52 protein-coding genes and 1 riboswitch (1 of these 53 cut by a window edge) are annotated in these 56,443 nt (G+C 62.8%); of the genes, 12 read left to right on the top strand and 40 right to left on the bottom strand.

Annotation, left to right across the window (positions count from 1 at the left end; genetic code table 11):
- The first annotated feature begins 54 nt into the window (after window positions 1-54).
- The 4 genes from dnaA (at window position 55) to AC4PTT_RS00020 (ending at window position 4,973) form a co-directional block, all read left to right on the top strand.
- Window positions 55-1,560 carry a chromosomal replication initiator protein DnaA gene (dnaA, locus tag AC4PTT_RS00005; protein WP_222474204.1) on the top strand — a complete coding sequence of 502 codons (1,506 nt, stop codon included), beginning with the start codon at window positions 55-57 and terminating at the stop codon, window positions 1,558-1,560.
- A gap of 302 nt (window positions 1,561-1,862) precedes the next feature.
- Complete coding sequence (gene dnaN, locus AC4PTT_RS00010; RefSeq protein ID WP_492161886.1) at window positions 1,863-2,981, top strand: DNA polymerase III subunit beta; 1,119 nt, start codon at window positions 1,863-1,865, stop codon at window positions 2,979-2,981.
- Between the two features lie 17 nt (window positions 2,982-2,998).
- Window positions 2,999-4,165 (top strand): DNA replication/repair protein RecF, encoded by a 1,167-nt coding sequence (gene recF, locus AC4PTT_RS00015; RefSeq protein WP_206553418.1) that lies wholly within the window; start codon window positions 2,999-3,001, stop codon window positions 4,163-4,165.
- A 31-nt stretch (window positions 4,166-4,196) separates the two neighbouring features.
- Window positions 4,197-4,973 carry a molybdopterin-synthase adenylyltransferase MoeB gene (locus tag AC4PTT_RS00020; protein WP_492161887.1) on the top strand — a complete coding sequence of 259 codons (777 nt, stop codon included), beginning with the start codon at window positions 4,197-4,199 and terminating at the stop codon, window positions 4,971-4,973.
- A gap of 259 nt (window positions 4,974-5,232) precedes the next feature.
- On the opposite strand, the gene AC4PTT_RS00025 is transcribed toward AC4PTT_RS00020, so the two are convergent.
- On the bottom strand, window positions 5,233-6,234 hold the full coding sequence (locus AC4PTT_RS00025; RefSeq protein WP_475085081.1) for a 2-hydroxyacid dehydrogenase: 1,002 nt from the start codon (window positions 6,232-6,234) through the stop codon (window positions 5,233-5,235).
- 163 nt (window positions 6,235-6,397) lie between these two features.
- On the opposite strand from AC4PTT_RS00025, the gene AC4PTT_RS00030 reads away from it, so the two are divergent.
- Complete coding sequence (locus AC4PTT_RS00030; protein WP_113153833.1) at window positions 6,398-6,952, top strand: SH3 domain-containing protein; 555 nt, start codon at window positions 6,398-6,400, stop codon at window positions 6,950-6,952.
- A gap of 202 nt (window positions 6,953-7,154) precedes the next feature.
- Here AC4PTT_RS00030 and irrA read toward each other — a convergent pair whose 3' ends face one another.
- The gene (gene irrA / locus AC4PTT_RS00035; RefSeq protein WP_236042250.1) at window positions 7,155-7,583 is read right to left on the bottom strand and encodes an iron response transcriptional regulator IrrA; all 429 of its coding nucleotides are present in this window, start codon (window positions 7,581-7,583) and stop codon (window positions 7,155-7,157) included.
- A gap of 253 nt (window positions 7,584-7,836) precedes the next feature.
- Between irrA and fabA the strand changes: the two genes are divergently transcribed.
- Genes fabA through fabI form a run of 3 tightly spaced genes read left to right on the top strand, consistent with a single transcriptional unit; the run spans window position 7,837 to window position 10,446 of the window.
- Window positions 7,837-8,349 (top strand): 3-hydroxyacyl-[acyl-carrier-protein] dehydratase FabA, encoded by a 513-nt coding sequence (fabA, locus tag AC4PTT_RS00040; RefSeq protein ID WP_113153832.1) that lies wholly within the window; start codon window positions 7,837-7,839, stop codon window positions 8,347-8,349.
- A gap of 47 nt (window positions 8,350-8,396) precedes the next feature.
- Window positions 8,397-9,617 (top strand): beta-ketoacyl-ACP synthase I, encoded by a 1,221-nt coding sequence (fabB, locus tag AC4PTT_RS00045; protein WP_113153831.1) that lies wholly within the window; start codon window positions 8,397-8,399, stop codon window positions 9,615-9,617.
- Between the two features lie 10 nt (window positions 9,618-9,627).
- Entirely contained in the window at window positions 9,628-10,446 is an 819-nt protein-coding gene (gene fabI, locus AC4PTT_RS00050) for an enoyl-ACP reductase FabI (RefSeq protein WP_113153830.1), read from the top strand.
- Window positions 10,447-10,465: 19 nt separating this feature from the next.
- Here fabI and AC4PTT_RS00055 read toward each other — a convergent pair whose 3' ends face one another.
- The 10 genes from AC4PTT_RS00055 to rimP form a co-directional block, all read right to left on the bottom strand.
- On the bottom strand, window positions 10,466-11,482 hold the full coding sequence (locus AC4PTT_RS00055) for a class I SAM-dependent methyltransferase (protein WP_492161888.1): 1,017 nt from the start codon (window positions 11,480-11,482) through the stop codon (window positions 10,466-10,468).
- Window positions 11,483-11,558: 76 nt separating this feature from the next.
- Window positions 11,559-13,709 (bottom strand): polyribonucleotide nucleotidyltransferase, encoded by a 2,151-nt coding sequence (pnp, locus tag AC4PTT_RS00060; RefSeq protein ID WP_113153828.1) that lies wholly within the window; start codon window positions 13,707-13,709, stop codon window positions 11,559-11,561.
- A gap of 310 nt (window positions 13,710-14,019) precedes the next feature.
- Entirely contained in the window at window positions 14,020-14,289 is a 270-nt protein-coding gene (rpsO, locus tag AC4PTT_RS00065) for a 30S ribosomal protein S15 (RefSeq protein ID WP_113153827.1), read from the bottom strand.
- Between the two features lie 171 nt (window positions 14,290-14,460).
- A complete protein-coding gene (locus AC4PTT_RS00070; RefSeq protein WP_113153826.1) occupies window positions 14,461-16,182 on the bottom strand; it encodes a sensor histidine kinase in 1,722 nt (573 codons plus the stop codon).
- Window positions 16,183-16,306: 124 nt separating this feature from the next.
- On the bottom strand, window positions 16,307-17,242 hold the full coding sequence (gene truB, locus AC4PTT_RS00075; RefSeq protein WP_113153825.1) for a tRNA pseudouridine(55) synthase TruB: 936 nt from the start codon (window positions 17,240-17,242) through the stop codon (window positions 16,307-16,309).
- Window positions 17,242-17,646: a 30S ribosome-binding factor RbfA gene (gene rbfA / locus AC4PTT_RS00080; protein ID WP_113153824.1), complete on the bottom strand. Its 405-nt coding sequence runs from the start codon at window positions 17,644-17,646 to the stop codon at window positions 17,242-17,244. The genes truB and rbfA overlap by 1 nt, the downstream gene beginning before the upstream one ends.
- 239 nt (window positions 17,647-17,885) lie before the next feature.
- A complete protein-coding gene (gene infB, locus AC4PTT_RS00085; RefSeq protein WP_113153823.1) occupies window positions 17,886-20,489 on the bottom strand; it encodes a translation initiation factor IF-2 in 2,604 nt (867 codons plus the stop codon).
- Window positions 20,486-21,121: an RNA-binding protein gene (locus AC4PTT_RS00090; protein ID WP_113153822.1), complete on the bottom strand. Its 636-nt coding sequence runs from the start codon at window positions 21,119-21,121 to the stop codon at window positions 20,486-20,488. The genes infB and AC4PTT_RS00090 overlap by 4 nt, the downstream gene beginning before the upstream one ends.
- A 132-nt stretch (window positions 21,122-21,253) precedes the next feature.
- On the bottom strand, window positions 21,254-22,933 hold the full coding sequence (gene nusA / locus AC4PTT_RS00095) for a transcription termination factor NusA (RefSeq protein WP_113153821.1): 1,680 nt from the start codon (window positions 22,931-22,933) through the stop codon (window positions 21,254-21,256).
- A 1-nt stretch (window position 22,934) separates the two neighbouring features.
- A complete protein-coding gene (gene rimP, locus AC4PTT_RS00100) occupies window positions 22,935-23,624 on the bottom strand; it encodes a ribosome maturation factor RimP (protein ID WP_206548780.1) in 690 nt (229 codons plus the stop codon).
- A 265-nt stretch (window positions 23,625-23,889) separates the two neighbouring features.
- Here rimP and AC4PTT_RS00105 point away from each other — a divergent pair, with 265 nt between their 5' ends.
- Window positions 23,890-24,054 (top strand): hypothetical protein, encoded by a 165-nt coding sequence (locus AC4PTT_RS00105; RefSeq protein ID WP_204360859.1) that lies wholly within the window; start codon window positions 23,890-23,892, stop codon window positions 24,052-24,054.
- 191 nt (window positions 24,055-24,245) lie between these two features.
- Here AC4PTT_RS00105 and trmB read toward each other — a convergent pair whose 3' ends face one another.
- The 12 genes from trmB to AC4PTT_RS00165 form a co-directional block, all read right to left on the bottom strand.
- Complete coding sequence (trmB, locus tag AC4PTT_RS00110; protein WP_492161889.1) at window positions 24,246-24,950, bottom strand: tRNA (guanine(46)-N(7))-methyltransferase TrmB; 705 nt, start codon at window positions 24,948-24,950, stop codon at window positions 24,246-24,248.
- A gap of 32 nt (window positions 24,951-24,982) precedes the next feature.
- On the bottom strand, window positions 24,983-26,263 hold the full coding sequence (gene metK / locus AC4PTT_RS00115) for a methionine adenosyltransferase (protein WP_206544362.1): 1,281 nt from the start codon (window positions 26,261-26,263) through the stop codon (window positions 24,983-24,985).
- A gap of 192 nt (window positions 26,264-26,455) precedes the next feature.
- Window positions 26,456-26,869, bottom strand: a complete 414-nt coding sequence (locus AC4PTT_RS00120; protein WP_113156121.1) for a helix-turn-helix domain-containing protein — start codon at window positions 26,867-26,869, stop codon at window positions 26,456-26,458.
- Window positions 26,870-27,001: 132 nt separating this feature from the next.
- Window positions 27,002-28,585 carry an apolipoprotein N-acyltransferase gene (gene lnt / locus AC4PTT_RS00125; RefSeq protein ID WP_492161890.1) on the bottom strand — a complete coding sequence of 528 codons (1,584 nt, stop codon included), beginning with the start codon at window positions 28,583-28,585 and terminating at the stop codon, window positions 27,002-27,004.
- A gap of 123 nt (window positions 28,586-28,708) precedes the next feature.
- Window positions 28,709-29,644: a hemolysin family protein gene (locus tag AC4PTT_RS00130; protein ID WP_206544776.1), complete on the bottom strand. Its 936-nt coding sequence runs from the start codon at window positions 29,642-29,644 to the stop codon at window positions 28,709-28,711.
- 162 nt (window positions 29,645-29,806) lie between these two features.
- On the bottom strand, window positions 29,807-30,310 hold the full coding sequence (gene ybeY, locus AC4PTT_RS00135; protein WP_475085063.1) for an rRNA maturation RNase YbeY: 504 nt from the start codon (window positions 30,308-30,310) through the stop codon (window positions 29,807-29,809).
- A 13-nt stretch (window positions 30,311-30,323) separates the two neighbouring features.
- Window positions 30,324-31,292 (bottom strand): PhoH family protein, encoded by a 969-nt coding sequence (locus tag AC4PTT_RS00140; RefSeq protein WP_113153816.1) that lies wholly within the window; start codon window positions 31,290-31,292, stop codon window positions 30,324-30,326.
- A gap of 59 nt (window positions 31,293-31,351) precedes the next feature.
- Window positions 31,352-32,704, bottom strand: a complete 1,353-nt coding sequence (miaB, locus tag AC4PTT_RS00145; protein WP_222474220.1) for a tRNA (N6-isopentenyl adenosine(37)-C2)-methylthiotransferase MiaB — start codon at window positions 32,702-32,704, stop codon at window positions 31,352-31,354.
- A gap of 123 nt (window positions 32,705-32,827) precedes the next feature.
- On the bottom strand, window positions 32,828-33,622 hold the full coding sequence (olsA, locus tag AC4PTT_RS00150) for a lyso-ornithine lipid O-acyltransferase (RefSeq protein WP_492161891.1): 795 nt from the start codon (window positions 33,620-33,622) through the stop codon (window positions 32,828-32,830).
- Window positions 33,623-33,729: 107 nt separating this feature from the next.
- On the bottom strand, window positions 33,730-34,212 hold the full coding sequence (locus tag AC4PTT_RS00155) for a GNAT family N-acetyltransferase (RefSeq protein ID WP_206544358.1): 483 nt from the start codon (window positions 34,210-34,212) through the stop codon (window positions 33,730-33,732).
- Window positions 34,212-34,892: a tRNA (adenosine(37)-N6)-threonylcarbamoyltransferase complex dimerization subunit type 1 TsaB gene (gene tsaB / locus AC4PTT_RS00160; RefSeq protein WP_113153812.1), complete on the bottom strand. Its 681-nt coding sequence runs from the start codon at window positions 34,890-34,892 to the stop codon at window positions 34,212-34,214. Before tsaB ends, AC4PTT_RS00155 begins: the two co-directional genes overlap by 1 nt.
- A 65-nt stretch (window positions 34,893-34,957) precedes the next feature.
- Entirely contained in the window at window positions 34,958-37,141 is a 2,184-nt protein-coding gene (locus tag AC4PTT_RS00165) for a malate synthase G (RefSeq protein ID WP_492161892.1), read from the bottom strand.
- A 195-nt stretch (window positions 37,142-37,336) separates the two neighbouring features.
- On the opposite strand from AC4PTT_RS00165, the gene AC4PTT_RS00170 reads away from it, so the two are divergent.
- Complete coding sequence (locus AC4PTT_RS00170) at window positions 37,337-38,647, top strand: mechanosensitive ion channel family protein (RefSeq protein WP_432515783.1); 1,311 nt, start codon at window positions 37,337-37,339, stop codon at window positions 38,645-38,647.
- Window positions 38,648-38,717: 70 nt separating this feature from the next.
- Here AC4PTT_RS00170 and cydX read toward each other — a convergent pair whose 3' ends face one another.
- The 13 genes from cydX to AC4PTT_RS00235 all read right to left on the bottom strand — a co-directional run bounded on the left by cydX (window position 38,718) and on the right by AC4PTT_RS00235 (window position 53,229).
- Window positions 38,718-38,834 carry a cytochrome bd-I oxidase subunit CydX gene (cydX, locus tag AC4PTT_RS00175; RefSeq protein WP_113153809.1) on the bottom strand — a complete coding sequence of 39 codons (117 nt, stop codon included), beginning with the start codon at window positions 38,832-38,834 and terminating at the stop codon, window positions 38,718-38,720.
- A 34-nt stretch (window positions 38,835-38,868) separates the two neighbouring features.
- On the bottom strand, window positions 38,869-40,026 hold the full coding sequence (gene cydB, locus AC4PTT_RS00180; protein WP_206553411.1) for a cytochrome d ubiquinol oxidase subunit II: 1,158 nt from the start codon (window positions 40,024-40,026) through the stop codon (window positions 38,869-38,871).
- Between the two features lie 5 nt (window positions 40,027-40,031).
- Window positions 40,032-41,609 (bottom strand): cytochrome ubiquinol oxidase subunit I, encoded by a 1,578-nt coding sequence (locus tag AC4PTT_RS00185; protein WP_492161893.1) that lies wholly within the window; start codon window positions 41,607-41,609, stop codon window positions 40,032-40,034.
- A gap of 45 nt (window positions 41,610-41,654) precedes the next feature.
- The gene (locus tag AC4PTT_RS00190) at window positions 41,655-43,346 is read right to left on the bottom strand and encodes an amino acid ABC transporter ATP-binding/permease protein (RefSeq protein ID WP_492161894.1); all 1,692 of its coding nucleotides are present in this window, start codon (window positions 43,344-43,346) and stop codon (window positions 41,655-41,657) included.
- Entirely contained in the window at window positions 43,343-45,100 is a 1,758-nt protein-coding gene (gene cydD / locus AC4PTT_RS00195) for a thiol reductant ABC exporter subunit CydD (protein ID WP_492161895.1), read from the bottom strand. Before cydD ends, AC4PTT_RS00190 begins: the two co-directional genes overlap by 4 nt.
- Window positions 45,097-45,669 carry a GbsR/MarR family transcriptional regulator gene (locus AC4PTT_RS00200; RefSeq protein ID WP_113156119.1) on the bottom strand — a complete coding sequence of 191 codons (573 nt, stop codon included), beginning with the start codon at window positions 45,667-45,669 and terminating at the stop codon, window positions 45,097-45,099. The genes cydD and AC4PTT_RS00200 overlap by 4 nt, the downstream gene beginning before the upstream one ends.
- A 185-nt stretch (window positions 45,670-45,854) precedes the next feature.
- Window positions 45,855-47,222 (bottom strand): O-antigen ligase family protein, encoded by a 1,368-nt coding sequence (locus tag AC4PTT_RS00205; protein WP_224873674.1) that lies wholly within the window; start codon window positions 47,220-47,222, stop codon window positions 45,855-45,857.
- 136 nt (window positions 47,223-47,358) lie between these two features.
- Entirely contained in the window at window positions 47,359-48,171 is an 813-nt protein-coding gene (locus tag AC4PTT_RS00210; protein WP_204360858.1) for an ABC transporter ATP-binding protein, read from the bottom strand.
- Window positions 48,168-49,337, bottom strand: coding sequence for a FecCD family ABC transporter permease (locus tag AC4PTT_RS00215; protein WP_492161896.1), 1,170 nt, complete (start codon window positions 49,335-49,337; stop codon window positions 48,168-48,170). The genes AC4PTT_RS00210 and AC4PTT_RS00215 overlap by 4 nt, the downstream gene beginning before the upstream one ends.
- Before the next feature lie 24 nt (window positions 49,338-49,361).
- Entirely contained in the window at window positions 49,362-50,351 is a 990-nt protein-coding gene (locus tag AC4PTT_RS00220; protein WP_492161897.1) for an ABC transporter substrate-binding protein, read from the bottom strand.
- The gene (locus tag AC4PTT_RS00225) at window positions 50,351-51,406 is read right to left on the bottom strand and encodes an LLM class flavin-dependent oxidoreductase (RefSeq protein WP_492161898.1); all 1,056 of its coding nucleotides are present in this window, start codon (window positions 51,404-51,406) and stop codon (window positions 50,351-50,353) included. The genes AC4PTT_RS00220 and AC4PTT_RS00225 overlap by 1 nt, the downstream gene beginning before the upstream one ends.
- A 173-nt stretch (window positions 51,407-51,579) precedes the next feature.
- A riboswitch (cobalamin riboswitch) is annotated at window positions 51,580-51,776 on the bottom strand.
- A 233-nt stretch (window positions 51,777-52,009) separates the two neighbouring features.
- Window positions 52,010-52,432: a DUF1330 domain-containing protein gene (locus tag AC4PTT_RS00230; RefSeq protein WP_412032862.1), complete on the bottom strand. Its 423-nt coding sequence runs from the start codon at window positions 52,430-52,432 to the stop codon at window positions 52,010-52,012.
- A 5-nt stretch (window positions 52,433-52,437) separates the two neighbouring features.
- Window positions 52,438-53,229, bottom strand: a complete 792-nt coding sequence (locus AC4PTT_RS00235; protein ID WP_206544347.1) for a crotonase/enoyl-CoA hydratase family protein — start codon at window positions 53,227-53,229, stop codon at window positions 52,438-52,440.
- A gap of 92 nt (window positions 53,230-53,321) precedes the next feature.
- On the opposite strand from AC4PTT_RS00235, the gene AC4PTT_RS00240 reads away from it, so the two are divergent.
- On the top strand, window positions 53,322-53,924 hold the full coding sequence (locus AC4PTT_RS00240) for a TetR/AcrR family transcriptional regulator (protein ID WP_206544346.1): 603 nt from the start codon (window positions 53,322-53,324) through the stop codon (window positions 53,922-53,924).
- A gap of 53 nt (window positions 53,925-53,977) precedes the next feature.
- On the opposite strand, the gene AC4PTT_RS00245 is transcribed toward AC4PTT_RS00240, so the two are convergent.
- The 3 genes from AC4PTT_RS00245 to AC4PTT_RS00255 are packed head-to-tail and all read right to left on the bottom strand — an operon-like array spanning window position 53,978 to window position 56,065.
- Window positions 53,978-54,433 (bottom strand): iron-sulfur cluster assembly scaffold protein, encoded by a 456-nt coding sequence (locus AC4PTT_RS00245; RefSeq protein ID WP_492161899.1) that lies wholly within the window; start codon window positions 54,431-54,433, stop codon window positions 53,978-53,980.
- Window positions 54,430-54,852 (bottom strand): DUF1641 domain-containing protein, encoded by a 423-nt coding sequence (locus AC4PTT_RS00250; RefSeq protein ID WP_492161900.1) that lies wholly within the window; start codon window positions 54,850-54,852, stop codon window positions 54,430-54,432. Before AC4PTT_RS00250 ends, AC4PTT_RS00245 begins: the two co-directional genes overlap by 4 nt.
- A gap of 22 nt (window positions 54,853-54,874) precedes the next feature.
- Window positions 54,875-56,065 (bottom strand): NAD(P)/FAD-dependent oxidoreductase, encoded by a 1,191-nt coding sequence (locus AC4PTT_RS00255; RefSeq protein WP_113153795.1) that lies wholly within the window; start codon window positions 56,063-56,065, stop codon window positions 54,875-54,877.
- Between the two features lie 135 nt (window positions 56,066-56,200).
- On the opposite strand from AC4PTT_RS00255, the gene AC4PTT_RS00260 reads away from it, so the two are divergent.
- Window positions 56,201-56,443: the 5' portion of an ArsR family transcriptional regulator gene (locus AC4PTT_RS00260; protein ID WP_113156117.1), read on the top strand. 165 nt of this gene lie beyond the right edge of the window; the window shows 243 of its 408 coding nt (coding positions 1-243); its start codon is at window positions 56,201-56,203; its stop codon lies beyond the right edge, outside the window.

Here is a 56,443-nt window from a genome sequence, read left to right on the forward strand (position 1 = left end):
ATGCAAAGCGGCGCTGAAAGGGAAGTTTCGGGGGGATTTTCTTTTCAAGAGCAGATGTCTCAGAAGGACACTGAGACCAAAGAAGCAGGCAACAGCGACAGCAAGGCAGGACCTTCCGACGCAGTATTCGAGCGCGTTAAAACGCAGCTCCGTGCACGTCTGGGCAGTGAGGTCTACTCCAGCTGGTTCGGTCGTATGAAGCTCATGGAAGCCTCCAAGGGCTCCGTGCGCATCTCGGTGCCGACCGCCTTCCTGCGCTCTTGGATCAACGGGCATTATCTGGACCTCATTACCGAGCTCTGGAAGAAAGAATCGCCAGACACGCTGAAGGTGGAGATCGTCGTACGCACGGCAACGCGCAATGTACGCACCTCCCAGGACAGCAAGCCGGCGGCAGCGCGCAAGGTTTCGACCCGGCCGCAGACCGCACTGGCCACGGGAACGCTTTCGGCGAACCCGGCCGCACGGTCCGCTCCCGCGCAGATGCCGGACCTTGAGGGACGCTCCAACATTCTGGGGTCTCCTCTCGATAGCCGGTACACGTTTGAATCCCTCATCGAGGGCACATCCAACCGCGTGGCATGCGCGGCGGCGCGCACTGTTGCGGAATCCGATTCCAATGCAGTTCGCTTCAACCCGCTGTTTCTCCACGCATCCGTCGGCCTCGGCAAGACGCACATGCTGCAGGCAATCGCCGCAGAATCGCTGCGCCGCAAGCCGCAGGCCCGTGTCGTCTACCTGACGGCGGAATACTTCATGTGGCGCTTCGCAACCGCGATCCGCGACAACAATGCGCTGACCCTGAAGGAGCAGCTGCGCGACATCGATCTTCTCATCATCGATGACATGCAGTTCCTGCAGGGCAAGTCGATCCAGAACGAGTTCTGCCATCTCCTGAACATGCTGCTCGACAGCGCCCGTCAGGTGGTGGTGGCCGCAGACCGGCCGCCCTCAGAGCTGGAATCGCTTGAGCCGCGCGTGAAGTCGCGCCTCAATGGCGGCGTTTCGCTGGAGATTGGCGCACCGGATTTCGCCATGCGCCTTTCGATCCTGAAGCAGCGCCTTGAGAGCGCGCAGGCCGAGGACGCATCGCTGGATATCCCGGAGGAGATACTGGTCCATGTCGCACGTTCCGTGACCGGCAGCGGCCGCGAACTGGAAGGCGCGTTCAACCAGCTTCTGTTCCGCCACTCCTTCGAGCCGCAGATCACCATTGACCGGATCGACGAGATCCTCGGCCATGTGTGCCGTGCAGGCGAGCCCAAGCGTGTGCGCATCGAGGACATCCAGCGCATCGTCGCACGGCACTACAACGTGTCGAAGACGGAGCTTCTGTCCAACCGCCGCACGCGGACCATCGTGAAACCGCGCCAGGTGGCCATGTACCTCTCCAAGGTCATGACGCCGCGCTCGCTGCCCGAGATCGGCCGCCGCTTCGGCGGGCGTGACCACACGACGGTGCTGCATGCGGTGCGCAAGATCGAGGGTCTGACCGATGGCGACAGGCAGCTTGCACAGGAGATCGAACTCCTGAAGCGCCTGATCAGCGACCAGGCTTAACCGGACAGGCCGGCAGGTTTTCGAGCCTGCCGGCATTTTCCTTTTGGAGCGCCGCCGCCAGCCGGGAAGGCGCTCTTTTGTTCCCGGCAGGGGGCGCATCGCAGCCAGGGCGGCGCGGCGCAACGCCGCCAGGAGCCTTCTTTTCCCCAGAATGCGCGGCGAACGAGCGCGTAAGCCCATGACAGGCTTGCGTTTCCCGTTGATTTCCTGTCATTTTGGGTCAAATCAAGCCTGTTCACGGCTGTCCTGGACATGCGTCATGTTTGCCGGGCTATTCTTCATTCAAGTGAGATTGATTGGTCATGCGTGTTATTCTGGAACGCTCCACCCTTTTGAAGTCCCTGAACCATGTTCATCGCGTGGTGGAGCGCCGCAACACCATCCCGATTCTGTCCAACGTGCTTCTGAGCGCTGACGGCGCGAGCCTGCAATTGAAGGCGACCGACCTCGACCTCGAAGTGACCGAGGCTGCGAGCGCGACAATCGAGCAGGCCGGCGCGACGACCGTGCCCGCGCACCTGCTCTACGACATCGTGCGCAAGCTGCCGGACGGCGCAGAGGTGATGCTGAAGACGGACGAAGACGGCAATGCCATGTCGGTGATGGCCGGACGTTCCAGCTTCCGCCTCCAGTGCCTGCCGCAGTCTGACTTCCCCGAGCTTTCCGCCGGCAATTTCTCGCACATCTTCCGCCTCGACTCGGCGGATCTGAAGGCGCTGATCGAGAAGACGCAGTTCGCCATCTCCACCGAGGAGACGCGCTATTATCTGAACGGTATCTTCCTGCACACGATCGAGTCCGAGGGCAGCCTCAAGCTGCGCTCCGTGGCAACCGACGGACACCGCCTTGCACGCGCCGAGATGGAAGCGCCGGCCGGCTCCGAAGGCATGCCGGGCATCATCATCCCGCGCAAGACCGTGGGTGAGCTGCAGAAGCTGGTGGACGCGCCTGACGTGGCCGTGACGGTTGAGCTTTCGGACACGAAGATCCGCTTCACAATCGGCAGCGTGATCCTGACTTCGAAGCTGATCGACGGCACCTTCCCCGACTATCAGCGCGTGATCCCGACCGGCAATGACAAGCAGCTGGTGATCGACCGCCAGACCTTCGCTTCTGCCGTGGACCGCGTTTCGACCATCTCATCCGAGCGCGGCCGCGCCGTGAAGCTGACCATCGCCGAGGGCCAGGTGACGCTCACCGTCAACAACCCGGATTCGGGCTCGGCAACGGAAGAGCTGGCGGCGGATTACGAATCCGACCCCATCGAGATCGGCTTCAACGCCCGCTATCTTCTGGATGTGGCGGCGCAGCTTTCGGGTGGCAATGCACGCTTCCTCCTGGCCGATGCCGGTTCGCCGACCCTCGTGCAGGATGAAGGCGACGAAAGCACGCTCTACGTTCTGATGCCGATGCGCGTCTAGGCGTCGATGGCTCTCCCTTGGTCGAGCAGACATCCGGCAGGCAGCCCGTAGCCCAGGTTCACGTAACCAGGCTCAGCCTGACCGACTTCCGCAATTATCACGCCCTGGCGCTGGATCTCGCGCCGGGCGCCGTGGTTTTGACCGGCGAGAACGGCGCCGGCAAGACGAACCTGCTCGAAGCCGTTTCCTTCCTCTCCCCCGGCCGTGGCCTGCGCCGCGCCAAGTTCGACGATGTTGCGCGCGTGGGCGCTGAAACGGGCTTTGCCATCCATGCAAGGCTTGAAGGGCCTTTCGGCGAATGCGAGATCGGCACCGGCACTGCCGGAATGCAGCCGGGCGCTGAAACCGGCCGCCGCCTGCGCATCAATGGCGAAACCGCGCGAACCGCCGACGCCATGCTCGAATGGGTGCGCGTTCTGTGGCTGACACCGGCCATGGATGCGCTGTTCACCGGGCCTGCCGGCGACCGCCGCCGCTTTCTCGACCGTCTCGTTCTGGCCATCGACCCGGCCCATGGCCGTCGCGCGCTCGACTATGAGAAGGCAATGCGCGCGCGCAATCGCCTTCTGTCGGAGGATTCGCGCGATGCCGGCTGGTTCGACGCCATCGAGACCCAGATGGCCGAAACCGGCGTGGCGATTGCAGCGGCCCGCGCCGAGATGGTGCGCCTTCTGGCGGCGATGAATGAGCGCCTGCCCGCCGATGGCCCCTTCCCCACCGCCGAGATTGCGCTCGAAGGCACGATTGATGCGGAGATCGGCCGGAACGCCGCCGTGGATGTCGAGGAAATGTTCCGCCGGCTCCTGCGCGACCACCGCCCGCGCGACCGCGCTGCCGGGCGCACGCTGGAAGGCCCGCACCGCAGCGAGCTTCTGGTGCGCCACGTCCCCAAGGACATGCCCGCCGCACGCTGTTCCACCGGCGAGCAGAAGGCGCTTCTCGTGGGGCTGATTCTCGCTCATGCGCGCCTGACCGGCGAGCTTTCGGGCAGCGCGCCCATCCTTCTGCTGGACGAGATCTCCGCGCATTTCGACCCGGACCGGCGGGCAGCGCTCTTCTCGATTCTGGAAGAGCTGAACTGTCAGGCCTTCATGACCGGCACGGAGGCAAGCCTGTTCTCGGCCATCGAAGGCCGCGCGCAGTTTTTCTCCGTATCGGCCGGCGCGATCCACGAACCACGCTGACACCCTCTCTCCTGCCGGATAAGATCGCCGCATGACCGAGACAACCACATCCTCCGCCGCCCTTTCCGACACCGAGCTGGAGCGCTATGCCCGCCATATCGTTCTGCCGGAGATCGGCGGCGCCGGGCAGCAGAAGCTCAAGAAGGCACGGGTTCTGGTGATCGGCGCAGGTGGGCTCGGCGCACCGGTTCTGAGCTATCTGGCGGCTGCCGGCATCGGCACGCTGGGGGTGATCGACGACGACACAGTGTCGCTCTCCAACCTGCAGCGTCAGGTGATCCACGACACGGGCAGTGTCGGCATGGAGAAGGTGGAGAGCGCCCGGGCAAGCATTCTTCGCATCAACCCGCATGTGACGGTCGAAACGCATGTGAAGCGGCTTGATGCGGAGAATGCCGCCGGCATCATCGCCGCCTATGACATCGTGGTGGACGGCTCGGACAATTTCGCCACGCGCTACCTTCTGGCCGACACATGCGCGGCGGTGGAACGCCCGCTCGTGACGGCGGCGGTGGGCCGCTTCGACGGGTCGCTGACCGTGCTCAAGCCCTTCGAGCGGGACGGCGACGGCAACCCGCTGCCGGGCTATCGCGACCTCTTTCCCGAACCGCCGCCGGCGGGACTGGTGCCAGGCTGCGCGGAAGCCGGCATTGTCGGCGCGCTGACCGGCGTGATGGGAACGCTGGAGGCGATGGAGGTGATCAAGCTGATCACCGGAGCGGGTGAACCGCTGATCGGCCGCCTGCTGCTTTACGATGCGCTGGCAGCCCGTTTTGAAACCGTAAAATACCGGCGGCGTGCGGGCTGAGATTACCGCTTACCCGTTGCAATGCTGCATTGATGCCCTGCGTGGTTCGACAAGCTCACCATGAGGGACGGGGGCTGTATAGAGGGGCGGTAGAGTTCCCCGAGCCTCCGAACCAGGTTTCCTGCAAGGCACACCCGTCCCTCATGGTGAGCTTGTCGAACCACGCACCACGCGACGGTCAGGAAACCTTGGGCAAACGAAATCGCTGCGCGGCGAGCACCACGCAGTGATCAAGCCCACAAGGCAATGAGTCGTCTGCTCAGACGTTTTTCGGCAGAACCCGGTCCGGCGGGCGGTGACCATCGAAGAAGGTGCGGATGTTGATGATGACCTTCTCGCCCATGTCGATGCGACCCTCGATGGTCGCCGAGCCCATATGCGGCAGAATCACGATCTTGTTCTTCTTCGCGAGCTTGAGAAGCTTGGGATTGACCGACGGCTCATGCTCGAAGACGTCGAGCCCTGCGCCTGCCAGCTTGCCCTCTTCGACCAGGCGGATCAGCGCATCCTCATCCACCACATCGCCGCGGGCCGTGTTCACCAGATAGGCGCGCGGCTGCATCAGCTCCAGCCGGCGCGCCGACAGGAGATGGAAGGTTGCAGGCGTTGAAGGGCAGTTGACGGAGATGATGTCCATGCGGGCCAGCATCTGGTCGAGGCTGTCCCAATAGGTTGCCTCCAGTTCGTCTTCGATGGCCGGGGAAACCCGCTGACGGTTGTGATAATGGATCGACAGACCGAACGCCTTTGCGCGCCGCGCCACGGCGGTGCCGACGCGACCCATGCCGACAATGCCGAGACGCTTGCCCCAGATGCGGTGCCCCAGCATCCATGTGGGCGACCAGCCATCCCACTTGCCGCCGCTGCGCAGAACCTCTGCGCCCTCGGTCAGGCGGCGCGGCACGGCGAGCATGAGCGCCATGGTCATGTCGGCCGTGTCTTCGTTGAGAACATTGGGCGTGTTGGTGACGGTGATGCCCTTCCTGGCGGCGGCCACCACATCGACATTGTCGACGCCATTGCCGAAATTGGCGATCAGCTTGAGCTGGTCGCCGGCCTGCGCGATGAGGGCGGCGTCGATCCGGTCCGTGATCGTGGGAACAAGAACGTCGGCTTCCTTGACCGCAGCCACCAGTTCGGGCTGCGTCATCCGCCTGTCGTCGAGATTGAGGCGCGCGTCGAACAGTTCGCGCATGCGCGTTTCGACCTGATCCGGCAGCTTGCGGGTGATGACGACGAGAGGCTTCTTCCTGACGGTCATATGGTCTCCAAAATAACGCCCTGTTGATACCTCTTTAACCAAGATACGCGACACTGCAATGCCGAGCCGGGCTGCCTTCTCTCTATCAAGCGGTGGCGGCCAAGACAAAGAAAAAGGGTGGAAGCGCTCGTTCCGCCAGAACAAGGTTACCGGGAGTTCCGCAATGCCGGCCAACGCGCCATTCCGTTCACTGTTTGCAGCCCTTGCCGTCGCCATGCTGGTTGCGACGCCAATGACGACACATGCACAGGCAAACACTGAACCGAATGAGAAGGTCGGCCCGAGCGGGCTGCCCCTGCCCCGTTTCGTCAGCCTGAAATCGAGCCGCGTGAACATGCGCGTCGGCCCCGGGCTGAGCTACGCGGTGAACTGGATGTACATGAAGTCCGGTCTGCCGATGGAGATCATCCAGGAATACGACAACTGGCGGCGCGTGCGCGACGCCGATGGCGCGGAAGGCTGGATCAACCAGGCGCTGCTTTCAGGCCGCCGCACGGCCATCGCGGCCCCGTGGTTCAAGGGCAAGGAAGCCGATATCGAACTGCGCGCCGACCCGCAGGAAGACGCGCGCCTCGTGGCCCATATCGAGCCCGGCGCGATCGGCTCCATCAAGCTCTGCAACGGAGACTGGTGCGAAATGGAATTCGCCGGTTATTCGGGCTGGGTGAACCAGTCGCAGATCTGGGGCGCCTATCCCGGCGAAACGATCAAGGATTGATCGCGGGCGGCGAAAGCCGCAGCCTCAGAATATCGGACTGAAAAGTAAACGCAGGGGGGGCTGGCGCGTCCTTCGTGCATCCGGCTGGATGCACGGCGATCCAGAGCGTTCCCGCTCTTCCTGAAATTGCAAAAACGCTCGAGTGTTTTGTTTTTGCGCAATTCCGGACGGAAAACCGGTTCCCACTTTTCCTGGAATTGCTCTAGTGGCGCTTGCGGCGCAGTCTCACAACGATATCGACATTCGCGATTTCCATACCTTCCGGCGGTTCGGGAAGGTTGCGGACCTCGACGCCACGCGAGGGAATGTCGAACACCGTCTCGTCTTCCTCGAAGAAGAAGTGATGGTGATCGGACACATTGGTGTCGAAATAGGTGCGTGCGCCTTCCACCTGAACGATGCGCAGCATGCCCGCCTCGGTGAACTGGTGCAGCGTGTTGTAGACGGTGGCAAGCGAAACGGAGAAGCCGGCATGCTGGGCTTCCTCATGCAGCGCCTCGGCCGAGACATGGCGGTCACCGGAGGCGAAGAGGAGATCGGCAAGCGCGATGCGCTGGCGTGTCGGGCGCAGGCCCGCATTCCTCAAACGCTCTTCCAGCGTGACGTTCTGTCCTTCGTTCGAGATAGACAATGAAACCGTCCGTCTTTCCTGTTGCATGAGCCCCGGATTGTATTTCCCGGCTCTGGCTGCAGCATTTTCTTCATCCGACATATATTCGCTCCATTCAAAGCGATCAATAGCGGCAGTTTTTCGGGGGCAGTCATGGCCGGTTTTGCAAATTCCCACAACGGCTGTTTCCAGCAAGAAACAAGCTGTGATAGGGAGAGCGCACAATGACAAGAAAGGTTTCGGCACGACCGGACCATGGACGGGATGGCTTTTGATGGCGCAAACGAAGAACAGCTACGACTACGAAGATCTCCTGGCCTGCGGCCGGGGTGAACTTTTTGGACCCGGCAACGCCCAGTTGCCTGCTCCGCCCATGTTGATGTTCGACCGCATCACCGACATTCAGGAAGAGGGCGGTGAGTTCGGAAAGGGCTATGCCCGCGCCGAGTTCGACATCAAGCCGGACCTCTGGTTCTTCCCCTGCCACTTCATCGGCAACCCGGTGATGCCTGGCTGCCTTGGCCTCGACGCCATGTGGCAGCTGACCGGCTTCTACCTCGGCTGGCTTGGCTTACCCGGCAAGGGCATGGCGCTCTCCACCGGTGAAGTGAAGTTCAAGGGCATGGTCACGCCTGACGTGAAGAAGGTCGAATACGGCATCGACTTCAAGCGGGTGATGAAGGGCCGCCTCGTGCTCGGCATCGCTGATGGCTGGCTCAAGGCCGATGGCGAACAGATCTACAAGGCAACCGACCTGCGCGTCGGCCTGGCCAAGCAGGAAGCCTGATTTTCAATCACTGACTGGCGGCCGACGTTCGGCCCAAGGAGAGCATCATGAGACGTGTCGTCGTCACCGGTCTCGGAATCGTATCCTCGATTGGCAACGACGCAGACGAGGTAACCGCCTCGCTGCGCGATGCGAAATCGGGCATTTCGTTCTCGGAAGATTTCGCCGAACACGGCTTCCGTTGCCAGGTATGGGGCGCACCGACGCTCGATCCGGCTGAGGTCGTCGACCGCCGCGCCATGCGCTTCCTCTCGAAGGGCGGCGCATGGAACCACGTGGCCATGGAGCAGGCGATTGCCGACTCCGGCCTCGAGGAAGGCGACATCACCAACGAGCGCACCGGCATCATCATGGGTTCGGGCGGTCCGTCCACCCGCACCATCTTTGAAGCCGCGCAGACGACCATCGAAAAGGGCTCGCCCAAGCGCATCGGGCCGTTCGCCGTGCCGAAGGCCATGTCTTCCACGGCGTCGGCGACGCTCGCCACCTGGTTCAAGATCCACGGCGTGAACTACTCGATCTCGTCGGCCTGCTCGACCTCCGCACACTGCATCGGCAATGCGGCGGAATTGATCCAGTGGGGCAAGCAGGACATCATGTTCGCCGGCGGCCACGAAGATCTCGACTGGACCATGTCGAACCTCTTCGACGCCATGGGCGCCATGTCCTCCAAGCACAACGACACGCCGGCCACGGCCTCGCGTGCCTATGACGCGACGCGTGACGGCTTCGTCATCGCTGGCGGCGCGGGCGTTCTGGTTCTGGAAGAGCTCGAGCACGCCAAGGCGCGCGGTGCGAAGATCTATGCCGAGCTGACCGGCTATGGCGCGACCTCCGACGGTTTCGACATGGTTGCTCCTTCGGGTGAAGGCGCGGTGCGCTGCATGAAGCAGGCGCTCTCCACGGTGACCGGCGATGTCGATTACATCAACACGCATGGCACGGCGACGCCGGTGGGCGATTCCCGCGAGATCGAAGCGATCCGCCAGGTGTTCGGCGACAAGATCCCGCACATCGCATCGACCAAGTCGCTGACCGGTCACTCGCTCGGCGGCGCAGGCGCACAGGAATCGATCTATTCCATCCTGATGATGCAGGCAGGCTTCATCGGCGAGAGCGCGCACATCACCGAGCTCGACCCCGAGTTCGAGGGTGCGCCGATCGTGCGCAAGCGCATCGACAACGCCAAGATCGACACTGTGCTTTCCAACTCCTTCGGCTTTGGCGGCACCAACGCCACGCTGGTTTTCCAGCGCTACGCAGGTTGAGATAAGGTCCATGGACGGTTTGATGAAGGGTAAGCGCGGCCTCATTATGGGGGTCGCCAACGACCATTCGATTGCCTGGGGCATTGCCAAGAAGCTTGCCGAACAGGGCGCGGAGCTTGCCTTCACCTATCAGGGCGATGCTTTTGGCCGCCGTGTGAAGCCGCTGGCCGAGAAAGTGAACTCCAAGCTGCTCTTCCCGTGCGACGTGGAAGACAGCGCTTCCATCAATTCCGTCTTCGACGGTCTGAAGGAAGAGTGGGGTTCTCTCGACTTCATCGTTCACGCGATCGGTTTCTCCGACCGCAACGAGCTGAAGGGCCTCTACGCCAACACCACGCGCGAGAACTTCGTGCGCACCATGGTGATCTCCTGCTATTCCTTCACGGAAGTTGCCCGCAAGGCGGCTGAAATGATGGACAATGGCGGGCAGATGCTGACGCTGACCTATGCGGGTTCCACCCGCGTCATGCCCAATTACAACGTGATGGGCGTGGCCAAGGCCGGTCTTGAGGCAAGCGTGCGGTATCTGGCGAGCGACTACGGCCCGCGCAACATCCGCGTCAACGCGATCTCGGCAGGCCCGGTGCGCACCCTGGCCGGTGCCGGCATCTCCGACGCCCGCTACATGTTCTCCTACCAGCAGCGCAATGCGCCGCTGCGGCGCACTGTGGTGATCGACGAGATCGGCGGATCGGCGCTTTACCTCCTGTCCGACCTGTCGTCCGGCGTGACCGGCGAAATCCACTATGTGGATTCCGGCTACAACACCGTTTCCATGCCCACCATGGAAGAGCTGAAGCGGATCAGCGCCGCCACCGGCGACGACTGAACCGGATCAGACCGGCCCGCTACTTGCGGGCCCACAAAACCTTGAACACCGTATCGCGGCGCAGCTCACCCTGTGCCGCGAAATGCTTTTGGAGGCTCTCTTCATAGGGGAGCTGCCTGTTGGCGACGAGGAACAGCCGCCCGCGCGGCTTGAGCGCCTTTGCCGCCGCCGCGATCATCGCATGGCCCATATCGGGCTCCGCAGCCCGGCTGCGATGGAAAGGCGGGTTCATCAGGATCACGTCATAGCGCTCGTTCACCGGCTCTCCCAGAAGGTCCTGCCAGAAGAAGCGCGCCGGCATCTGCGGCGCCCTTGCGGCCATGTTGCGGCGGGCCGCCTCCAGAGACGCGTGATGCGCCTCATAGAGATCGATACTCTTCACCTCCGGTGCGCGCTCGGCCGCGGCAACGGAAAGATAGCCCCAGCCGGCCGCGAAATCAGCTATCGCGCCTGACAGATTGTCCGGCAGGCATTCAACGAGAAGCGCCGAGCCCGGATCAATGCCGTCATCGGAAAAGCCGCCGGCTGCGGTGGCGAAACCGTCCGCCTCGCTGTCGCCGGCGCTCAGCTCGGCCATCAGCGCAGGCTCCAGCCGCTCAGGCCGGCGCAACCAGAACACGACACCATGATGCTTGGAGGCATGATCCTCAAGCTCCACCAGCGACGCCATGCGCTTGCGCACGCTGCCGCCCCCGTCTTTCTTGGCGCAGGCCGCAATGATGAGCGCGCCGGCGCGCGTCCGGTTCAAAGCCTCGGCAAGGCGCTGTTCGTTCTCACGCCGGTGCCTGCCAAGCAGGACAAGCGCCATGTCATAGCCCTCGCCCACCGGCTCCGGCTCCACGGTCACACCAGCCTGGCTGAGCGCCAGATAGTCGGGCCGATAGCCCTGAATGGCCGTGAGACTTCCCGAGAAGTCGGATGGCAGCAACAGGCCGCCCGGTGCGCCCAGAAAAAGCACACGCTCCCCCTCGCCCGGCGGATCGATCAGCCCGCGCTCGAATGGAAACAGAAGGGTGGCAAGCGGTGTGTCGGTCATGGATGCGGTTCCGGATATGAAAACGGGCGCGACCTCAATGGCCGCGCCCGCATGTTGGTTCAGAAGGGAAGCGGGATCAGCCCTCGGCGTCCTCGGCCTCTTCCTTCTTCTTCTCGCGGACGATTTCCTTGCCCGTCTCCTGGTCGACGACCTTCATGGAGAGGCGAACCTTGCCGCGCTCATCGAAGCCCATCAGCTTCACGAACACCTTGTCGCCTTCCTTGACGACATCGGTGGTCTTGCCAACGCGCTCCTGCGCGAGCTGCGAGATGTGCACCAGACCGTCGCGCGGACCGAAGAAGTTCACGAATGCGCCGAAGTCGGCGGTCTTGACGACCGTGCCTTCGTAGATCTCGCCCACTTCCGGCTCTGCCGTGATGGAGTGGATCCACTTCTTCGCTGCTTCGATTTCCTTGGCGTTGGAAGAAGCGATCTTCACGGTGCCGTCGTCCTCGATGTTGATCTTGGCGCCGGTCTTCTCGACGATCTCGCGGATCACCTTGCCGCCGGAACCGATCACGTCGCGGATCTTGTCGGTCGGGATCTGCATGACCTCGATGCGCGGCGCGAATTCACCCAGCTCACCACGGCTCTCGGAAAGGGCCTTGGCCATCTCGCCGAGAATGTGCAGACGGCCGTCCTTGGCCTGGTCGAGGGCGATCTGCATGATCTCCTCGGTGATGCCATCGATCTTGATGTCCATCTGGAGCGAGGTGATGCCCTCATCCGTGCCGGCGACCTTGAAGTCCATGTCGCCGAGGTGATCTTCGTCACCCAGGATGTCGGAGAGAACGGCGAAGCGCTCGTCTTCCTTGATCAGGCCCATGGCGATGCCGGCAACCGGCTTTGCCAGCGGCACGCCGGCGTCCATGAGGGCCAGCGAGGTGCCGCAGACGGTTGCCATGGAGGACGAACCGTTGGACTCGGTGACCTCGGAAACGACGCGCAGCGTGTAGGGGAACTGGTCCGCTTCCGGCAGCATCGGGTGGATGGCGCGCCATGCGAGCTTGCCATGACCGATCTCACGACGGCCGGGCGAACCCATGCGGCCCGTCTCACCCACGGAGTAGGGCGGGAAGTTGTAGTGCAGGAGGAAAGCCTCCTTGTAGGTGCCGGTGAGCGAGTCGATGAACTGCTCGTCTTCGCCGGTGCCCAGCGTTGCAACCACGAGGGCCTGCGTCTCACCACGGGTGAAGAGCGCGGAACCGTGCGTGCGCGGCAGAAGACCTGCCTGGGCTGCGATCGGGCGAACCGTCTTCAGGTCGCGTCCGTCGATGCGGCCGCCGGTGTCGAGGATGTTCCAGCGAACGATCTTGCCCTGCAGGCTCTTGAAGACCGTGTTGACCTGCTCGGCCGACCACTTGGTCTCTTCCTCGCCTTCCGGCAGGAGCGTCTCTTTCACCTTCGCCTTGGCGGCGTCAACGGCGTCGTAGCGCTTCTGCTTGTCGGTGATCTTGTAGGCTTCGCGCAGATCGCTTTCGACGATCTTGAGCATCTCGCCTTCGAGCTCGGAGAGATCCGGCGGCGTGAAGTCGCGGGGTTCCTTGGCTGCAACTTCGGCGAGCTTGATGACCGCGTCGATGACCGGCTGGAAGTTCTTGTGGCCGAACATGACGGCGCCGAGCATGACGTCCTCGGGGAGCTGCTGAGCTTCCGATTCCACCATCAGAACGGCATCGCCCGTACCGGCGACGACGAGGTCGAGCTTGGTCTCTTCCATCTCGTCGACATGCGGGTTGAGGACGTACTCACCACCGATGTAGCCAACGCGCGCTGCGCCGATCGGGCCCATGAAGGGAACGCCGGAGAGCGTGAGCGCTGCGGAAACGGCAACCATGGCGACGATGTCCGGATCATTCTCCAGATCGTGCTGCAGCACGGTGGCGATGACCTGCGTGTCGTTCTTGTAGCCATCGACGAAGAGCGGGCGGATCGGGCGGTCGATCAGACGGGAGACCAGCGTCTCCTTCTCGCTCGGACGGCCTTCGCGCTTGAAGTAGCCACCCGGGATCTTGCCGGCGGCAAAGGTCTTTTCCTGATAGTTGACGGTCAGCGGGAAGAAGTCGAAGCCCGGCTTCGGCTCTTTCGCGGAAACGACGGTTGCGAGAACAACGGTCTCGCCATAGGTGGCGAGCACTGCGCCGTCTGCCTGACGGGCAATCTGGCCGGTCTCAAGAATGAGCGGACGACCGCCCCATTCGATCTCAACTTTGTGGTGCTTGAACATATCTTGTCCTTTTGCGCCGAAGGGTGCGCCAACGCCTGGCTGCGCGTCTCTCCGGCTCTGCTTCGTTGTCGGACGAGCCACGGGCAAGACAACGGGAGGCTTGGGTTTGGCCGGCTCTGTGCCGCAAGCATCCTGCAATCCTGCCCCATGACCTGTCCATTAGGGCCTCGGCTATCCGGTCTTGCAGGCATGAGATGGCGGCAAAGCCGCCGTCGCAATCATGCCTGGCCGGAGCCGTGAGACATGCAAATCTTTCGCATGCCCAAATGAGACCGGCGGACACCCCTTGGTATCCGCCGGCCAAATCAGCTTAGCGCCGCAGTCCGAGCTTCTCGATCAGCGTCTTGTAGCGGCCTTCGTCCTTCTTCTTCAGATAGTCCAGAAGACGGCGACGCTGGGAGACGAGCTTCAGGAGGCCACGACGGGAGTGGTTGTCCTTCTTGTGGTCCTTGAAGTGCTCGGTGAGGTTCTTGATCCGCTCGGTCAGAATAGCGACCTGGACTTCCGGAGAACCCGTGTCGCCCTGAACGGTGGCAAATTCTTTCAGCAAATCCTGTTTGCGCTCTGCAGTAATCGACATCGGCTTCCTTTCTGGAATTTAGGGAAAAGGGTCGCCCTCAGCCGGGATGTCGTCCAGCCGGGGCCATTCAACAATGCGCACTCAAGGCGCAATGATGGCTGGCATATAGGCGAAATCGCATGCGATTACCAGCCCAAACATTGTCCGTTGCGCCGCCGCTCAGCCCGCCGCTCAGCCCTGGGGCTCCTCGCCGCGCGCCGCTTTGGTGAGATCCGGCTCGAGCCTGTCGACCGGAATCTTGAACACGCATTCCAGCCCGTCACGGTGGAAGACACGTGAAATCTCCGCGTCCAGCGTACCGCCCACCATGCGATCGATGATCTCCGTGCCGAAACCGCGACGGTTTGTGCGCCGGCGCGCCCGCGCCACATGTTCACGCCAGTTGATGACCAGCATGTCGTCCCTGATTTTCCAGGTGATGTCGAGACGCCCGTCATTGTTCGAAAACGCACCATACTTGGCGGCGTTGGTCGCCAGTTCGTGCACGGCAAGACCAATAGTCTGGGCCGGCTGGTTTGCGAGACGGAATTTCGGACCGTTCATCGTCAGGCGATCAGGGCTGTCGGGGCGGAACGGATCGACCTGCACCGACAGAAGTTCATGGAGTTCCACGCCGGCCGCACCGCCGGCGATGAGCAGATCGGTGGAGCGCGCCAGACCGTACAGGCGCTTCTGGAACGCATCCTGGAAACCGGCGAAGGTGCGCGAACTGCGCGCCGTCTGCTTGGCCATGGACGAAACCACGGTGAGCTGGTTCTTCGAGCGATGCGCCACCTCGCGCATGAGAAGACGGATCTCGTTTTCCGCCTGCTCTCGGTCAAGCGCGGCTTCGGCAAGTGCGGAGGACACGGTTGCGACCTCGGCAATCGGATATTCGATGGCGTGGACCGGTTCGCCCGCCCCCAGCCGTCGCGCATCACGCGCAAGCCGGCGCACCGGCCCGGCGATCTGCCGACCGAGAAGCCATGCCGCGAATGCGCCGATGGCGATGACCAGAAGACCGCCAGCCAGAAGCATGCGCAGCGAATAGCGCATGGGCTCCTCGATCGTCGTGGTGGAGGCCCAGACCACGGATTTCCAGCCGCTGAAGCCCGATTCATCGATGATCGTGATATAGGTGCCGCCCTCCCGGCCCTCTGCTGGCTCCGCCTCGCGGTAGATGCCATCGCCCTCCAGATCCAGGAAGAACGGCTTCCCGACCTCCGAAGACATGAAGGACGAAGCGACCACGGTGTTGTTCTTGTCCACCACCGAGGCGTTCCAGCCGCCACGCAGCATCTGCTGGGACAGCACGTCCGTCAGCGTATCCGCATAGCGCGTCATGACGAGCGTGCGCGGTGGTCCGGAATCGGGAAAGAACGGCTTGACCACCTTGAAGCTCCACTTGCCGGCGAGCTTGCCGAACAGAACGCCCGAGGTGACCGTGGCCTTGCCCTTCAATGCCGCCTCGGCGACCAGAGGATCATCAAAGGGCTGCAAAGCCTCGCCAAACGGCACATTCGTGTTGAGGAGTGGTTTGAAGTTTTCGTCCAGCACGCGCAGGTTGGAGCCACTGCCCGCCAGGGCAAGCTTGGCGCGGTAGTAAAAGTCCTCCATGTCGCCCTCGGTCAGCGACGGCGTGGTGGAGAGGACGCGCAGCGTGGTGTTCATACCGCTCAATTCGCGGTCCACCGCCTCGGCGATGGAACCGGCCATGGCTTCGGCCAGTGTCGTCACCACTTCGCGCTGTGCTTCATTGTTGCGTTGAAGCAGAACGACCGAAACCCCGATCGCGGGGATGATGGTGACCGCGATCAGGAGGAACAGAAAGAAGCTGATTGGTTTGGGACCTGAGACAAACGCCCCTATGCGCTCAGACAGTGTTCCCCGAGACGCGCTATCCGTTGACTGCATGCAATTCGCCCGACCCTAGCCTTGTTTGTGTACACAATGCACGAAACGGCCAAGGGTTGCGCGGCGAATTGCAGAAATCGTTCTGTTGCCGGATTGAGATCGGCGTGGTCGGGCCCCGACAGCTTCAGGCGGCGAAAACGCGCTTCGGCTTGAACATGCCGGCCTCGACGGCGCCAAGCGCCACAAGGCGTCCGCGGGCGCTTGCCCAGGCTTCGGGCGCTTCCACCGGCGCATCGCGTCCGCGCACGATCACCGGATTGCCGAGCCTGAGACGCGCTGCGGCGTCATCCGTGACGGCAACTTCCGGCAGCCCTTCGAGCGCCGTTGCAATGTCGAGAAGATAGGCGTCGAGCGCTGCAAAGTCGCCAGCCTCGCGGTCGCAGTCTTCCAGCGCTTCCTCAAGAGCTTCCAGCGTGACGAGCTGTTCGTCCACGAACGGATAGACCTCGGTACGGCGCAGTTCGGCGATGTGGCCGTAGCAACCCAGATCGCGCCCCATGTCGCGTGCGAGGCTGCGCACATAGGTGCCCTTGCCGCATTCGACCTCGAAAACCGCCTCATCCGGCGTGAACGAAACCAGGTCCAGCCGGCCGATCTCGATTTCGCGCGCGGCGATTTCCACCGTCTCGCCTTCGCGGGCAAGATCGTAAGCACGCTCGCCGCCGATCTTCACTGCGGAATATTGAGGCGGCGTCTGCATGATGATGCCGGTGTAGTTCGGCAGAAGCGCGCGCACGGCCTCTTCGGTCGGGCGCTCGTCGGATGTCTGGGTGACCGGACCCTCAAGATCGTCGGTGGAGCGCTCCTCGCCCCAGGCAACCTTGAAGCGATAGACCTTCGCGCCGTCCATGACGAAGGGAACGGTCTTGGTCGCATCGCCAAGCGCGATGGGCAGCATGCCGGAAGCCAGCGGATCGAGCGTGCCTGCATGGCCCGCTTTCTCCGCATTGAACAACCACTTGATCTTCGAAACGGCGTTGGTGGACCCCATATTGGCTGTCTTGTCCAGGATCAGCCAGCCATTGATACGACGTCCCTTTCGCTTACCGCGTCGCGCCATCAAAGATCATCCTCATTGCCGTCGTCGTCCCCCAGGTCGCGGGCCACTTCCGGCGACTTCAGAAGGCGATCGATCTTGTTGAAATTCTCGAAACTGTCATCCACCCGGAACCGCAGCTCCGGCATGTATTTCATCTGCCGCAGGGCCGGGGTGATACGGCCGCGAATGTAGCGCGCATGGCGGTTGAGCGCCGCGACGACCACATCCTTGTCGGCAGCGCCCAGCGGCGAAACATAGGCCGTGGCGATCTTGAGGTCCGGCGACATGCGCACCTCGGAAACCGAAATCACCGTATTGGCGAGCGCATCGTCGCTGACATCGCCGCGTTGCAGCGCCTGCGAGATTGCATGACGGACCTGCTCGCCGACGCGGAGCTGGCGTTGTGAGGGAGCGGAAGACGGCATGGAGCACCTTCTTGCGGGGAAAGCCCTATTGTATCCGCATCGCGGATATCGGCAAATTATGAAAGCGGAACGTCAGACGCCGGAATGAGAGATGGGGCATCAAGTGCCCCATCTTCCACGTTCCAAACGTACGCGCACCAGAGCATCGGACCGAAAAGTGAAAACCGGTTTTCGGCAGTTCCGATGCTCCATCAACAATCCGGATCGTCCTTTGTGCGTCCGGATGGACGCACGACGACCTAGAGCGAGCGCGTGACCATCTCGACGCGATAGGCCTCGATGACATCGCCGGGGCGAATGTCTTCGTAGTTCTCGAACGCCATGCCGCATTCCTGACCGGCAGGCACTTCGGAAACCTCGTCCTTGAAGCGCTTGAGCGTCTTCAGCTTGCCTTCGTGGATCACCACGCTGTCGCGGATGAGACGCACGCCGGCGCCACGCTCGACCTTGCCTTCGGTGACACGGCAACCGGCAACCTTGCCGACCTTCGTGACGTTGAAGGTTTCCAGGATCTCGGCGTTGCCGAGGAAGGTCTCGCGACGCTCCGGCGACAGAAGGCCGGACATGGCCGCTTTGATGTCATCCACGAGGTCGTAGATGATGTTGTAGTAGCGGATCTCGATGCCTGCATCCTCGGCTGCGTCGCGCGCCTGCTTGTTGGCGCGAACGTTGAAGCCGATGATCGCGGCGCCCGAGGTCTCGGCCAGCGACACGTCGCTTTCCGTGATCGCGCCGGCACCCGAGTGAACGATGCGTGCGCGAACCTCGTCGGTGCCCAGCTTGTCGAGCGCGCCGGCAATGGCTTCGATGGAGCCCTGCACGTCGCCCTTGACGATGAGCGGGAACTCTTTCAGGCCCGTGTCCTGCAGCTGCGACATCATCTGCTCGAGCGAACCGCGCTGACCCGCCTGGCGGGCAACGGACTTCTCGCGCGCCAGACGCTGGCGGTATTCGGAGATCTCGCGGGCGCGGGCTTCGCTCTCGACAACCGCAATGCGGTCACCGGCCTGCGGCGGGCCCTGAAGCCCCAGAACCTCAACCGGCATGGAGGGCGGAGCTTCCTTCACCTGGTCGCCATGATCGTCGATCAGCGCACGCACACGGCCCCACTCATTGCCGGCAACAATGATGTCGCCGGTCTTGAGCGTGCCGGCCTGCACCAGCACGGTGGCGACCGAGCCACGACCGCGGTCGAGCTTGGCTTCGATGACGACGCCTTCGGCGGAGCGATCCGGGTTGGCCTTGAGTTCCAGAACCTCGGACTGCAGCAGAACGGCTTCGAGCAGCTTGTCGAGGTTGGTTCCCTTGACGGCGGAGACCTCGACATCGAGGACTTCACCACCCATGGATTCCACGAACACCTCGTGCTGCAGCAGCTCGGTGCGGACCTTGTTCGGGTCTGCTTCCGGCTTGTCGACCTTGTTGATGGCAACAATGATCGGAACGCCGGCAGCCTTGGCGTGATTGATGGACTCGATGGTCTGCGGCATCACGCTGTCGTCAGCCGCCACCACGAGGATGGCGATGTCGGTGGCTTCCGCACCACGGGCGCGCATCGCGGTAAAGGCGGCGTGACCGGGCGTATCGATGAAGGTGATCTTCTGACCGTCCTGCTCGACCTGGTATGCGCCGATATGCTGGGTGATGCCACCGGCTTCGCCCGAAACGACGTTCGCCTTGCGGATCGCGTCGAGAAGCGAGGTCTTGCCGTGGTCGACGTGGCCCATGATGGTCACGACCGGCGGACGCGACTTCAGGTCCTCGGTCTTGTCCTCAATGTTGAAGAGGCCCTCTTCCACATCGGACTCGGCAACGCGCTTCACGGTGTGGCCAAACTCCTCGGCCACCAGCTCGGCGGTGTCAGCGTCGATCACGTCGCCGGGCTTCAACATCTGGCCCTGCTTCATGAAGAACTTGATCACGTCCACGGCGCGCTCGGCCATACGCTGGGCGAGTTCCTGAATGGTGATCGTCTCGGGAACAACCACCTCGCGGGCAATCTTCTCACGCGGCTCCTGATGCTGGGCGCGCTTGAACTTCTCCTGGCGGCGACGCATCGAGGAGAGCGAACGTCCGCGCGTCTCGCCATCGTCGGAAAGCGCGCGATTGAGCGTGAGCTTGCCACGACGGCGCTGATCGTCGGTGCGCGGCTTTGCAGGCGTGCGCGGAGCCTCAACCTTGGGCGCGGCGCGCTTGATCGGCGTGCCCTTGCTCTTGGAGCGGGCGTCGCCATCGTCGCTCGGCGCGGGGGCGGGCGTCGCCTCTGCGGCGGGAGCCGGCGGTGCGCGGCGGCTGGCTTCTTCCTCTGCGCGACGACGCGCTTCGGCTTCGGCCTTGAGACGCTCTTCTTCTTCGGCCTGGCGGCGTGCGGACTCTGCCCGCTCGCGCTCACGGCGCTCTTCTTCTTCTGCCCGGCGCTTGGCGTCCTCGGCAGCGCGCTTGCGCTCCTCGGCCTCACGAACCTTGGAATCCTGAAGGGCGCGACGGCGCGCTTCCAGCTCTTCCTTGGAGAGTTCGTTCAGAACCACACCGGAACGGTTGCCGCCCTGCGGCGGACGCGGACGCTCACGATGGCGCTGCGGCGCAGGCTTGGGCGCAGCCGGCTTCGGCTTTGCCGCCGCCGGAGTCGGGGCCGGTGCGGGTGTCGGCGCCGGAGCCGCCTCGCCGCGTTCGTCAGGCCGCGAGAACTTTCGCTTCTTCGTCTCGACGACGACAGACTTGGAGCGTCCATGCGAGAAGCTCTGGCGCACGGTGCCCTGCTCAACGGAGGGCCGCTTCAGCGTCAGTGTTTTCTTCTTCTCGACGCTCAGCGTCTTGTCGTCACCGGTTTTCGTATCCGTCATTCCACATCCTCTGCGGTGCCCAGTGCAACCGCTGCCGGTTTGTCCGCGCTTTCGCCTCGAAAAGTCCCGAGCGCATTTACGCGTTTCAGCGCCGCCTTGCCCGCGTCCCGCCCGAACACGGCAGCATGTATCACATTTGTGGCTCCCAATGCCAAACTCATTTCTTCTTCGGAAAAGAGTTTGTAAGCCGGTATCGCTGGTCCGCCCATATGAACCACCGCGCGTCGGGCAGCGGTGATCTTGCGAACCCCGTCATGCGAGCCTTCGCGGGCATGCAACACGCCATAGGCCTTGCCACTGCGCACCGAAGCCTCAACCTTCGCCGCACCCAATGCCACGGCTCCGGCCTTGCGCGCAAGCCCAAGAGAGCCGAGAGCGGCTTTTGAGAGCAATTCATCGACCAGAGCGCCGAGATTATCTGGCGGTCTGACCGAAGTTTTCAAGGCGCGGGCGAAAAGGTTCTTCTCCGCTGCCTTGTCGACATGGGCGCGGTCAGCAGTGACCCAGCACCCGCGTCCCGGTAGATTGCGCTTCAGATCGGGAACGACCATGCCGTCCGGGCCCGCGACGAACCGGATCAGGTCCTCCGCAGGTCGCGCCTCGCGCGAGACAATGCATTTGCGGTCGTTCATGTCTTCCACGATATCTCCAGAACATCCTGCTAACGCGCATCGCAGCGCGGCTCCACAGGACCACGATCAAACAGGTTTGCAGAGCGCGCTGCATGTGTCACGGGGACCGTCACGCGCTCTGCAGCCATCATATCAGGCCTCTGCGCCTTCTGCCTTCTCGGGCGCTTCCGCACCCTCGACGGCAGCTTCTTCAGCGCCTTCCACTGCCTCGGCCTCAACCTCAGCAGAGGCTTCTGCCTCTTCCTCAGCCTCGGTCACGAGGTCTTCCTCGGAAATCCAGCCCATCTTCAGACGGGCGGCCACAACCATCTGCTCGGCCTCGGCGCGCGAAACGTCGAACTTGGACAGAACGCCCGGCTCGAATTTGGTCTCGCCGTCCTTACGCTCTTTCCAGCCAACCAGATCGTCGACGGCGTAGCCTGCGAAGTCCTCGATGGTCTTCACGTCGTCTTCGCCGACGGCAACCATCATCGCGGTGGTGATGCCCGGGATCTCCCGCAGCTCGTCCTCAACGCCCAGCTCCTTGCGCTTGGCGTCGAACTCGGCCTCGATGCGCTCGAGATATTCGCGGGCGCGCATCTGGATCTCTTCGGCTGTTTCCTCATCGAAGCCATCGATGGAGGCAATCTCGCCGGAGTCCACGTAAGCCACTTCCTCGACGCTGCTGAAGCCTTCGGAAGCGAGCACCTGGCCAACCATCTCGTCGACGTTGAGCGCATCCATGAAGAGCGACGAACGCTCGGTGAATTCCTTCTGGCGACGGCCCGACTCTTCTTCCTCGGTCAGGATGTCGATGTCCCAGCCGGTGAGCTGCGACGCCAGGCGCACGTTCTGACCGCGGCGGCCAATGGCCAGCGAAAGCTGGTCGTCCGGCACCACAACCTCGATGCGCTCTGCGTCCTCATCCAGCACCACCTTGGCGACTTCGGCCGGCTGCAGTGCGTTGACGATGAAGGAAGCGGCGTTCTCGTTCCACGGAATGATATCGATCTTCTCGCCCTGAAGCTCGCCGACAACCGCCTGAACGCGGCTACCACGCATACCCACACAGGCGCCGACCGGATCGATCGAGGAATCGTGGCTGATGACCGCGATCTTCGCGCGCGAGCCCGGATCGCGGGCCACCGAACGGATCTCGATGATGCCGTCGTAGATTTCCGGCACTTCCATGGTGAAGAGCTTCGCCATGAACTGCGGATGCGTGCGCGACAGGAAGATCTGCGGGCCGCGCTGCTCGCGCCGCACGTCATAGACATAGGCGCGGACGCGGTCGCCATATTTGAAGATTTCGCGGGGGATCAGCTCGTCGCGACGGATGATCGCTTCGCCACGGCCCAGATCGACGATGACATTGCCATATTCGACGCGCTTGACGGTGCCGTTGACGATCTCGCCGATGCGATCCTTGTACTCGTCATACTGACGGTCGCGCTCGGCCTCGCGCACCTTCTGCACGATCACCTGCTTGGCGGACTGTGCGGCGATGCGGCCGAAATCCATGGGCGGAAGCTGCTCGGCGAGGAAATCGCCGGGCTGTGCGTCCGGATTGCGCGTGCGGGCATCGCGCATGGAAATCTCGCGTGCCGGCTCTTCGACATTCTCGACGACTTCCATCAGGCGCTGCAGCTTCATCTCACCCGTCTGCGGGTTGATGTCGGCGCGGATATTGGTCTCCTGACCATAGCGCGACCGCGCGGCCTTCTGGATGGCATCGGCCATGGCGGCGATGACGATCTGCTTGTCGATGGACTTCTCGCGGGCCACCGCGTCGGCGATCTGGAGAAGCTCCAGCCTGTTCGCACTGACTGCCATATCACTCTCCTTCGGCGTGGGTTCCGGGTTCTTCGTCCCCGGCCGGCTCAGTTGCGTCTTGTTTGGCGGACCGCTGCGCGGCCCTTTCCGATGCGGAAGGGCGGCGATTGCGCTTGCGCTCGCGGCGCTCTTCCTTTTCCTGCTTCAGGGCGTCGCGCACCAGATCGTCCGTCAGGACAAGCCGTGCCTCGGCAATCGCCTCAAAGGGGATACCAAAGAGGACATCCTCGTCCCCATCTTCCTCGACCGTTTCCGGCTCGATCGTCACGGTTTCCTCGTCGTTCTCGACGATGAAGCCGCGGAAGCGCTTGCGCCCGTCGAGCAGGATCGAGGTTTCGATTTTGACCAGATGCCCTTCACCCGAAGCGAAATCTTCCTTGCGCACCAGCGGGCGGTCGATGCCCGGCGAAGAGATCTCAAGCTGATAGGCCGTATCGATGGGATCTTCCACATCAAGCACGGGCGAAAGCGCCCGGCTGACTTCCTCGCAATCCTCGACGGTCATCGTGCCGTCGGGCCGCTCGGCCATGATCTGCAGCGTCGCACCGTCCTGCGCGGTCATGCGGACGCGCACCAGACGATAGCCGATTGCCCCAAGAACAGGGATGATGATCGCAGCAACGCGCGCCTCGATTCCGCTTTCGCGGATCAGCCGATCATCGTCGTTCCTGTCTTCTGAAATTGCCGTCATCCAACCTCCGGACGGTCGTATCTAACAAAAAAGAGCGGGACCGGCGGGACCCACTCTCCGTCATATCGACCAAGAATTTGAATTTCATATAGCCGAGACGCTGCTTCTTTTCAAGGCCCGCGCTGCATTTGCCGGCGCGCTGCTGGCAACCCGGCGCGCAATTGTTGCGCCGCACAAATGCATAGCAGCCCTGCCGTAACGTCGGTTCCCAAATCTCCGGCTGCGGCCTAACTATGCTGCATCGCACAATTGAAGGAGCAGAGAGATGTCCGCACGCAGCTTCGTGTCTGGAATCGGTGAATTTTTCGGCGTTATTGAAAGCGCGGTCGCCGTGTCGTCCGCAGTCCGCAATCGCCGTCGCGCACCGGATGCCGATTTGCGCCGTCTCGGCATTGATCCCGAGCAGTTTTACGCCACGCGCAACCGTTAAGAATGCGGCCGTTCAGGCCTGTTACCTTCTGCTAGAGCATTTCCGCTTTTTGTTGAAACGCGAAAATGCCCTGACTCATTGTCTTTACGCAATTCCGGACGGAAAACCGGTTCCCACTTTTCCTGGAATTGCTGCCGGTCAGGCGACACCACCTGACGGCACAATGCTCACGGGCCTGAGAATGGCCCAGCCTAGACCCTGAGAAAAGTGAGATAGGCAGGCGTTCTGCCCTCACGGATGGCTTTCGCCTCGTAACGCGTTCCCGGCCAGCCTTCATAGGGCTCGCGCCAGTCATCCGCACTCTGCGCCAGCCAGGTGAAAGCCGGATGCGCATCGCAGTGCAGCAAGGTCCAGTCGACATAGGTGTCGATATCGGACGCAAACCGGAACCGGCCACCGGGTTTCAGCACGCGTGCGAACCGGTCCAGATTGAGCGGGTTCACGAACCGCCGCTTCCAGTGCTTCTTCTTCGGCCACGGGTCGGGATAAAGCAGATCGATCCCGCTTATGGACGCCTCGGGAAGCCAGTCCAGAAGCTCCGTCGCGTCATCATTGTAAATCCGCAGATTGGACGGTACGCCGCCGGCCTCATCGACCGCCGAGGCCAGCTTGGCCATGCCGTTGACGAAGGGCTCCACACCGATGAAACCGCTCTGCGGATGACGCGCCAGCTCGCTAAGCAGGTGCTCGCCACCGCCGAAACCGATCTCCAGCCGCACATTTTCGACCGAACCGGGAAACAGCGCCCGCACATCGGCAGGCGCCGCCTCACCCAGATCGATCAATGCGCCGTCCAGAAGGGCGGCAAGGGCTGCGTCCTGCCTGGGACGCAGCCGCTTTCCGTGACGACGGCCGAAAAAGGCTTCCGTTGATCGTGTGCGCCGTTCTTCAGCCATGTGTCGTTCCGAAAAATCCAGCAAAAGCCGCCTTAAGCGGCTTTTGCGACTGCCTGCTTGAGAGCCTTCACCAGATCGGTGCGCTCCCAGGAGAACGAACCGTCACGCCCTGCCTTGCGACCGAAATGGCCATAGGCTGCGGTCTTGGCGTAGATCGGGCGGTTCAGGTCGAGATGACGGCGAATGCCGCTCGGCGACAGATCCATCACCTCACGGATTGCCACTTCCAGCTCCTCCTCGGAGACGCGGCCTGTGCCATGCAGGTCCACATAGACCGACAGGGGCTGGGCAACGCCGATGGCGTAGGAAAGCTGGATGGTGCAACGCTCGGCAAGATTGGCCGCAACGACATTCTTCGCCAGGTAACGCGCGGCGTAAGCTGCGGAACGGTCCACCTTGGTGGTGTCCTTGCCGGAGAACGCGCCGCCGCCATGGGGCGCTGCGCCGCCATAGGTGTCGACGATGATCTTGCGGCCGGTGAGACCTGCATCGCCGTCCGGGCCGCCAATGACGAACTTGCCGGTCGGGTTGATGTACCAGTTGCAGTCAGCCGCAATCTCGATGCCGCCGGAAGAAAGCGCCTCATGAATGTAAGGCTCGACGACTTCACGCACCTTGGCGCTGTTCCAGGAAGGATCGAGATGCTGGGTGGACAGAACGATTTCCGTCACTTCCTTGGGCATGCCATCCACGTAACGGACGGTAACCTGCGCCTTCGCATCCGGGCCAAGCTTGCCGGCATCGCCTTCACCCGCCTTGCGGGCATCGGCCAGAAGCTGAAGGATCTTGTGCGAATAGTAGATCGGCGCCGGCATCAGGTCCGGCGTCTCGCGGCAGGCGTAACCGAACATGATGCCCTGGTCGCCAGCGCCTTCTTCGCCCTGACGGTCGGCGGCATTGTCGACGCCCTGGCCGATGTCGGGAGACTGGCCGTGCAGCAGCACGTCGATCTTCGCGGTCTTCCAGTGAAAACCGTCCTGCTCATAGCCAATGGCGCGGATTGCGCGGCGCGCAGCCGAACGGAAGCGCGACGGGTTGATCAGCGGATTGCCCTGGGAATCCGTGGCGATCTCGCCGGTCTGCTTGTCCCGCTTGAGCAGCGTCTCGGGGACGCGAACCTCACCGGCGATCACGACGCGGTTGGTCGTGGCCAGCGTTTCGCACGCAACACGGACCTTCCACGGATCCATGCCGCACTTCTTGGCTTCCCGATAGACCAGATCGACGATCTCGTCCGAGATGCGATCACACACCTTGTCCGGATGGCCTTCGGAAACGGATTCACTTGTAAAGAGATAGTTCTTGCGCGCCACGGGTATCCCCTCTGAGAAGAAGCCGGTCAATATGCCGGCAACAGGCGCCCCCTGTTAGCCAAGCTCTGCCTCAAACGTCAAGCAAAACGGCGGTCACACGAGTCAAAACGGGAAGTGGACATACGCCCACTCCCCGCACCTGGGTCGTGATCAATCCATCGAACTGTTTGAATGGATGAGATCGAGCCTGGCTCAATCCTGGTTTTCGGTGGCCAGAACCTTGACGAGGTCAATGACCCGCCGGCGGACCTTGGGGTCCGAAATTTTCACGAAAGCACGATTCAGCTGAACGCCTTCGCTGCTGTTGAGGAAGTCTACAACGAAGTCGGCGCTCTCCTCGCCCATGCCCTTCGCGGACTCTGTGTCTTCGCCCGGTGCGCCCTCAAAGAAAAACGACACCGGCGCGCTTAAGACCGAAGCAATGGCCTGAAGCCGGCTGGCGCCGACGCGGTTTGTGCCCTTCTCGTATTTCTGAATTTGTTGAAACGTTATGCCCAGACTCTCGCCAAGTTTCTCCTGACTCATACCAAGCATGTTTCTACGAAGCCTGATCCGACCACCAACATGAATATCGATCGGATTCGGTTTTTTCTTGTTTTTGTTCATCACTTCCCTCGCCATCCGGCACGGGGTTGCCATTGACCGACGTACAAGCCCAATTCACAGAGCCCCAAGCCTGCGAAAATCGAACTACGATGTAGTCGGCTTATCCACTATGCGTAGCTGGAAGGGGCGATGTCAATTCGCCCTCAGCCGTCGAACAATACTTGACATCAAAAGCACGAACCCAAAACCAAACGCGATAAACAGCCAGTTGGTTCCCGGCTTTAAAAATTTAAATTGATTATTTCTATCGAGGGGGACCGCGACGTCCATAACACCGACGACATTGAGGTCGAATGCATCGACTATACGGCCCGTTGAATCCACCACGGCCGAGATGCCTGAATTGGCTGAACGCACCAGGGGAACGCCGTTTTCGATGGCGCGCAGGCGTGCCTGGCGGAAGTGCTGATAGGGCCCCGGCGACACGCCGAACCATGCATCATTGGTGACGTTCAGAAGGACATCCGCCTTCTCTGCAGCGCCATCGACAAGCCACGGAAAAATGATTTCATAGCAAACAAAAGGTAAAGCATTAACATCCGAATTGAGCGAGATCGCGTGCCGGGATCCGCCGGCGGTAAACGGCCCTGCCGACTGCACGAGCTCTTCAATTCCAAGCTTATTCAACAAGTTGGCGAGCGGCACATACTCGCCGAACGGCACCAGATGGACCTTGTCGACCGCATCGAGGATCGAACCGTCCGGCCCGATCGCCACCACTGAATTGTAGTAACGCGTCGCGGCCAGCGTTTCGCCCGGCTCCGAGCGCACCGCCCCCGTGATCAGCATCTGCCCCTCGTCCAGAAGGTCGCCCAGTTCCGCCAGCGCTTCGGGGCGATCGGTGAACAGGAAAGGCACCGCGGTCTCGGGCCAGATGATGACGCTTGGCTTTGGCGCACCGTCGATTGCAGGCTGACGGGACAGGCTCAGCAGCAGATCGAAGATGCGCGCCTGCTCCTCGGCGTCCCATTTCTCGGTCTGCATTATTGACGGCTGGACCATGCGAACGGCGATGGTCTTCTCGGCATCACTGGCAGTAGAAAGACTTATGTATCCATAGACCAAATGCATAGCGACAAGACCAATCGCAATACTCATTCCGACGAAGAGATGACGTCGCGTGCCAAGCAATGCGGGCATGGAAAATACAAGGACTGAAAGAAAATTCATCCCGGCTAATCCGACCAGCTTAGCCGATTGCATCGTCAGCAAAGTCGGCATGGCGGCATAACCAATTGCATGCCACGGAAAGCCCGTCAGGACGACGCTTCTAATCCATTCGATGACGCCGAAAGCAAAGGCGAGAGCAACGAGCCTGAAAATTCCGTCCGACCAGAATGATCGCGCAAGCGCTGCAGCCAATCCGTAAAAGACAGCAAGAACTGCCGGCAGTCCGACGACAGCAAACGGCAAGAGCCAGGCAAAGTTCTCTGCTTCGACCAGCAATGCATTGCCGATCCACCAGAGCCCGAACAGAAAATAGCCGAAGCCGAACCACCAACCGATTTTGAATGCCGGTAGCAGCCGCGCCAGAAGCCCCCGACCGTCGCCAACCGCGCCATCGAGAAGCCAGACAAGAATCGGGAAAGAAACAAAGCAGGCGGCGAAAAAATCAAACGGCGGCTGCGCAAATGCAGCCAGCCCGCCGGCCAAAAGTGCGACAAAATAGCGCCGCCATCCGCTAAGCAAAATCAGCCGTCCGGCGACGCTTTCCATCAAACCACCCGCGCAACACGAATCATACGTAGCTGAAGTATCTACAGATTGCCGAGGTTTGAAACCGTTTCGGCAAACTGTTTCGTGTGCATAAGGGCCTGTTTCAGGGGGTAAACGCGGTGGTCAGGAGGCCTGATCCACCCCGTTTTCGGGCGCGCGCGTGGCACGCCGACGCCGCTCAGCCGCCCGATTGTGTACAATACGGACACGTTTGACGCGGCGCGGATCGGCATCGAGCACCTGGAATTCAAAGCCCGGGATGGCCTGCACGACTTCGCCACGCGCGGGCACGCGGCCCAGCGTGTTGAAGATCACACCGCCAATCGTGTCCACGTCCTCGGAGTGCTCCTCGGCGTGGAACTCGTCGCCGATCACCTCCGCGACGTCCTCGATCTCCGCCTTGGCGTCCACGACAAACGCATCCTCGCCGATCTGCTCGATCAGCGGGGCGTCGTCATCGTGCTCGTCCTCGATATCGCCGACAACCATTTCGACAATGTCTTCCAGCGATACGAGACCGTCGGTGCCGCCATACTCATCGATGACGAGCGCCATCTGCGTGCGGGAGGCCTGCATGCGCGCCATCAGGTCGGACGCCAGCATGGACGGCGGGACGAACAGGATCGAGCGCAGAAGGCTGAGATCGCCGATCGTGCGATCCAGATCCACCTTTGCGAGGTCAAAAGCCACCGGTTCCGGGGTTTTGCGGCTGCGGCTTCTCTTCGCACGCGCGGTCTTGGTGATGTGGCTGACCACATCACGAATGTGCACCATGCCGCGCGGATCATCCAGCGTCTCGCCATAGACCGGCATGCGGGAATGTCCGGACTTCTCAAACGCGTTGAGCAGTTCGCCAAGCGTGGTGCCGAGTTCGATGGCTTCGATATCGGCGCGCGGCACCATCACATCCTCGACGCGTAGTTCGCGCAGCCTCAGGATGTTCTTGAGCATCGCCCGTTCGCCGGGCGAGAAGGCAGCAGTGTCGTGGGTCTGCTCGTCGAGCGCGTCTGCAAGGTCTTCGCGGATCGAAGATCCGTTTCGAATGCCAAGTGCAGCCATCATTCTCTCCCAGAGGGACAGGCGGCTTCCGGAGCTTCGCGGGGGAGGTCTACTAGACCCCTCTTCCCCCTCCTCGGGGGATCTCGTCTCGCCTCCAGGCGCGTCGCCCGTTGCGATCATCGTGTTTTCTGTCATGGCCGTTTGTTCAATTGAGACCTTCAGTTAGGCATAGGGATCATCAATGGCAAGGGTCTGCAACGCTTTGCGTTCCAGATCTTCCATCTCTTCCGCCTCTTCATCGGTCTCATGATCATATCCCATGATATGCAAAAAACCGTGAATGATGAGGTGGGTGAGGTGATGATCGAACGTTTTCGCCTCTTCCGCAGCTTCGCGCGCAACGGTTTCATGGGCGATGATGATGTCGCCGAGAGGCGGCAGTTCCGGTCCCGGATTGATCATGTCGGGGGCCGGAAACGAAAGCACGTTGGTCGGCTTGTCCTTGCCGCGCCATTCGCGATTGAGAACGCGGATCTCGGCGTCGCCCGTAAACAGCAGGCTCACCGCGCCACTCTCGTCGGGCTGAAGCGCGATTGTCGCGGCCGCAGCCCCGATGGCGCGCTCGGCCAGCGCCTGAAGCGCGGCCTCAGGCGCCCAGTCACCGGCTTCAACGGTGATTTCAATGTCGATTGCCGGCATATCACCGGCAGGGGAAACTTCAGTCATCGGCTTGTGCGGATCAGTCCCGCGTCTTCTTGTCGTAGGCCCGGACAATGGCTGCCACCAGCGGATGGCGCACCACATCCTTCTCTCCGAAGCGAACCGTAACGATGCCAGGCACGTCGCCCAGAACCTCAAGTGCTTCGACCAGGCCCGACTTGGTGTTGGGCGGCAGGTCGATCTGGCTCGGATCGCCGGTCACGATCATGCGCGCATTCTCGCCAAGCCGCGTCAGGAACATTTTCATCTGCATCGGCGTGGTGTTCTGCGCCTCATCGAGGATGACCACCGAATTGGCCAGCGTGCGGCCGCGCATGAAGGCGAGCGGCGCGATCTCGATCACGTCCGCTGCCAGCGCGCGCTCCACCTTTTCCGCCGGTATCATGTCGTAAAGCGCGTCATAGAGCGGGCGCAGATAGGGATCGACCTTCTCACGCATGTCGCCGGGCAGGAAGCCCAGCCGCTCACCCGCCTCAACCGCCGGGCGCGAGAGGATGATGCGATCCACAACACCGCGCTCCAGAAGCATTGCGGCATAGGCGACGGCAAGGAAGGTCTTGCCCGTGCCGGCCGGCCCGATGCCGAACACCAGCTCCGAACGCTCCAGAGCGCGCATATAGGCGTCCTGATTGGCCGAGCGGGCGTACACGGTGCGCTTGCGCGTGGAAATCTGCGCCGCGGCGAGCTTTCCCTTTGCCTCCATCGTCGGAAGGGTCAGCTGCTCATCGGCGGCAATGGCGAGGCGCACGGCCCCGTCCACGTCGGATGGAGCAAGCTCCGTGCCCTTCTGGAGAAGATCATAGAGATAGTCGAGCGCACGGCGCGCCTGCGCCGTTGCAACGCTGTCTCCCTTCACCGAGAGCTCATTGCCCTTGGAGCGAATGTCGACGCCAAGCCGCTGCTCGATCTGGGCCAGATTCTCGTCGAAAGGCCCGTAAAGGGCGCTGGCCAGCTTGTTGTCATCGAAGGTCAGCACGATGTGCGCCATGTCCGACGCCCCGGAGGGCTGGTTCTTCAACTCAGTGCTGGCGGTCAAGCGCCCCTCCTTTACAACACCGGTTCGGCAAACAGGCTGTTCGGTCCCGCTTCCGTGATTCTAACAGAAACAATGTCGCCGATTTCGCCGGCCTTTTCATCAACAATCACAGGCTGGAGCCATGGCGAACGCCCGACGCGCTGACCGGGCTGACGGCCGGGCTTCTCCAGAAGCACGTCCATCTCACGACCGATCAGGCTTTTGGCAAAACCGCGCTGCTGCTCGATGAGCAGCGCCTGAAGCGCCTGAAGCCGCTCGTCCTTGACCGCCTCCGGCACCTGATCGCCAAGATCCGCACCCGGCGTTCCCGGCCGCGGCGAATATTTGAACGAAAAGGCCTGCGCATAGGTCACGTCGCGCACGAGCTGCATCGTGTCCTCGAAATCCTGATCCGTCTCGCCGGGGAAGCCGACGATGAAATCGCCCGACATGGCGATATCGGGACGCGCTGCACGAATGCGGTCGATCAGGCGGCGGTAATCATCGCCCGTGTGCTTGCGGTTCATGGCCTTGAGGATGCGGTCGGAGCCCGACTGAACCGGCAAATGCAGATAGGGCATCAGCTTGGGCAGATCGCGATGGGCCGCGATCAGCGCATCATCCATGTCGCGCGGATGGCTTGTCGTGTAGCGAAGCCGGTCAAGACCGGGGATTTCCGCCAGCCGGAACAGAAGCTCGCCGAGCCCCCATTCGCGGCCATCCGCGCCCTCGCCATGCCAGGCGTTGACGTTCTGGCCAAGCAGCGTGACTTCGCGCACGCCGCCCTCGGCAAGGCGCTCCGCCTCGGCAACGATCTGCGCCACCGGTCGCGACACTTCCGAACCGCGCGTATAGGGCACGACGCAGAAGGTGCAGAACTTGTCGCAGCCTTCCTGCACGGTCAGAAACGCCGTCACGCCACGATTGCGCACCACGCGCTTCTGCGGCTGCGGCAGATGCTCGAACTTGTCTTCGATGGCGTATTCGGTCTCGACGACCTTCTCACCGCCGAGCGCGCGTTTCACCACCTTGGGCAGGCGATGATAGGTCTGCGGCCCGATCACCAGATCGACGGCGGGCGCGCGGCGCAGGATTTCCTGCCCCTCGGCCTGCGCAACGCAACCGGCAACGCCGATCACCGTTTCGCGGCCAGCCTGGCTGCGCTCTTCCTTGAGCACGCGCAGACGACCCAGCTCCGAATACACCTTTTCCGCCGCCTTTTCGCGGATATGGCAGGTGTTGAGGAGAACGAGGTCCGCCTCTTCGATCTGGTCCGTTGGCGCATAGCCATCCGCCGCCAGCGCATCAGACATGCGCTGCGAATCGTAGACATTCATCTGGCAGCCGTAGGTTTTTACGAAAACCTTCTTGTCGGCGGGGCGCATTTCGGATGCGTTGCCAGTGTTTTCGGTGCCGCCAATTTCCGGCGCGATATTCTCTTCCATGCCGGTTTCCTAACGTTTTTGCATGTCAAAAAACAGACGATTCTTCGCTGTGTGATGAATCCGTCAAATTTCGGTGCCGCGTAAGCCTGCCGTAAGCATGGCGCGCACCTGCGCCTCGGCTTCCCGCGTGACGGTCTTGCGGTCGCCTTTTGCCAGAAACGGGATCGGATCGCCATAGCGCACAGCGATATCGATAGGTCGCGACTGCCAGAGCGTGATCAGATTGGGCAGAAGGTCGGTGTCGCCGATCCACGAAATGGCCGCCCGCTCGCGCCGGTCGAGCCGGAGCCCGCCCTTGCTCACATAGATGAGCGCCACCGGCTGCAGCGTGACGCTGTCGGCCCTGTCGCTGGCAAGTGCCAGTTGTGCCGCGCCAAACAGCGTGCTCTTGAAGGGCAGCACCCGGTTTCCGTCGCCGGTCGTGCCCTCGGCAAAAAGCACCATCGGATCGCCATCGGCCAACCGTTCGGCGATCTCGCGCGCCTGTTCCGGCGAGGAGCGACGGCGCTCACGCTCGACAAAAACGGAGCGCTGCTGCCTGGCGAACGTGCCGAGGATCGGCCATTTGCGCATTTCCGACTTGGCGATGAAGTGCACGCCATCAAGCGAACCAAGCACCAGAATGTCGAGCCATGACACATGGTTGGCGACGATCATCAACGGCCGGTCTTTCGCCGGGCTGCCTTCCATGCACACCCGAACGCCAAGCATGCGCAGGGTGAGCCGGTGCCACAGGCGCGGCACGATGCGGTCGCTGAGGAGCGGTGTGCGCAGCGCGATTTCCTGCACCACCATGAGCGGAAGCGTGTAGAGCGCGATCACCAGGATCGCGATGACGAAACGAAACGTGCTGAACATCAGCCCTTGATCAGCCCCTCTCTGCGGCCCAATGCGGCCCCCTTGCGAGGGATGGACGCTTACAGCATTTCTCCGCCGGGGGGAAACACCGCGCTGGCAGAAACCGTCTAAAGATCACGGCGCATCACCAGCGCGCTGGTGCGCTTGCCGCTCGCATCGCGGTAATAGTCCGGTCGGCCGCCCACCTGCAGGAAACCGAGCCGGCGGTAAAGCGCGATTGCCGCTGTGTTGGTTTCGTCCACTTCGAGGAAGAGCGCCGACACACGGTCGCCATGCAGCCTGAACAGAACCGCATCCATCAGTTGCCGGCCAAGGCCCTGGCGCCTGTGACTGCGCGTCACGAGTATCGTGAGGATCTCGCCTTCATCCGCTGCCTGACGCGCAAGCACGAAGCCGGCCATCTGCCCGGGCTTGCGCCCCACTTCCACGACCGCAAAACCGAACACGCCCTCCTGCGTGAGGAGCGATTCAAACTCGGCATCGCTCCACGGGCGGGCGTAGCCCTCCGCATGCATGTCAGCCAGAACCAGACTGTCGGCCACTTCCAGCGGCCGCACGACGAACTCACGCCGTCTTGGAAAGAGCGCCATCAGCCTTCCTTTCGCGGCAGGGCGAAATTCTGCTGGGGAGCCGCTTCCGGCGCGCGCAGGTAAAGCGGCCTGGGCGGCTCGCTGCCCGGCCCCTTGGCCGCCGCCAGACGGGCAAAGGTGGCAATGTCAGCCGTTGCTCCGGCAGAATGAATGTCGAGTGCGGATGGCGCGGCTTCGGCGACCAGCGCCGCCGCAGCGCCATAGACGACGGCGTTTTCGCGCAGCGCCCATTCGGCAAGCGCCTCCACCGGCAGGCTTTCCGGCGCCAAAACGGCGCGGCCTTCGCTGTCGTAACCGGCGGCAAACAAATTCTGCACCCGCTGCCCCAGCGCCACCAGAACGGGACGGCCGGGAATGGCTGCATGCGCCTCGGCTCCAAGCGCCTCCAGCGTGGAAACGCCGATGGCCGGAACCTTGAGCGCCAGCGCCAGCCCGCGCGCTGCCGAAACGCCCACGCGCACACCGGTGAACGAGCCCGGCCCGACCGAAACGGCCACCGCCCCAAGCGCGTCATAGCCAAGGCCCGCGCTCGCAAGCGTCTGCTCGATCACGGACATGACATGTTCCGCATGTCCCTTGCCCAGATCCAGCACATGCCGGCCGAGTTCGCGGTCCTTATCGGTGTCATAAACGCAGGCGGCGCAGAGCGCCGCCGCAGTGTCGATTGCAAGAATGTTCATCGAGACGTCAGCCCGGCGTCCTTTTCGTTTCAAACCGCCGGCGAATCCGATGCGCCATCAGCGGGTCAGGAAGCCCTATTTGCCCTGTCCGCCGCCTTGAGTTCAAGACGGCGCGCATGCAGAACCGGCTCGGTGTAGCCATTGGGCTGATCCCGTCCCTTGAACACAAGGTCGCAGGCCGCCTGGAAAGCGATGGAACCATCGAAATCCGAAGCCATCGGGCGATAGAGCGGATCGCCTTCATTCTGCCGGTCAACGACAGCCGCCATGCGCTTCATCGTTTCCATCACCTGCGCTTCGCTGGCGACACCATGGTGTAACCAGTTTGCCATGTGCTGTGCGGAAATCCGCAGCGTTGCGCGGTCTTCCATCAGGCCCACATCGTTGATGTCCGGCACCTTGGAGCAGCCGACGCCCTGATCGATCCAGCGCACCACATAGCCCAGAATGCCCTGCGCGTTGTTGTCGAGCTCCTTCTGGATTTCCTCCGGCGTCCAGTTGGGCCGCGTGGCGACCGGCACCGAAAGGATATCGGAAAGCGCTGCGCGCCTGCGGTTCTTCAATTCGGCCTGCACCGCATGCACATCAACCGTGTGGTAATGCGTGGCGTGGAGCGTGGCTGCCGTTGGCGACGGCACCCAGGCGGTGTTTGCACCGGCCTTCGGATGGCCGATCTTCTGCACCAGCATTTCCGCCATCAGATCCGGCATGGCCCACATGCCCTTGCCGATCTGTGCGTGACCGGAAAGGCCGCATTCCAGACCGATATCGACATTCCAGTTCTCATAGGCCGCGATCCAGGCCGCCTGCTTCATGTCGCCCTTGCGGATCATCGGGCCGGCTTCCATGGAGGTGTGGATCTCGTCGCCGGTGCGGTCGAGGAAGCCGGTGTTGATGAAGACCACCCGCTCGCGCGCGGCGCGGATGCACTCCTTCAGATTGATCGTGGTGCGGCGCTCCTCATCCATGATGCCCATTTTCATGGTGTTCGGCGCCATGCCGAGCGCTTCCTCGGCGCGACCGAACAGTTCCACCGCGAAGGCCACTTCTTCAGGGCCGTGCATCTTCGGCTTCACCACATACATGGAGCCCGCGCGGCTGTTCATGCGGCGACCGTCTGCGCCGACATCGTGCAGCGCGATGGCTGCGGTGAACAGCGCATCCATAATGCCTTCCGGCACTTCATTGCCATCGGCGTCGAGAATGGCCGGATTGGTCATCAGGTGGCCGACATTGCGCACCAGCATCAGCGAACGGCCGGGCAGCGTGAGCGTGCCGCCATCGGGCGCGGTGTATTCGCGGTCCGGGTTCAGGCGGCGGGTGAAGGTCTTGTCGCCCTTCGTCACCTGTTCTTCGAGGTCGCCTTTCATCAGGCCGAGCCAGTTGCGGTAGACGACAATTTTGTCTTCCGCGTCCACGGCGGCGACGGAATCCTCGCAATCCTGGATCGTGGTCAGCGCCGATTCCAGCACCACATCGGCAATGCCCGCCGCATCGGTCTTGCCGATCGGGTGCGTGCGGTCGATCACGACGTCCGCATGCATGCCATTGGTGGCGAGCAGAACGGCGGTCGGCTGATCGGCTGCGCCGCGATAACCGGTGAATTTCGCCGCGTCCTTCAGGCGCGCTTCACCACCCGCGGTTTTCGCCACGAGCTGACCGTCGACAACCGAAAGCCCGGTAATTTCCGTCCAGGAAACACCATCGAGCGGCGCGCTGCCATCGAGGAAGGCGCGCGCCCAGGCGATGACCTTTTCGCCGCGCTTCGGATTGTAGCCCTTGCCCTTCTCCGCGCCATCATCGTCGGCGATGGCGTCCGTGCCGTAAAGCGCATCGTAAAGCGAGCCCCAGCGTGCATTGGCCGCGTTGAGCGCATAGCGCGCATTCATCACCGGCACGACGAGCTGCGGCCCGGCGACGGTGGCGATTTCCGGATCGACATTCTCCGTGGAGACCGAGAAGGCCTCGCCTTCCGGCAGCAGATAACCGATCTCGCGCAGGAACGCCTGATAGGCTTCCTGATCGGCGGGCGCGCCATTTTCCCTGTACCAGGCGTCGATCTTTTCCTGCAGCGCGTCGCGCCTGGCCAGCAGCGCGCGGTTCTTCGGGGCGAGATCGTTCACGATCTCCGCCAGCGCTTTCCAGAACCTGTCGGGCTCGATGCCCGTGCCGGGCAGTGCCTCTTTTACGGCGAAATCACGCAGCTCTTCCGCAACCTTCAACCCATGAAGCTCAACGCGATTTTCCATTTGGCAGACACTCCTCTTCCCGATGTCAGAAATGATGCACTGCTTTCACCACGCCAGCGTCACGCGGTCAATTCGCCGGATGGAGAAGAAGTTTCAACGTGAAGCAAGGTTGAGCCACTCTTTTGCCGAACGACCGATCCGCCCGACACCGGAGGCGAGCATTCCGCAGCGAAGAAAAATGCTCTACTGTTGGCCATGGCGTTCGTGGATATCCTGATCGAGATTGCGAACTGGGTGCGGACCGAGCTCATCAATCTCGCCAACCCCTGGACCTTCTACCAGCTCGCAATCATTGCGATCCTGTTCATTGTCGCGAAGCTCTCTTCGCAGGGACTGGAGAACCGGCTGGAGGCCCGCGCCCGGCGCATCAAGGGGCATCAGGGGCTTCTGCGCGTGATCATCGCGCTGATGCGGCGCACGGACTGGATTCTCTTCGTCATACTGCTTTTCATCGTGCTGACCGTGCTGCGCGCCAGCACCTGGCCAAGCCGCACCGTTCTGATCTCGCTGACGCTGTCGCTGTCGCTTGCCTGGCTGTTCACCTCGGTCGTCTCGCGCATCATCCGCAACCGCCTGCTTGCCCGGACCATCGGCTGGATCGCCTGGACCTACGCGGCCATCGTCATTCTGGGCGTCAATGACGAGGCCGCCGCCTTTCTCGACACGCTGGCCCTGCCGCTCGGCAAGACGCGGCTGAGCGCGCTGGTTCTTCTGAAGGCGGCAGTGCTTCTCACCGCCACCGTCTGGCTCGCCATCGTCATTGGCAATTATTTCGATGAGCGTGTCCAGCGCTCCGACGAACTCACGCCGTCGATCCGCGTCCTGCTCGGCAAGCTGGTCAAGATCGGGCTGGTGATCGCCGCCGGCGGCATCGCCCTTTCCTCCGTCGGCGTGGACCTGACGGCGCTCACCGTGTTTTCCGGCGCCATTGGCGTGGGCCTCGGCTTCGGTCTGCAAAAGGTCGTCTCCAATTTCATTTCGGGCATCATCATCCTGCTCGACAAGTCCATCAAACCGGGCGACACGATCACGCTCGGCGACACATTCGGTTGGATCCGCGAACTGAGGGCGCGTTTCGTCTCCGTCATCACCCGCGACGGGCGCGAATATCTGATCCCCAATGAGGACTTCATCACGCAGCAGGTCATCAACTGGTCGTTCAGCGACGAGATGGTGCGCCTCGACGTGCCGTTCGGCGTTTCCTACGAGGCCGATCCGCATCAGGTTTCCGCGCTTGCCATCGAAGCGGCGATCAGCGTGGGGCGCGTGGATGCCGACCGCCGGCCCGTCTGCTGGCTCACCGGTTTTGGCGATTCCTCACTCGACTTCGTTCTGCGGTTCTGGATCCGCGACCCGCAGCAGGGCCTGACCAATGTGCGCGGCAAGGTGCTGCTCGCGCTGTGGGACACGCTGAAGGAAAACGGCATCGAGATCCCCTATCCGCACCGCGAGGTGATCATGAAGCAGCCTCCGACCGGTCCTGCGAGACCCGCCACCGGGGACTGAGCCTGAAAAGCAAAACGCCGGCGCGGGGCCGGCGTTTCGATGTTCATCCGTGATGCAAAGGGCGCGAAGATTACTCTCCGGCTTCCTTCTTCTTCGCTGCATCGTCCATCAGCTCGTACCACATCGCGTTCAGCACGGCGAAAGCCGCAGCGAGGGGAAGTCCGAGCAACCATGCGAAATACCACATGTCCTGATCTCCTTGTCTTTGTCGCGCGGCCCGCTCAGTAAGCGTGGCCCTTGCCTTCGCGAATTTCCTCTTCGTCGACCTTGCCCCACAGCACCTTGTAGACCCAGCTCGTATAGGCAACGATCAGCGGCACGAAGATGCCCGTCACCACCAGCATGATGAACAGGGTGAGGTGGCTGGACGAGGCGTCCCACACCGTCAGGCTCGCACCCGGTGCGATGGAGGACGGCAGGATGAAGGGAAACATCGACACACCAACGGTGGAGATGATGCCCAGCACCGACAGCGCACTGGAAAGAAGCGTCGTCACCTCGCGCCGTGCGCGGAACAGGATCAGGGCGAGCGCTGCGCCGAGGAAGCCGAACGCGGGCGCGGCCATCATCCATGGATGCGCGGCATAATTGGCAAACCATGCGCCGCCTGCCTGCTCCACCGTTTTGGCGAGCGGGTTGGACGGACCGTCCGTGACGATGGCGCTGGTGATGCGGTATCCGTCGATGCCGGCCCACAGCCACAGCCCGCCGAGCGCGAACAGCACGATGGTCGCGACCGCAGCGATGCTGCCGAAGGCGCGGGCGCGATCGGCAATCGGACCAGACGTCTTGACCATCAGCCAGGACGCGCCATGCATGACCAGCATCGAAACCGACAGAAGGCCGCAAAGAAGCGCAAACGGGTTGAGCAGCTCGATGAGCGTCGTGCCCTCATAGAAAATGCGCAGATCGTTTTCGAGCCGGAACGGCACGCCCTGCAGGACATTGCCCACGGCCACACCGAAGATCAGCGACGGCACGAAACCGCCGATGAACAGCGCCCAGTCCCAGGTCGCCCGCCAGGTCGGGTTTTCGCGCTTGGACCGGTACTTGAAGGCGACCGGACGCAGGATGAGCGCGAACAGGATGGCGAACATGGCGAGATAGAAGCCCGAGAAGGACACCGCATAGAGCGGCGGCCAGGCGGCGAAGATCGCGCCGCCGCCCAGGATCAGCCAGACCTGGTTGCCTTCCCAGACCGGGCCGACCGCATTGATGACAACACGGCGCTCCGTGTCCGTCTTGGCGACGAAGGGCAGAAGCGCCCCCGTTCCCAGGTCGAAACCGTCAGTGACGGCGAAGCCGATCAGCAGCACGCCGAGCAGCAGCCACCAGATCACGCGCAGGGTTTCATAGTCGATAAGCGTGTGAAGGATCATGATCTTTACTCCGCCGGAACGAAGGCGCGGGGACCGAACGCGGCCTCCGGCTCATCATCGGGTTCGGGGCCCTTCCGGATGGCGCGCAGCATGAGCGTCATCTCGACAATGAAGAGCACGGTGTAGATTGCCGAGAAGCCGATGATCGTCATCAGCACCGTCGAAGCGCCAAGGTTCGACACGGCGGCGGCGGTGGGCAGGATGCCCTCGATGATCCACGGCTGACGGCCAAACTCCGCGACGATCCAGCCGCATTCGGCAGCGATCCACGGCATCGGGATCGCGATCACCGCAAGGCGCAGCAGGAACGGATAGCGATCCAGCCTGTGACGTGCGGACAGGTAGAAGAACACGCCCATCAACGCGATGAAGGAGAAGCCGAGCCCGACCATGATGCGGAAGGTCCAGAACAGCGTCGGCACGTTTGGAACCGTGTCATTCGCCGCCTGTGCGATCTGTGCATCCGTGGCCTCGCGCGGATCGTCCACATAGGGCTTCAGGAGCAGCGCGTAGCCGAGGTTCCCGCCATTCTCCTCAAACGCCTCGCGGGCTTCATCCGGGATGGCGGCCGTGCTGCCTGCCGCGCGAATGTCCTGTAGCGCGTCATAGGCGATGATGCCCTTTCTGATGCGCTCCTCGGCATGCTCCACCAGTTCCACGATACCGGGGATTTCGGTGGTGAGCGAACGCGTCGCGATGATGCCCATCACCCATGGAATGTGAACGGCGTAATGCGTCTTGCGGGCCTCCTGATCGGGGAAGCCGAAAGCGGTGAAGGATGCCGGTGCGGGCTCCGTCTCCCACATGGCCTCAATGGCTGCGAGCTTCATCTTCTGATGCTCGCCTTCGAGATAGCCGCTCTCATCGCCCAGAACCACGACCGACAGCGCGGAGGCGAGACCGAACGAGGCCGCCACCGTCATCGAGCGCTTGGCCAGATCCCTGTGCCGGTCCTTGAGCAGGTACCAGGCGGACACGCCGAGCACAAAAACGGAAGCCGTGACATAGCCGGCGGAGACCGTGTGAACGAATTTCGCCTGCGCCACCGGGTTGGTGAGTACCGCGAAGAAGTCGGTTACTTCCATGCGCATGGTCTGCGGGTTGAAGGCAGAGCCGACCGGGTTCTGCATCCAGCCATTGGCGATGAGGATCCACAGCGCCGAGAAGTTTGAGCCGATGGCCACCGCCCAGGTGGCGGCCAGGTGCCCGAGCTTTGAAAGCTTGTCCCAGCCGAAGAAGAACAACCCGACAAAGGTCGCTTCCAGGAAGAAAGCCATCAGGCCCTCGATGGCAAGCGGCGCGCCGAAGATGTCGCCCACATAGTGGCTGTAATAGCTCCAGTTCATGCCGAACTGGAATTCCATCACGATACCGGTGGCGACGCCCAGCACGAAGTTGATGCCGAAAAGCGTGCCCCAGAACTTTGTCATCTGCCGCCAGATGGTGCGGCCGGTCATCACGTAGACAGTCTCCATGATGGCGATCAGCACCGACAGCCCAAGCGTCAGCGGGACGAACAGAAAGTGATAGAGCGCGGTAATTGCAAACTGCAACCGCGAGAGATCAACGATGTTCAGTTCCATTGTTTCATCCGGCTTTCCGGCTCCTTTGGTCTTCGGGGGAAGCGCTCAATCCGGTCTCAGACCGTCGAGCAGACTTTCATATTCGGCCGTGCCGCACCGCACATCGGCAACGATCCGGCCATTGTTCATGTGAAGGATGCGATCCGCCCCTTCTGCTTCGCGCCGTATATGCGTCGATACCATCAGGGTCTTGCCCGAGGCATAATTGCCAACCCGCGCGATCACGTCGTTTGCTGTCTCACGATCAAGCCCTTCTGTCGGCTCATCAAGGAGCCAGACCGGCGCATCGCGCAGCACCAGCCGCGCCATGGCAAGCCGGCGCGCCTGACCGGAAGAGAAGCCCGCACCGCCTTCACCAAGCCACGTGTCGAGCCCGGCAGGCAGGTTCGCGAGGTGACGTGAAAGACCCGCAGCCCCCAGCGCCGCCAGCATGGCGTCGTCATCCGCAACCGGATTGGCGAGCGCGAGATTGCCGCGCAGCGTGTCGTGAAAGAGTTCCGTGCGCTGGGTGAACAGCGTGGCCGGCAGGCTGGCCACATCGCCCTGATCGGCTGCCAACTCGCCGGCGATCACCGAAAGAAGGGAGGACTTGCCTGCCCCGCTCTGCCCCACCAGCGCGATGCGCTCGCCACGGTCGATGCGCAGCGATACATCCGCAAGCGCAACCTCCGCAGCGCCCGGATGGCGTGCGGTCACGCCTTCCAGACGAATGGCAATGCCGGCATCCTGCGGGATTTTATTTACCGGCGCATTTTCTTCGCCATTGAGGCGCGGGCCGACACGGCGCACGGCCATCAGCGTTCGGCCAAGTTCCACTGCGCCACGCCGCAGGGCCGTGAAGGGCTCGGTTGCCGTCAGCGCGACCAGAAGCGCCAGCGCTGCGACCGGCGCGCCGATCTGGCCGGCCTCGGCCAGCGTCGCGACGACGAGAAGGACTGCCGCCAGCAAGACGGCCCCGGCCACGCCGAGCGCGACACTGACGCCGGTTTCCGTGCGGTTCATGGCGTCGTCGGCATCGGCAAGCCGTGCATCCGCTTCGGCAATGGACATGCTCTGGGCGTCGAGGCGGCCTGCCATGACAAGCTCGCCCTGACCGCGCACGAGATCAATGCTGCGCGCGCGTAGAACCTCGAGTGCATGGGCCCGCCGGCGCGCCGGGCGTTCCGCATGACGCGCGGCAAAAGCCGGCACACCAAGCCCGACCGCGAGAAGGAACAGCGCCACGCCGAGGCCGAGGCGAACATCGATGAAGCCGAGCGCAAGCCCCGCGACAAGCGCAGCGCCCGCGGCGGAAAACAGCGGCACCATCACCCTGAGATAGAGCGAGTCCAGTGCGTCGATATCGATGGTCAGCCGGAACAGCAGACGCGCGGGACGCGCCATCATGGCGCGGGCGGCGCCCGCAACGGCCCAGCCGCGAAACAGTCTCTCGCGCAGTTCGGCAAGCACTTCCAGCGTCGCGTCATGGGTGACGATCCGCTCGCCATAACGCGATGCGGTGCGCGCAAGTGCGAGAAAGCGAATGCCGGCGGAGGGCGCAAAAACGTCAAAGGCGAGCGCAGTCGCCACGGAAAGCCCGGCAATGGCTGTGGCAGCGATGAACCAGCCCGACAGGCCGAGAAGCGCGATGCCGCACAGAACCGTGGCGAGCGACAGCAGCGCGCCGGCGAGAAGCTTGTTGCGGTTGCCCGCCCAGAAAAGCGCGGCCACCGCGCGAAGATTGCGGCTGCGGATCATAACGCGCCTCCGGCAGTCTGCGGCGTCTGCAGCGTGATCACGCGATCCATGCGGCTCGCCAGCACCGGATCGTGCGTGGCGACCACCAGCGTCTTGCCCGCGCTGATGCGCAGAAGGCTGTCGGCAATCTCTTGCGCCGTTTCCCGGTCGAGATGCGCTGTCGGTTCGTCGGCGAGCACGAGGCCGGTCTCGGGCGTTGCCGCCGCGCGCGCCAGCGCGAGCCGCAGCGCCTCACCGCCCGACAGGCCGAAACCGCCTTCGCCGATCATGGCCGGACCACGCGCAGCGGCAAGCCGCGACAGGCTGACCGCCTCAAGCGCATGGGAAACCTGCTTCGGTCCCACGCCTTCGCGGCCCAGCGCGACATTGCTGGAGATCGTGCCGGGAAAAATGTGCGGATCCTGCCCGATCCAGGCGATGGCCCTACGCAGATCTGCCGCACCGGCATCGTCCAGTGTGCGTCCATTGATGCGGATCGTCCCGCCATCTGGCGCAATCAGGCCCGCAATAAGGGCGAGGAGCGTCGACTTGCCCTCGCCGCTTGGAGCCATCAGCGCGACCCGTTCGCCGGGCTGGATATGGAGATCGAAACCGGAGAAGACCGGCGCGCCTTCGGCCGTGTGGCTGAAGCGCAGATCCTCGACCGAAAGCGAGAGCGCACCCGACTGCCCCTCCCGCAAAGATGTCGGCGAGGCGGACGCGCCCACCAGATGCCGGCCCGACTGCGCCAGTTTTTCCAGCGCCTCGAACGCGGCCTGCCCGGACGCCCGGTCATGCCAGACAGCGGAGAGATCGCGCAGCGGCTCGAAAAAGGACGGGGCCAGAAGCAGGATGAAGAGCCCTTCGGCCAGGGTCAGCTTGCCGCCCCATGCGCCGAAATTCAGTTCGCCCAGCAGGTGGAACCCCACATAGACGGCGACCATTGCCACACCGAGCGCGGCAAAGAGTTCCAGCACTGCAGACGACAGGAAGGCAATGCGCAGCACCGCCATGGTGCGGCGGCGCAGATCTTCGGCGCTGGCGCGCAGCCGGTTGGCGGTGCGATCCACGGCGTCGAAACTGCGGATGGTGGTCAGGCCGCGCAGCCGGTCCATCAGGAACGCGTTCATGCTGCCCATTTCGGCAAGCTGTTCCTCGCTCGCCTGCTTGGCGCGCCAGCCGACCAGCGCCATGAAGATGGGAATAAGCGGAGCGGCGAGCAAAAGCACCAGCCCGGCCACCCAGGAGTAAACGAACACGCAGGCGAGAATGGCAAGCGGCACGATTGCCGCCTTCAGACGGGCCGGGCGAAAACGCGCCACATAGGGAACGATGGCTTCCGCCTGCTCCGCAAGCGTGCTGGCGGCCAGGCCCGACGAGGGCCGCGTCGTATCGAGCGGCGAGGTTTCGCAAAGCGCCGCCACCGCCTGAACGCGCAATGCGCTCAGCTGGCTGCGCGCCTGCCGGAAGGCGAGACGACTGCCAGCGCCATCGGCCACCGACCGGGCCACACCGAGAACAAGAATGCCAAGGGCGGGAAGCCATGCCGCCGATGCGCCCTCACCCGCCGCAATGCCGCCAACCGCCATGGCCAGAAGCGCCGCCTGCGGGAGCCACAGGAGAGAAGCCGTCACCTGCAAAAGAACCGCCGCGCGGCTGACACCCTTTTCTGCCTGCGCGGCGTCGCCTTGCCGTCCTGCCGGATGCGCGCGCGAAACCGCGCGACCGGCTGCGGGCGCGGAGCGCTCTTCAAGGGCCGCGTCAACACTCGTCATGACGTCTTCGATCCCTTGCGCTTGCGGCCGAGCGAAACAATCCGGTCCTTGGTGTCGATCAGTTTCGTCACTTTGGAGCCGAGGTTCAGCAATGTCGCAAGCTGCTCCGTCTCGAGATGTTTCACATCGTCATACCATTTCGTCAGTTGCTCAATGAGCGTCTGCATTTCCGCCAGCTTGGCCTGTGCATGACGCTCTTCCTCGCTGCCCGGAGACTGCATCAGAAGCTCGCGCAGCACCGAAAGCGTGGGGTCGACTTCGCGCTTCTTGCGCTCCTCGGCGAGTGTGCGCAGAATTTGCCAGACATCGTCCGGCGTCGTGAAGTAATCGCGCCGGTCTCCTGGAATATGTTTCAGAAGAACGAGATTCCAAGCCTGAAGCTCGCGCAGGCTCATCGAGACATTCGAGCGCGAAATGGAAAGCGCGTCGACAATGTCATCCGCGCAGAGCGGCTTCGATGAAGCATAGAGCAGTGCATAGATCTGCCCGACCGTGCGGTTGATGCCCCAGCGGCTGCCCATTTCTCCAAAATGCAGCACGAAGGACTGCAAAAGTGGCGGGAGGTTCATGATGAACACACCTGACATTGATTTCAGTAATTTCTGAAATTTGTGTAGAACCCTGCCGTTCCGAACGCAAGCCTGCCGCACACGGTGCGCCGTTATGCAGCAGGGACTGCGCGCCCATTGCCGTCACGCCTTCATAGCGCGCCGACATGTCGGCTGGACGTCAGCTTTTGACCGGAAAGGAAAACTCAGCGCTCTATGCGCGTCGGCACCCTGAACCGCGCCACGAGACGCAGGCCTAGAACGGACATGACGAAGAGCATCCAGACCGGGTCCGTGCGGCGGAAGAAGAAGCTCTCCAGAAACGCGTTGAACAGGCTGAATGTCACGATCATCATGAAGAGATCGGCGAGAAAGATGTTCTCGCGATAGGGCGGGGTGCGCGCAAAGTCGCGCAACGGCACGAAGAGAAAGGTGATGATGGCCGTGCAGAGCGCCAGAAGTCCCATGCCGAGCGCCATGTCGACATAGCCATTGTGCCCGTGAACCGTGCCGCGGATATCCCACGAACGGTCAAACGGGTGGTCGGAGGAAAACACGGTCTGCGTGAGCCAGAAGTTCTCGAACCCGTATCCGAACAATGGCTTCTTCGCGATCATGTCTCCGGCATAATCCCAGATCGGCGTGCGGCCGGTATAGGTGAGATCCGGCGCGAGCGTTGCCGCAAGGTCCTTCACCGGCCCGATATAGACAATGCCGAGCGTGGCCACGGCAAGCGTTGCCACCGCCGCGATCACCAGAACCGGCACCAGCGAGCGCAGCCCGAAGAGACCGGGCAGCGCCACCAGCATGCCGGCCAGCGGCACCGTGGCCGTGGTGGTCTTGGAGCCGGTGTGGAAGACGAAGATCATCGCCAGAACGGCAATCGCCCCGCCCGACCAGCGCCAGCCGCGCCGCCACAGATAGAGCCCGGCGAAGGAGAGCCCGGCCATGACCGGACCGGCAATGTTCTTGTGCGTGAAGACGCCGCGCCACAGGCCCGCATGCTGCGCTTCGACATCATAGGCCTGGTGAACCGCCACATCGCGCAGGGCGACGACCCCGAAATAGGAAAGCCCGAGGATCACGAAACCGGCGAAGACAAGCACGCGCGAAAACGCGTCCGCATCGCGCGGCAGTGTCAGAATGGCCGCAACGGTCAGGATGCCGATGAGGGAAAACGCCACGGTGCGCATCGTGTCGGTGGGCACCGGCGTGTTGAGCGTAGCAATGGCGAGGAAGCCAAGCAGAAGAAGCCACCACGGGCTCAGGAGGGCAACCAGCACCCGCCGGTCAACGAGCATCAGCAGCGAGGCCAGCGCCACCGCACCCAGCCCGCCAAAGCCAAGCTGATTGACGATGTCGCCGCCGCTGCCGCTCAGCTGCGGCCCGGATGGCTGGAACGGGCGGAAGGAGATCATCAGAATGGTGAGGAGCACCGCCGCGATGACCGTGGAGGGCTGCCCCGTCGCAACCATCCGCGTGATGAAGGAGGGCTTCTTCCGGCTGGCCTCCGCGCGATGCGCGCCTGCACCGTAATCATCCGCCCCGTAGGGCCCTGAATATGTGCTGCTCATGGCCTACCCGCGCCCGCTGCCGCGCGACCCCTGGGAGGTCACGGCTGCCAATCGGGAAAGTTCGGGGTTGCTCGCCATACCGGGATCAGAACCTGTTGCGCTTGCCCCATAAAGCGCCACGCCGCTTAAGGCTGCGTTAATTATGATCCACGCCGTTTGCGCCGATGGGCGGCGCGGCGGATGGCATCACCCACACCGTGCCCGTTTCGGGATGCCGCCCTATCGTCGCGTCGATCCGGTAGACCCGCTTCAGAAGCGCCGGTGTGAGCACCGCGTCCGGCGTGCCCGCCGCAACCAGCCTGCCATGATCCAGAACGCACAGCCGGTCGCAGAACATGGCCGCCAGATTGAGATCGTGCAGCGCGGCAACCACCGTGGTGCCCAGCCCGCGCATGAAACGCAGAAGCTGGAGCTGGTGGTGAATGTCGAGATGGTTCGTCGGCTCATCAAGAACGAGAAGCCGTGGCTGCTGCACCAGCGCCCGCGCGACGAGCACGCGCTGCCGCTCGCCGCCCGACAGCGTGCGGAACGCGCGCTCCTGCATCGCCGTCAGCCCCAAGAGTTCGAGCGCTGCCGCGATCAGCGCGTGATCATGCGCCGTGTCTGCCTCCAGAAGCCGCTTGTGCGCGGAGCGCCCCATGGCCACCACGTCGCGCACGGTCAGCGGAAATTCCGCCGGCATGTCCTGCAGCACCGCGCCCACATTGCGCGCCACCCATTCGGTCGGCTGCCGCCAGGCATCCTCGCCATCGACGAAAACCGAGCCGGATGACGGCCGGTTGATGCGATAGATTGTGCGCAGAAGGCTCGATTTTCCGGCGCCGTTCGGCCCCAAAAGAGCGACCATCTCGCCCTTTCGAACGCTGATCGACACATCATCGACAAGCACCCTGTCGCCCGCGCGAAACGTGACCGAGCGCAGGTCGAGCGTTCCCGGTTCCATGCTCATCGCGCACCGCCCAGCGCGCGCGCATCGCGCCGCAGCAGCCAGATGAAGAACGGCCCGCCCACCAGCGCGGTGACGATGCCCACCGGCAGCTCCAGCGGCGCGATGACCGTGCGCGCCACGAGGTCCGCGCCAATGGTGAAGCTCGCCCCCAGAAGCGCCACCGCCGGCAATGCGCGGCGATGATCCGCGCCGACAAGGAAACGCACGATGTGCGGCATGATGAGCCCGACAAAGCCGATCACACCGGACACCGCCACGGTGATGCCGGTGAGCGCTGCCGCCAGCACGAACATGCTCTGGCGAAAGCGCTGCACATTGAGGCCGAGCGCCACCGCGCTCTCATCTCCGGCCATCAGCAGGTTCAGCCGGCGCGCCTGCACCAGCATCACGCCAAGCCCGAGCGCAAGGGCGGCAAGCGGTATGGGAATGAGCTTCCATTGCGCCGTACCGAAACCGCCCAGTGTCCAGAACAGGACGCGGGAGGCAAGCTGCGGATCGGGCGATGTCAGCACGATCAGGCTCGTCAGCGCGCTCAGAATGGCGCTCATCGCCACGCCCGCGAGCACAAGCCGTGTCGGGGTCATCTGGCCGCTGGTGCGCGCCACCCAGAACACCACGAACAGCGTGACGAGCCCGCCCAGAAAGGCCGAAATATGCAGCGTGAACGCGCCGAACCCCAGAAGCCCCCAGCGCATCACCACCACAGCACCGGTGGCCGCACCGGACGAAACGCCCAGAATGCTCGGCCCCGCCAGCGGGTTGCGAACGATGGACTGGATCGTCATGCCCGTCACGCCAAGGCTCGCCCCGACAAGAGCCGCAAGGAAAACGCGCGGCATGCGCGTCTGAACGACGATGGTTTCGTAAGCCGTGCGCCAGTCCGGTTCGACAAGCCCGTCGCCGAGCACGAGATTGGCGAGAATGGCAAGCGCCGTGCCGCCGGGAATATGCACCGAGCCAAGCATCAGCCCGGCAAGAGAAACGCCGAGAAGCAGCGCAACCATCAGGACGATGACCAGCGCATAGCCGGTAACGCCACGCCGCGACGCCACACCCTCAAGACCATGCTGCACGGCCCCGCCCCGCGCGGGCGGCGCGGACTGGAGGATGGCGATCAGCGCTTCATGGCTGTTCGCCTTTTCCTTTCTGGAGGCCGGTGCATGCATCGTTAGAAACCGTATCTAAGCCGGCTACTTTTCGATCCGGTCGGGATGGAATGCCCGTGCGAGCTTTTCCACCGCATCGATGGAGCTCGGCCCCGGCTGTCCCCAGACGGAATCGATGGTGACGAATTTCTCGCCCGCAATGCCGGGCACATTCTCCACCGTCGGGTTGGCCTTCAGGATCTCGATGCGCGCCTGCCCCAGCTCACCGGCCGGATCGCCGACCACCTGGCCACCGGCCGTGCCTGAATAATAGACAACGATGTATTCAGGCGCGCGTTCGGCGATCTGCTCCCAGGAGACCTGGCCATAGCGGTTTGCCACGTCGCCAAAGATATTCGCCCCGCCGGCCCGCTCGACCACATGCGAAAGCATGGTGTTGCCGAGCACGGCGCGCGGTGCGGATTCGCCGCCATTGAAGATGAAAACCGGCATGGCCTCAACGCCATCGAGCTTTGCTTCCACCTCGGAAAGGCGCTCCTCGATGTCGGCGATCAAAGCCTCGCCGCGCTCGCGCACGCCGAAGATTGCCGACATGGAGCGGATTTCCGCATAGAGCTCTTCAAACCCGAACTTGCCGAGATTGCAGCCCTCGGTGTTGAGGCGGGTTTTCATGCCCAGATCGTGAAGCTGATCGCGCGTGTGGCGGCTTTCGCTGAACCCGTCCGGATAACCGGCATAGACGAAATCGGCCTCCGCCTCGATCAGCTGTTCGGTGGTGGCGACCAGCGGTGAAAGCACGGGAACCGTGTTGTACGCCGCCTCGTATTGGGGGCTGATCTTGAGGTTCGCCATATAGGAGGTCCCGGCCATGCGGTCTTCCAGACCAAGCGCCAGCATCATCTCCGTGGCGTTGTTGCTCACCGTCACCGCCCGCGCCGGCGGCGCGTCATAGGTGGTGGTGTAGCCGCAATTCTCATCCGTGTAGGGAAAGCCCGCCTCATCGGCAAAGGCGGGCGCAGACACCAGAACGAAACCTGCGACCGCAAGCCCGCGCAGACCGGTTAATCGCGACATCAATTCACTCCTTGTATGGCCGGCATGCCGCCGGCGCTTTCAACTTGGGATAGGGATCGGTCTGGCTGGCCGAGCGCTGGCATGACCTCCGCTGCAAACAGTTCCATGCCGGCGAGCGCCACATCGTTGGCAATCAGACCGTTGGCGCTGAACAGGCAGCGAATGCTGTTCGCGCCGGTCTCCGCCGAGAGCGCGCGCAATTGCGCAAGGCAATCCTCGGGCGTTCCGGCGATGGTGAAATCCGCCAGCATGGCAGCGCGATCACGCGGCGCAGGCGGCTGCATTCCACGCTCCAGCGCCCGTGCCGTGCGCCGTGCATTGAGCTTTTCCAGAAGCGCATCGACCCGCTCCATGGCCTCCGCCCGGGTCGGCGCGATCATCACATAACGCGACAGCGATGAAGCAACGAGCGGCGCGCGCGATCCACCATGGCGATCAAGTGCTGCATGAAACACGGGCAATTGCCGTGCTTCATTGGGTTCAAGGCTCAAAAGAAGCGGAAAACCGTTCCCGGCGGCGATGTCGACCGTCTCTTCCGAGACGCCGGCGACATAGATCGGCGGATGCGGCTTTTGCACCGGCGGCGGCCCGACGGAGACGTTGGAAAAATGCCACGGCCCGCCATCCGCCGAACAATGTGGCTTCGTCCAGGCGTCGATCATGATCCTCAGCGCTTCGGCAAACCGCCTTGATGCGTCATCGCGCGAAATCTCGAGCGCGGTGAATGTGCCGGGCTCGGTGCCGCGCCCGATCCCCACATCCATACGCCCGCCGCTCTGAAAATCGAGCTGCGCGATCTGCTCGGCAAGCAGCAGCGGATGATAGAGCGGCAAAACGAGGATCGACGTGCCGAACCGCAGCCTCTCCGTGCGCGCCAGCACCTCCGCGCCAAGCAGCAATGTGGACGGATAGGGCAGCGTTTCGCGACCGAAATGAAATTCGTTGAACCAGATGCCGCCGAAACCAAGCGCGTCCGCCCGTTCGACAAGGCGCATCAGCGCCCGGTGGTCGCCAAGCGCGCCTTCGCGGGCAAAGCCTGCCAGATCAACGCGCATGGCGGGTCTCGCGGTCAGGCGTGACGCTGCCCGGGATCAGTCGAATGAATTCGGCCTGCGCCGAAGGAAATCGGGAAACGGATCGGAGACGTGACGTCTCGATAGACGGACTCGTTGCCGGCAAAGCGCCTGCATGCATTCTGGGCCTCCTGCCGGCGCACCTCGTCCGGCGTTCATGGTCTATGCATGAGGCAGGTCTCCTGACTCGCGGCTCGAACGTTCGGTCCGCCTTCCCGGCTTTCGCCAGTGGCATTGGAAAGAACTTGCCGCTTACAGTTGCGAGGGCAGTCCCGGAATTGGTCTGTCAGGCAGACCGCACCGGGTTCCCTTTTCATCCGCGAAAGGCGGAACCGCATGCGGCGGCGACCCTATCCGCGAAGGAACCGCGACGCAACCGCGAATGGCGTTTGCGCGAAAGAACGGCCGACGCGCAGCTGGCTTGCCGCAACATGCACCGGTTCGCCAAGGCCACCATTCGCGCAAGCGATGAGGAGAGCGCCTCGATCATGGCTTGCCCGGCAGCACGTGAAGTCGACCTATCTCGCCTTCGAGAAGTTCTACAAACTGCTCTAGGATCAGGGCTCTAGCAACCGGAAGTCGCCTTCAGCCCCCGGCGAAATTCACACCGCCGGGCTGCGGGGCGAAGCGGATGAGCCGACTGTCCGTAACGCCGGCCTGACGATGCGGCAGCGCTTCATGGTAGGCCGGGTCGCGCATCATCTGCGCAAACGCGCCGACCGATGGATATTCGGCAATGAAGCAGATGTCCCACGCCTCTGCCTGCGGGCCGATCAGCATCAGCTCGAAACCGCCCCGCCAGACGATGCGCCCGCCCAGCCGTTCCAGAACGGGCGCGCTGATCCGGCTGTATTCCGCATAGGCGTCCCGACCGCTTGCCACCCGGCCATCCGGATAATCCGCCCGCTCACGCAGCTTGATGAGATTGAGCATCTGGACCGGCCCCGGCCGTGCATCCGCCCGAAACGCCTCCCAGATCTCCTTGGTGAAACCGGTGTAACGCGTCATCTGCTTCACCTTCCCTGATAGACGGGCGTACGCCGTTCGATCCATGCGTCGAGCCCTTCATGCACATCTGCCGTCGCGCACATGCGGGCAAACTGTTCGCGCTCGATCAGAAGCCCCTCTTCAATCGTCGTGTTTATGCCCCGCGTCACGGCCGATATGATCCGGGCGGCCGCCAGTGGCGAATGCTGCAGGATGCGCTCCGCCAGCTCAAACGCCGCAGGAAGCAGATCTTCCGCAGGCACCACCCTGTTCACCAGCCCCAGCTCATGGGCGCGCTGCGGCCCGAACGTATCTCCCGTCAGGAGCAGTTCCAGCGCGCGCTTTCGCCCCGCCAGTCGCGACAGGCGCTGCGTGCCGCCAAATGTCGGCGGAATGCCGATATTGATCTCCGGTTTCGCGAAAATCGCCTGCTCGGAGGCAACCGCCAGATGCACCGCTTCGGTGATCTCGCAGCCGCCCCCGAAGGCGATGCCATTGACCGCCGCAATCACCGGCTTGGGAAACGCCTCGAAGCGCGCCGTCATCTGCTGGCCGCGACGACAGAAGGCGCGCACCGCTTCTTCTGCGCCCTGCCTTATGCTCTCGGCGAATTCATGTATGTCTCCGCCAGCCGAAAACGCCCGATCCCCCGCCCCTGTCACCACCACGGCGCCGATTGCCTCATCCGCCTCGATCTCATCGAGCAGCGACAGCAGCCGATCATTGGTCGCGTAGTTCAGAGCGTTCAGTTTCGACGGGCGGTTCAGCGTCAGAAGCGCGATACGCCCCTTCCTTTCGCAAAGCACGGTGTTCTGCATTTTCCTGCCTCTCCAGTTGAATTGACAGAAAGGCTAGGACCGGGCACGCTGCATGGAAACTCACTGGTTAGTATACATGGTTGCGGCATCCGATGAACACGAAACAGCACAAGCCCAAACCGGCCCGCGAACGGGTCGTCGATGCAGCAAGCAAGCTGTTCTATCGGGAAGGGATTCGCGCCGTCAGCGTCGATGCCGTTGCAGAGGAAGCGGGCGTAACCAAGAAGACCTTCTACTATCATTTCAGAAGCAAGGATGACCTCGTCGCCGAGTATCTCAGTTCCCGCGACCAGCCAAATCTCGATCTGTTCGAAAGCTGGTTCAGGAGTGCTGAAGGCGATGTGGCGGACCGGGTTGAGGCGATTTTCACGGGCGTCGCCCGATCCGCGCGCCATCCCGCATGGCGCGGCTGCGGCTTCCTGCGCACCGCAGCCGAGCTGGCCAATCTGCCGGGACACCCAGCCATGGTGATCGGCGCGAGCCACAAGAAGAAATTCGAGAACTGGCTTTCAGGCGAACTCGCCGAAAGCGGGATCGACAATCCTGCGGCGATCGCCCGCCAGATTGTGGTTCTGCTCGACGGCGTATTCTCAACGCTTCTGGTGCACCGCGACGCAGACTATGCAGAATCCGCCGGACAGGCCGCCAGAACGCTGATCCATTCGTCATACCCGACACAGAGCACGGCAGCCTGACCGAGGCCTCCCCCGCACAACGGGCTTTGGAAAACCCATGCCTTCTGAACGTGTCAAAGCGCGGTGCCGGGCTGCCCCCGCTCGGCACATGCGCCGGCGACTGCCTCGAACGGCAGCAGGATCGATCCGAAACGGCTTGGAAACGCCCGCGCCGCCTCGAACATGGCGAGATCCCGCCAGGGTTCGGGAAAAGTGACCGCTTCTCCCGCCAGAAGGCGGTGCAGCAGACCGGCAATCTCACCGACGCCGGCGCAGGTCTCTCCAGTGGCATGGCGCACGACGATGGCGGTAGACGCCATGCCGAGTGTGCAGGCGCGCGTGCGCCATCCAAGCGCGCCAATCGCATCGCCCCGCCACTGCACATCAAGCGTTACCGTGCTGCCGCAGGTGCGGCTCGTCCGGGTGATTGAGGCATCCGCCGGGACAAGCCGCCTGTCATTGCGAACCCCGGCGGCCAGATCCCGCAGGCCGCGCTGATAGAGCGCGGCCAGGTCCGCATCGGCGCTCATTCGACGCCGTCATCCTTCATCTGCCGGCCGAGAACCGACAGAAAGGTCAGCGCAAAATAAAGCCCGCGCCGCACATCCTCATTGCCGGCCACGCGCAGCAGGCCGAGAAGGGATGGCACCTGGGCCTGTGCGGTCTGTGTCGCGGCATAGCGCGCGGCATTGCCGACGTTCCACGCAGCGCCCACGCTTTCCTCATAGGCCTTCATCAGTTTCTGCACCATCGCGTCGTCGAACATGTCGACGCCGTCGGATGCAAGCGATGCGAGATCGACCAGATTGTGAAGACGGCGGCCCTGCAGGAGCGGTGCAAGCTTCTCGAGAAGCTCCACGAGCCCGCGCTCGGTGGCTCCATCCATTGCGGCGAGCGCTTTCGGTGCTCCGGCAGCGGCTTCGGGCGTGTCCATGACTGTATCGTTCATTGTTTTCCTCCGGATGCCGATGTCAGATGATGCCGCGCGCGACGGACCAGTAGATCCCGCGATTGAAGGCCTTGCGGAGCAGTCCCCCGACCTTGGTCGGCGGGGTGGGATGCACGTCCTCGTCATAGTCGTACCAGAGCGGCATGCCGGCCTCGAGACCCATCTGCGCCACGGCCTGAACCTTGCCGTCATAGGCATCGACCGTGCGGCCAAGCCGGATGTCGCCGGCGATGTTGTTGGCGATCACCGGGCACTGGTTGTGACAGGAACCGCCGGCCTTGGAGATCGGCAGATCGACCGTGTCACCCATGATGTAGGCATTGGGGTGGCCTTCGAGCTGCAGCGTCTGGCGGTCGGTGGGCAGCCAGCCCTCATTGTTCGGAGCCTGCGAAATGCCGCTTTCCAGAACCGCATCGACCGCGCGGATCGGCGGCGTGCACATGAGAAGATCGAACGCCTCTTCACCGCCCTCTTCCGAGTGGGCGATCTTCTTGCCCGCGTCCACGGAGTCTAGCGTGAAGCCGCGCTGATACTTGATGCCCTTGGCTTCGAACACCGGCGGCAGCACCTCACACACTTCCTGCTGCAGGAACAGGCAGTTGCGCAGAAGCTGCGAAACCGTCGGGTAGGTGTAGACGATCTCGCACTGCTCGCGCACGCCCTTGCGGCGCAGATATTCATCCACCATCAGCGTGGTTTCCATCGGCGCGATGCCGCACTGATGCGGCACATTCGGCGTCTTCGGGAAGTTGACGGTGATGAAGATCCGTCCCTTCTCGAAATTGCGCAGCTTCTCGGCGAGCTGGCGCGCGGGGCCATACTGATAGAAATAGTCGCCGCCTTCCTTGAGCCCCGGAATGCGCTCGGGTGCGGGCAGGCAGCCAGTCGAAACGACGATGTAGTCGTAGCCAATCGTCTTTCCGCTCTGCGTCTTCACGGAGGAGCCTGCAAAGTCGAAATGCACCACCTTGTCCACCTCGAAGGTGATCTCGGGGCGCAGGAGCGTGCGCTGTTTGCGCCGTAACTCGCCTTCAAAGAACATGTCGAAGGCGACATACATGAAGGCCGGCTTGTAATAGTGCCACGGGGAATCGGACAGGAGCGTGACCTTGATTTCTCCCCGTGCGATTTCGGGATACATCTTGGCGACGATGCTGTTGGCCGTCATCGTGCCACCGATGCCGCCTCCCACGATAAGTATATGTTTGGTCAACGCTAACCTCCCTGCTTTCACTTAGCTGGCGCAGATATCTTGATCCGTCATCTCAGAGGATTAGCATGCGGGAGAAAGGCAGCGCCGGCGGATGTTTCCAGAATGGAAAGGTTCGATATGGCGGGGGAAACGCGCATGCAGGAAACGGAAATCCGCCAGGTCGTTCAGGCCCAGATCATCGAATGTCTCAACCGTTTCTATGCGATTGAGACTGGTTTGTGGGGCGGTCCTTTGGATGCTTTGATTGTTCGTACGATCATCACGGGTAAGATTGAGGGTCGATTTTACGATCTTTCTTCGCTTTCGATGACGTTGGGTCTTCCGCTTTCGACGACGCACCGGAAGATCCTTGAGCTTGAGGCTTCTGGATTTCTGGAG

The sequence above is a fragment of the Nitratireductor sp. WH36-1 genome (assembly GCF_058725515.1).

What these genes read in the sequence shown, in the direction of transcription:
- AC4PTT_RS00205 (WP_224873674.1), bottom strand. Translation starts at nt 47,222, where the DNA reads ATGAGCAGCACATATTCAGGGCCCTACGGGGCGGATGATTACGGTGCA.
- infB (WP_113153823.1), bottom strand. Translation starts at nt 20,489, where the DNA reads ATGACGGATACGAAAACCGGTGACGACAAGACGCTGAGCGTCGAGAAG.
- ybeY (WP_475085063.1), bottom strand. Translation starts at nt 30,310, where the DNA reads ATGACTGAAGTTTCCCCTGCCGGTGATATGCCGGCAATCGACATTGAA.
- trmB (WP_492161889.1), bottom strand. Translation starts at nt 24,950, where the DNA reads ATGGCTGAAGAACGGCGCACACGATCAACGGAAGCCTTTTTCGGCCGT.
- AC4PTT_RS00140 (WP_113153816.1), bottom strand. Translation starts at nt 31,292, where the DNA reads ATGGCGCACATCGTGCTGACCTTCGATGACAACAAGCTGGCCAGCGCC.
- AC4PTT_RS00185 (WP_492161893.1), bottom strand. Translation starts at nt 41,609, where the DNA reads ATGGAACTGAACATCGTTGATCTCTCGCGGTTGCAGTTTGCAATTACC.
- pnp (WP_113153828.1), bottom strand. Translation starts at nt 13,709, where the DNA reads ATGTTCAAGCACCACAAAGTTGAGATCGAATGGGGCGGTCGTCCGCTC.
- AC4PTT_RS00230 (WP_412032862.1), bottom strand. Translation starts at nt 52,432, where the DNA reads ATGACGCGTTACACCGGTTTCACCAAGGAGATCTGGGAGGCGTTTCGG.
- cydX (WP_113153809.1), bottom strand. Translation starts at nt 38,834, where the DNA reads ATGTGGTATTTCGCATGGTTGCTCGGACTTCCCCTCGCTGCGGCTTTC.
- AC4PTT_RS00155 (WP_206544358.1), bottom strand. Translation starts at nt 34,212, where the DNA reads ATGGCGCTCTTTCCAAGACGGCGTGAGTTCGTCGTGCGGCCGCTGGAA.
- nusA (WP_113153821.1), bottom strand. Translation starts at nt 22,933, where the DNA reads ATGGCAGTCAGTGCGAACAGGCTGGAGCTTCTCCAGATCGCCGACGCG.
- olsA (WP_492161891.1), bottom strand. Translation starts at nt 33,622, where the DNA reads ATGTTCAGCACGTTTCGTTTCGTCATCGCGATCCTGGTGATCGCGCTC.
- AC4PTT_RS00225 (WP_492161898.1), bottom strand. Translation starts at nt 51,406, where the DNA reads ATGCGCGTTGATCTGGCAGGCTTTGCCCGCGAAGGCGCGCTTGGCGAC.
- AC4PTT_RS00030 (WP_113153833.1), top strand. Translation starts at nt 6,398, where the DNA reads ATGCCGGCCAACGCGCCATTCCGTTCACTGTTTGCAGCCCTTGCCGTC.
- AC4PTT_RS00070 (WP_113153826.1), bottom strand. Translation starts at nt 16,182, where the DNA reads ATGCAGTCAACGGATAGCGCGTCTCGGGGAACACTGTCTGAGCGCATA.
- AC4PTT_RS00215 (WP_492161896.1), bottom strand. Translation starts at nt 49,337, where the DNA reads ATGCATGCACCGGCCTCCAGAAAGGAAAAGGCGAACAGCCATGAAGCG.
- AC4PTT_RS00055 (WP_492161888.1), bottom strand. Translation starts at nt 11,482, where the DNA reads ATGACCGACACACCGCTTGCCACCCTTCTGTTTCCATTCGAGCGCGGG.
- AC4PTT_RS00200 (WP_113156119.1), bottom strand. Translation starts at nt 45,669, where the DNA reads ATGAACCTCCCGCCACTTTTGCAGTCCTTCGTGCTGCATTTTGGAGAA.
- AC4PTT_RS00240 (WP_206544346.1), top strand. Translation starts at nt 53,322, where the DNA reads ATGAACACGAAACAGCACAAGCCCAAACCGGCCCGCGAACGGGTCGTC.
- rbfA (WP_113153824.1), bottom strand. Translation starts at nt 17,646, where the DNA reads ATGCCGTCTTCCGCTCCCTCACAACGCCAGCTCCGCGTCGGCGAGCAG.
- cydD (WP_492161895.1), bottom strand. Translation starts at nt 45,100, where the DNA reads ATGACGAGTGTTGACGCGGCCCTTGAAGAGCGCTCCGCGCCCGCAGCC.
- AC4PTT_RS00165 (WP_492161892.1), bottom strand. Translation starts at nt 37,141, where the DNA reads ATGGAAAATCGCGTTGAGCTTCATGGGTTGAAGGTTGCGGAAGAGCTG.
- AC4PTT_RS00105 (WP_204360859.1), top strand. Translation starts at nt 23,890, where the DNA reads ATGTCCGCACGCAGCTTCGTGTCTGGAATCGGTGAATTTTTCGGCGTT.
- AC4PTT_RS00220 (WP_492161897.1), bottom strand. Translation starts at nt 50,351, where the DNA reads ATGTCGCGATTAACCGGTCTGCGCGGGCTTGCGGTCGCAGGTTTCGTT.
- lnt (WP_492161890.1), bottom strand. Translation starts at nt 28,585, where the DNA reads ATGGAAAGCGTCGCCGGACGGCTGATTTTGCTTAGCGGATGGCGGCGC.
- miaB (WP_222474220.1), bottom strand. Translation starts at nt 32,704, where the DNA reads ATGCGCCCCGCCGACAAGAAGGTTTTCGTAAAAACCTACGGCTGCCAG.
- AC4PTT_RS00210 (WP_204360858.1), bottom strand. Translation starts at nt 48,171, where the DNA reads ATGAGCATGGAACCGGGAACGCTCGACCTGCGCTCGGTCACGTTTCGC.
- dnaN (WP_492161886.1), top strand. Translation starts at nt 1,863, where the DNA reads ATGCGTGTTATTCTGGAACGCTCCACCCTTTTGAAGTCCCTGAACCAT.
- fabB (WP_113153831.1), top strand. Translation starts at nt 8,397, where the DNA reads ATGAGACGTGTCGTCGTCACCGGTCTCGGAATCGTATCCTCGATTGGC.
- AC4PTT_RS00130 (WP_206544776.1), bottom strand. Translation starts at nt 29,644, where the DNA reads ATGGCTGCACTTGGCATTCGAAACGGATCTTCGATCCGCGAAGACCTT.
- rimP (WP_206548780.1), bottom strand. Translation starts at nt 23,624, where the DNA reads ATGACGGCAATTTCAGAAGACAGGAACGACGATGATCGGCTGATCCGC.
- AC4PTT_RS00170 (WP_432515783.1), top strand. Translation starts at nt 37,337, where the DNA reads ATGGCGTTCGTGGATATCCTGATCGAGATTGCGAACTGGGTGCGGACC.
- rpsO (WP_113153827.1), bottom strand. Translation starts at nt 14,289, where the DNA reads ATGTCGATTACTGCAGAGCGCAAACAGGATTTGCTGAAAGAATTTGCC.
- truB (WP_113153825.1), bottom strand. Translation starts at nt 17,242, where the DNA reads ATGGCGCGACGCGGTAAGCGAAAGGGACGTCGTATCAATGGCTGGCTG.
- AC4PTT_RS00235 (WP_206544347.1), bottom strand. Translation starts at nt 53,229, where the DNA reads ATGCAGAACACCGTGCTTTGCGAAAGGAAGGGGCGTATCGCGCTTCTG.
- AC4PTT_RS00245 (WP_492161899.1), bottom strand. Translation starts at nt 54,433, where the DNA reads ATGAGCGCCGATGCGGACCTGGCCGCGCTCTATCAGCGCGGCCTGCGG.
- AC4PTT_RS00020 (WP_492161887.1), top strand. Translation starts at nt 4,197, where the DNA reads ATGACCGAGACAACCACATCCTCCGCCGCCCTTTCCGACACCGAGCTG.
- AC4PTT_RS00090 (WP_113153822.1), bottom strand. Translation starts at nt 21,121, where the DNA reads ATGAACGACCGCAAATGCATTGTCTCGCGCGAGGCGCGACCTGCGGAG.
- tsaB (WP_113153812.1), bottom strand. Translation starts at nt 34,892, where the DNA reads ATGAACATTCTTGCAATCGACACTGCGGCGGCGCTCTGCGCCGCCTGC.
- AC4PTT_RS00190 (WP_492161894.1), bottom strand. Translation starts at nt 43,346, where the DNA reads ATGATCCGCAGCCGCAATCTTCGCGCGGTGGCCGCGCTTTTCTGGGCG.
- fabI (WP_113153830.1), top strand. Translation starts at nt 9,628, where the DNA reads ATGGACGGTTTGATGAAGGGTAAGCGCGGCCTCATTATGGGGGTCGCC.
- AC4PTT_RS00025 (WP_475085081.1), bottom strand. Translation starts at nt 6,234, where the DNA reads ATGACCGTCAGGAAGAAGCCTCTCGTCGTCATCACCCGCAAGCTGCCG.
- cydB (WP_206553411.1), bottom strand. Translation starts at nt 40,026, where the DNA reads ATGATCCTTCACACGCTTATCGACTATGAAACCCTGCGCGTGATCTGG.
- AC4PTT_RS00250 (WP_492161900.1), bottom strand. Translation starts at nt 54,852, where the DNA reads ATGAACGATACAGTCATGGACACGCCCGAAGCCGCTGCCGGAGCACCG.
- dnaA (WP_222474204.1), top strand. Translation starts at nt 55, where the DNA reads ATGTCTCAGAAGGACACTGAGACCAAAGAAGCAGGCAACAGCGACAGC.
- AC4PTT_RS00120 (WP_113156121.1), bottom strand. Translation starts at nt 26,869, where the DNA reads ATGAACAAAAACAAGAAAAAACCGAATCCGATCGATATTCATGTTGGT.
- fabA (WP_113153832.1), top strand. Translation starts at nt 7,837, where the DNA reads ATGGCGCAAACGAAGAACAGCTACGACTACGAAGATCTCCTGGCCTGC.